At 36.7% G+C, this 57,671-nt stretch carries 49 protein-coding genes and 3 pseudogenes; 48 read left to right on the top strand and 4 right to left on the bottom strand.

What is annotated here, in order from left to right; translation table 11 throughout:
- Positions 1-564: 564 nt before the first annotated feature.
- From FZC78_RS06585 to FZC78_RS06485, 24 genes and pseudogenes are all read left to right on the top strand, one after another.
- Positions 565-1,320, top strand: coding sequence for a hypothetical protein (locus tag FZC78_RS06585; protein WP_148938876.1), 756 nt, complete (start codon positions 565-567; stop codon positions 1,318-1,320).
- A gap of 81 nt (positions 1,321-1,401) precedes the next feature.
- A complete protein-coding gene (locus tag FZC78_RS06580; RefSeq protein WP_148938875.1) occupies positions 1,402-1,860 on the top strand; it encodes a staygreen family protein in 459 nt (152 codons plus the stop codon).
- Positions 1,861-2,795: 935 nt separating this feature from the next.
- Entirely contained in the window at positions 2,796-4,739 is a 1,944-nt protein-coding gene (locus FZC78_RS06575) for an LTA synthase family protein (RefSeq protein ID WP_148938874.1), read from the top strand.
- Between the two features lie 245 nt (positions 4,740-4,984).
- Positions 4,985-5,962 (top strand): tRNA dihydrouridine synthase, encoded by a 978-nt coding sequence (locus FZC78_RS06570; protein WP_148938873.1) that lies wholly within the window; start codon positions 4,985-4,987, stop codon positions 5,960-5,962.
- A 1,107-nt stretch (positions 5,963-7,069) separates the two neighbouring features.
- Positions 7,070-8,608, top strand: a complete 1,539-nt coding sequence (locus FZC78_RS06565; protein ID WP_148938872.1) for a BCCT family transporter — start codon at positions 7,070-7,072, stop codon at positions 8,606-8,608.
- A 482-nt stretch (positions 8,609-9,090) separates the two neighbouring features.
- Positions 9,091-10,068 carry a sugar ABC transporter substrate-binding protein gene (locus FZC78_RS06560; protein ID WP_148938871.1) on the top strand — a complete coding sequence of 326 codons (978 nt, stop codon included), beginning with the start codon at positions 9,091-9,093 and terminating at the stop codon, positions 10,066-10,068.
- Entirely contained in the window at positions 10,065-11,534 is a 1,470-nt protein-coding gene (locus FZC78_RS06555; protein ID WP_148938870.1) for a sensor histidine kinase, read from the top strand. Before FZC78_RS06560 ends, FZC78_RS06555 begins: the two co-directional genes overlap by 4 nt.
- The gene (locus FZC78_RS06550; protein WP_353733565.1) at positions 11,509-13,056 is read left to right on the top strand and encodes a response regulator; all 1,548 of its coding nucleotides are present in this window, start codon (positions 11,509-11,511) and stop codon (positions 13,054-13,056) included. The genes FZC78_RS06555 and FZC78_RS06550 overlap by 26 nt, the downstream gene beginning before the upstream one ends.
- Before the next feature lie 23 nt (positions 13,057-13,079).
- Positions 13,080-14,174 carry a sugar ABC transporter substrate-binding protein gene (locus tag FZC78_RS06545; protein WP_148938869.1) on the top strand — a complete coding sequence of 365 codons (1,095 nt, stop codon included), beginning with the start codon at positions 13,080-13,082 and terminating at the stop codon, positions 14,172-14,174.
- Between the two features lie 217 nt (positions 14,175-14,391).
- Entirely contained in the window at positions 14,392-15,495 is a 1,104-nt protein-coding gene (locus FZC78_RS06540; protein WP_148938868.1) for a sugar ABC transporter substrate-binding protein, read from the top strand.
- An 83-nt stretch (positions 15,496-15,578) separates the two neighbouring features.
- On the top strand, positions 15,579-17,099 hold the full coding sequence (locus tag FZC78_RS06535; RefSeq protein WP_148938867.1) for a sugar ABC transporter ATP-binding protein: 1,521 nt from the start codon (positions 15,579-15,581) through the stop codon (positions 17,097-17,099).
- A 12-nt stretch (positions 17,100-17,111) separates the two neighbouring features.
- Positions 17,112-18,284, top strand: coding sequence for a sugar ABC transporter permease (locus FZC78_RS06530; RefSeq protein WP_148938866.1), 1,173 nt, complete (start codon positions 17,112-17,114; stop codon positions 18,282-18,284).
- 748 nt (positions 18,285-19,032) lie between these two features.
- Positions 19,033-19,608 (top strand): annotated as a pseudogene (locus FZC78_RS24850) (CobW family GTP-binding protein).
- 18 nt (positions 19,609-19,626) lie between these two features.
- Complete coding sequence (locus FZC78_RS24845) at positions 19,627-19,812, top strand: hypothetical protein (protein ID WP_252183532.1); 186 nt, start codon at positions 19,627-19,629, stop codon at positions 19,810-19,812.
- Positions 19,800-20,138 (top strand): GTP-binding protein, encoded by a 339-nt coding sequence (locus tag FZC78_RS24840; RefSeq protein ID WP_252183531.1) that lies wholly within the window; start codon positions 19,800-19,802, stop codon positions 20,136-20,138. Before FZC78_RS24845 ends, FZC78_RS24840 begins: the two co-directional genes overlap by 13 nt.
- A gap of 206 nt (positions 20,139-20,344) precedes the next feature.
- Positions 20,345-21,943 (top strand): metal ABC transporter solute-binding protein, Zn/Mn family, encoded by a 1,599-nt coding sequence (locus FZC78_RS06520; RefSeq protein ID WP_148938865.1) that lies wholly within the window; start codon positions 20,345-20,347, stop codon positions 21,941-21,943.
- A 476-nt stretch (positions 21,944-22,419) separates the two neighbouring features.
- Positions 22,420-22,842 (top strand): annotated as a pseudogene (gene arsC, locus FZC78_RS24835) (arsenate reductase (thioredoxin)); the annotation flags it as partial.
- A 3-nt stretch (positions 22,843-22,845) separates the two neighbouring features.
- Positions 22,846-23,124 carry a helix-turn-helix domain-containing protein gene (locus tag FZC78_RS24830; RefSeq protein ID WP_426902333.1) on the top strand — a complete coding sequence of 93 codons (279 nt, stop codon included), beginning with the start codon at positions 22,846-22,848 and terminating at the stop codon, positions 23,122-23,124.
- Between the two features lie 485 nt (positions 23,125-23,609).
- A complete protein-coding gene (locus tag FZC78_RS06510; RefSeq protein ID WP_148938863.1) occupies positions 23,610-23,810 on the top strand; it encodes a hypothetical protein in 201 nt (66 codons plus the stop codon).
- 218 nt (positions 23,811-24,028) lie between these two features.
- A complete protein-coding gene (locus FZC78_RS06505; RefSeq protein WP_148938862.1) occupies positions 24,029-24,475 on the top strand; it encodes a YaiI/YqxD family protein in 447 nt (148 codons plus the stop codon).
- A gap of 35 nt (positions 24,476-24,510) precedes the next feature.
- Positions 24,511-24,702 (top strand): hypothetical protein, encoded by a 192-nt coding sequence (locus FZC78_RS06500; RefSeq protein WP_148938861.1) that lies wholly within the window; start codon positions 24,511-24,513, stop codon positions 24,700-24,702.
- Between the two features lie 1,347 nt (positions 24,703-26,049).
- Complete coding sequence (locus FZC78_RS06495) at positions 26,050-26,781, top strand: DUF6932 family protein (RefSeq protein WP_148938860.1); 732 nt, start codon at positions 26,050-26,052, stop codon at positions 26,779-26,781.
- Positions 26,782-26,828: 47 nt separating this feature from the next.
- Positions 26,829-27,203: a hypothetical protein gene (locus tag FZC78_RS06490; RefSeq protein ID WP_148938859.1), complete on the top strand. Its 375-nt coding sequence runs from the start codon at positions 26,829-26,831 to the stop codon at positions 27,201-27,203.
- A gap of 510 nt (positions 27,204-27,713) precedes the next feature.
- Entirely contained in the window at positions 27,714-29,291 is a 1,578-nt protein-coding gene (locus tag FZC78_RS06485) for an esterase/lipase family protein (protein ID WP_148938858.1), read from the top strand.
- Between the two features lie 851 nt (positions 29,292-30,142).
- On the opposite strand, the gene FZC78_RS06480 is transcribed toward FZC78_RS06485, so the two are convergent.
- Positions 30,143-31,816, bottom strand: a complete 1,674-nt coding sequence (locus tag FZC78_RS06480; RefSeq protein WP_148938857.1) for a hypothetical protein — start codon at positions 31,814-31,816, stop codon at positions 30,143-30,145.
- A 72-nt stretch (positions 31,817-31,888) separates the two neighbouring features.
- On the bottom strand, positions 31,889-32,623 hold the full coding sequence (locus FZC78_RS06475; protein WP_148938856.1) for a hypothetical protein: 735 nt from the start codon (positions 32,621-32,623) through the stop codon (positions 31,889-31,891).
- Between the two features lie 833 nt (positions 32,624-33,456).
- On the opposite strand from FZC78_RS06475, the gene FZC78_RS06470 reads away from it, so the two are divergent.
- Positions 33,457-34,143: a hypothetical protein gene (locus tag FZC78_RS06470; protein WP_148938855.1), complete on the top strand. Its 687-nt coding sequence runs from the start codon at positions 33,457-33,459 to the stop codon at positions 34,141-34,143.
- Positions 34,144-34,217: 74 nt separating this feature from the next.
- Here FZC78_RS06470 and istB read toward each other — a convergent pair whose 3' ends face one another.
- Both istB and istA read right to left on the bottom strand, forming a co-directional pair.
- Positions 34,218-34,982: an IS21-like element helper ATPase IstB gene (gene istB, locus FZC78_RS06465; RefSeq protein WP_148938854.1), complete on the bottom strand. Its 765-nt coding sequence runs from the start codon at positions 34,980-34,982 to the stop codon at positions 34,218-34,220.
- Positions 34,979-36,550 carry an IS21 family transposase gene (gene istA, locus FZC78_RS06460; RefSeq protein WP_148938853.1) on the bottom strand — a complete coding sequence of 524 codons (1,572 nt, stop codon included), beginning with the start codon at positions 36,548-36,550 and terminating at the stop codon, positions 34,979-34,981. The genes istB and istA overlap by 4 nt, the downstream gene beginning before the upstream one ends.
- A gap of 183 nt (positions 36,551-36,733) precedes the next feature.
- Between istA and FZC78_RS06455 the strand changes: the two genes are divergently transcribed.
- The 23 genes and pseudogenes from FZC78_RS06455 to FZC78_RS06350 all read left to right on the top strand — a co-directional run bounded on the left by FZC78_RS06455 (position 36,734) and on the right by FZC78_RS06350 (position 57,514).
- Positions 36,734-37,252 (top strand): hypothetical protein, encoded by a 519-nt coding sequence (locus FZC78_RS06455; protein WP_148938852.1) that lies wholly within the window; start codon positions 36,734-36,736, stop codon positions 37,250-37,252.
- A 180-nt stretch (positions 37,253-37,432) separates the two neighbouring features.
- Entirely contained in the window at positions 37,433-37,933 is a 501-nt protein-coding gene (locus FZC78_RS06450) for an RNA polymerase sigma factor (RefSeq protein ID WP_148938851.1), read from the top strand.
- Entirely contained in the window at positions 37,930-38,658 is a 729-nt protein-coding gene (locus FZC78_RS06445) for a hypothetical protein (RefSeq protein ID WP_148938850.1), read from the top strand. Before FZC78_RS06450 ends, FZC78_RS06445 begins: the two co-directional genes overlap by 4 nt.
- Before the next feature lie 58 nt (positions 38,659-38,716).
- On the top strand, positions 38,717-39,640 hold the full coding sequence (locus FZC78_RS06440; RefSeq protein WP_148938849.1) for an AAA family ATPase: 924 nt from the start codon (positions 38,717-38,719) through the stop codon (positions 39,638-39,640).
- Positions 39,641-39,690: 50 nt separating this feature from the next.
- On the top strand, positions 39,691-40,365 hold the full coding sequence (locus FZC78_RS06435; protein WP_148938848.1) for a DUF58 domain-containing protein: 675 nt from the start codon (positions 39,691-39,693) through the stop codon (positions 40,363-40,365).
- 72 nt (positions 40,366-40,437) lie between these two features.
- The gene (locus tag FZC78_RS06430) at positions 40,438-40,749 is read left to right on the top strand and encodes a hypothetical protein (protein ID WP_148938847.1); all 312 of its coding nucleotides are present in this window, start codon (positions 40,438-40,440) and stop codon (positions 40,747-40,749) included.
- Positions 40,750-40,829: 80 nt separating this feature from the next.
- The gene (locus tag FZC78_RS06425) at positions 40,830-41,504 is read left to right on the top strand and encodes an ABC transporter ATP-binding protein (RefSeq protein WP_148938846.1); all 675 of its coding nucleotides are present in this window, start codon (positions 40,830-40,832) and stop codon (positions 41,502-41,504) included.
- Positions 41,505-41,509: 5 nt separating this feature from the next.
- Positions 41,510-44,116, top strand: coding sequence for an ABC transporter permease (locus tag FZC78_RS06420; RefSeq protein WP_148938845.1), 2,607 nt, complete (start codon positions 41,510-41,512; stop codon positions 44,114-44,116).
- Positions 44,117-44,185: 69 nt separating this feature from the next.
- Positions 44,186-44,875: a hypothetical protein gene (locus tag FZC78_RS06415; RefSeq protein WP_148938844.1), complete on the top strand. Its 690-nt coding sequence runs from the start codon at positions 44,186-44,188 to the stop codon at positions 44,873-44,875.
- 555 nt (positions 44,876-45,430) lie between these two features.
- Positions 45,431-45,796: a hypothetical protein gene (locus FZC78_RS06410; protein ID WP_148938843.1), complete on the top strand. Its 366-nt coding sequence runs from the start codon at positions 45,431-45,433 to the stop codon at positions 45,794-45,796.
- A gap of 726 nt (positions 45,797-46,522) precedes the next feature.
- Positions 46,523-48,325 carry a group II intron reverse transcriptase/maturase gene (gene ltrA, locus FZC78_RS06405; RefSeq protein WP_187444829.1) on the top strand — a complete coding sequence of 601 codons (1,803 nt, stop codon included), beginning with the start codon at positions 46,523-46,525 and terminating at the stop codon, positions 48,323-48,325.
- A 213-nt stretch (positions 48,326-48,538) separates the two neighbouring features.
- A complete protein-coding gene (locus tag FZC78_RS06400; protein ID WP_148938842.1) occupies positions 48,539-49,051 on the top strand; it encodes a GNAT family N-acetyltransferase in 513 nt (170 codons plus the stop codon).
- Between the two features lie 163 nt (positions 49,052-49,214).
- A pseudogene (xerA, locus tag FZC78_RS06395) lies at positions 49,215-50,057 on the top strand (site-specific tyrosine recombinase/integron integrase).
- A gap of 341 nt (positions 50,058-50,398) precedes the next feature.
- Positions 50,399-50,881, top strand: a complete 483-nt coding sequence (locus FZC78_RS06390; protein WP_148938841.1) for a M3 family oligoendopeptidase — start codon at positions 50,399-50,401, stop codon at positions 50,879-50,881.
- Positions 50,882-50,893: 12 nt separating this feature from the next.
- Positions 50,894-52,135, top strand: a complete 1,242-nt coding sequence (locus FZC78_RS06385) for a M3 family oligoendopeptidase (RefSeq protein ID WP_286365476.1) — start codon at positions 50,894-50,896, stop codon at positions 52,133-52,135.
- A 103-nt stretch (positions 52,136-52,238) separates the two neighbouring features.
- Positions 52,239-53,012 (top strand): nucleotidyltransferase domain-containing protein, encoded by a 774-nt coding sequence (locus tag FZC78_RS06380; protein ID WP_148939492.1) that lies wholly within the window; start codon positions 52,239-52,241, stop codon positions 53,010-53,012.
- Between the two features lie 187 nt (positions 53,013-53,199).
- Positions 53,200-53,724 carry a hypothetical protein gene (locus FZC78_RS06375; protein ID WP_148938839.1) on the top strand — a complete coding sequence of 175 codons (525 nt, stop codon included), beginning with the start codon at positions 53,200-53,202 and terminating at the stop codon, positions 53,722-53,724.
- A gap of 502 nt (positions 53,725-54,226) precedes the next feature.
- On the top strand, positions 54,227-54,394 hold the full coding sequence (locus FZC78_RS23505) for a hypothetical protein (RefSeq protein WP_187444828.1): 168 nt from the start codon (positions 54,227-54,229) through the stop codon (positions 54,392-54,394).
- Positions 54,395-54,575: 181 nt separating this feature from the next.
- On the top strand, positions 54,576-55,121 hold the full coding sequence (locus FZC78_RS06370; protein ID WP_148938838.1) for a VanZ family protein: 546 nt from the start codon (positions 54,576-54,578) through the stop codon (positions 55,119-55,121).
- A gap of 159 nt (positions 55,122-55,280) precedes the next feature.
- Positions 55,281-55,640: a hypothetical protein gene (locus tag FZC78_RS06365; RefSeq protein ID WP_148938837.1), complete on the top strand. Its 360-nt coding sequence runs from the start codon at positions 55,281-55,283 to the stop codon at positions 55,638-55,640.
- 340 nt (positions 55,641-55,980) lie between these two features.
- Positions 55,981-56,313 (top strand): HIT domain-containing protein, encoded by a 333-nt coding sequence (locus tag FZC78_RS06360; RefSeq protein ID WP_187444827.1) that lies wholly within the window; start codon positions 55,981-55,983, stop codon positions 56,311-56,313.
- Between the two features lie 3 nt (positions 56,314-56,316).
- Entirely contained in the window at positions 56,317-57,006 is a 690-nt protein-coding gene (locus FZC78_RS06355) for a DUF4825 domain-containing protein (protein WP_148938836.1), read from the top strand.
- On the top strand, positions 56,987-57,514 hold the full coding sequence (locus FZC78_RS06350) for a DUF6431 domain-containing protein (protein ID WP_353733568.1): 528 nt from the start codon (positions 56,987-56,989) through the stop codon (positions 57,512-57,514). The genes FZC78_RS06355 and FZC78_RS06350 overlap by 20 nt, the downstream gene beginning before the upstream one ends.
- Positions 57,515-57,671: the final 157 nt, after the last annotated feature.

The following is a 57,671-nucleotide window of genomic DNA, read 5'->3' as shown; positions in this document are numbered from 1 at the left end:
CGCCTAGCCCCTCGGGGTCAAATAACCCCTAGAGAATAAAAGGAAAACCCGCCTTTTTTTCTCTAGAGAACATTTGCCTGTCGGGGCTGACCAAGGCGCTTACGCTTTTGTTCCGTCCAGCTTCAGCGCCTAGCCCCTCGGGGTCAAATAACCCCTAGAGAATAAAAGGAAAACCCGCCTTTTTTTCTCTAGAGAACATTTGCCTGTCGGGGCTGACCAAGGCGCTTACGCTTTTGTTCCGTCCAGCTTCAGCGCCTAGCCCTTCGGGGTCAAATAACCTCTAGAGAATAAAAGGAAAACCCGCCTTTTTTTCTCTAGAGAACATTTGCCTGTCGGGGCTGACCAAGGCGCTTACGCTTTTGTTCCGTCCAGCTTCAGCGCCTAGCCCCTCGGGGTCAAATAACCTCTAGAGAATAAAAGGAAAACCCGCCTTTTTTTCTCTAGAGAACATTTGCCTGTCGGGGCTGACCAAGGCGCTTACGCTTTTGTTCTTATCTCCAGACTTACATATAAATTCCTTTACTGGAGAAGATAAGAAAAACGATATTGTAAGGAGAGATACTAATGAGAAAGGAATTGTTATTTGCGTTTGCTGCTTTCTTTTTCATGTCGCTTCACGCCATTGCTGGTAATTTTGCAGAAGAACAGAATCAACCGAATGTTCTAGTGATCACCACCTATGAAAAGGACGTTACGGGAGATAAGGCAAAAGATGAAATAACGCTGTGGGGTAAACCTTATGAACCAGGAGCCCTTTTTTATAAAGAGATTTGGGCCGAAATCCAAACGGCTGATGGAAAGAAATTCAGAATTGACTATGAAGGGGGCTATGAACCGCAAATTGTATTTCCCGATTTGAATCATGATGGTGTAAAGGATCTCCTGCAATCTTCTGCTACTGGAGGAAGCGGCGGGCTCTATAACTATAGTTTGTATACATTGGCAGGTGATCAAAAGACTGATATCGGCATGCCGCCAGCTCTTTCGATTGACGCCCATTTCGAAAATGATTATAAAGGTGTCATCACTTTTTCAGATACGAATGAATCATTCACCGTAGATTTGGGCGATCGAAAAGAAGATTATGAAAGGCTTGGAATTTTCCAGGACGGAAAATTGAATGAACCGACCGAAATGATGGTTATCCCTTATGCGATGTTTGAACCTGTCAAAATAAAAGGCAAGGAAGGGAAAGGATTGAGAGGAGTACAGCGGATCAGCGGTGCCTATCAAGCGGATGCTGTTGGAAACGTTTATTCCTATTGGTACTTTGAAAACGATCAATGGAACTTGACTGATATGAAATGGGAAGAGTTATAGAGAGCAAAAAGAACCTTTTGTAGGCTTTTATCATACTTTATTGTAAGCAAACACACATCAAGAATGGTGAGGTGGCTTACGATGAGTGAGTTCAATCCAGATAAGGTATCTGTGACGTATCTTCCGCCGGCTTCGGTTTTCAGTCCTCTTGATGCAAGAAAATATACTTTGACGCACTCGGACAATTCGGGTCAGCTGTTTCTGAGTATAGGCTGCCATTATGACTTGGATCAGCTGGATGCAAGCATGAGGGATGAGGTACTTGCTGAATGGGTAAGAGTAATGGGGCAGTATACCCTTTCAGGGAAAGTCTATATAAGCGGAGGAGAATTTGATAAGAATCTCTCTAAAGTTCGGTATATGATTTTTCAAAAGGAAATGCCTCTCGCCTTGGCTGCAATAGTGAATGCTGATCAAGGATTTTTCTCTTATTTTCCGTGGCTCCTGGATGCCCCTATTTATATTGCCTTTGAATCTGTACATCCTGATTTTCAAGGAATACACTATTTTGGGACGCCAAGACGCTATTTGCTGAAATGAGAAATTATCTGACTGAAGGGGGAAGGTTCCTCTTCAGTTTTTTATTGAGAGTGAAATAAATTTTATAAATAGGAGAGGCGGCAAAGGAACAGAAAACCAAATTCAGCCTTGAAATAAAGAAGTATACAGACAATCAGATTGTTTAAGATACCCTTAACGCTGAATAGTACTTTTTTTATTACAATTAGTACTCAAACGTTACGCTTCTTACTCAGGGGAGGGATATCTTATCCAGATTAAATCAATGCATTTCTTCTCTAATGTACAGGGATGCTGCTTTTCTACAGGTAAAATGTAGTCCTCTATTTTAATGGATGTTTTCCCATATTTTGTTGCCTTCGAAAAAATCCCAAGAGCCGGAATTTTCACCACTAAGAGTTTTATCTCTAATCGGGGAAAAGAAGATCTTTTCTTTTGGCTTTTTTCTGATTAATTGCTGATTTATATTACGAATTTACCTTTATCCCCCTTTACGTAAGAAGATTGGTGCAAAAGGCGTACAATCTACTGCGGGACTAGCGGTCGTCTAGTTGTAGCACCCAGCCCTTCGGGATCAAATAACGCGCATCGAAATAAAAGGAAAGACCACCTTTTATTTCGGTACGGAACATTGTCTGTCGGGGCTGCCCAGGGCGCTTCCACTTTTTAAAACAGGCGAGCTGAGGATACTCACCGCCCGCCCTAGTTTAAAGCAGCCACAATTCCTGCGAAAATACACTTTCATTTTTATTACCCTATTCCTCCTTGTTGCGGTAGTTATTTTTCAGAATTAGTATCAAATAGCAACAAAGTTTACGAAAAGAGCCATTATAAAAGAGAAATATCAATATATTAATCTACTCGATTTTACTTTCACATACGTTTGTTATATAATTGTTGATTAGTTTCAATTAATTACTAGTTTGCGATTATTAAATGACATGAGGTGAAAAGATATGTTGAAGAAAATCAAATGCAACTACCTTAGCCTTTTCTTTTTGGCAGTAGTTTTACTTTGGTTAAAAACATATTTAGTACAACATATAGAATTTAAGTTGGGTTTGGATAATAGTTTACAGGAATTTCTCCTATTTCTAAATCCAATAGGATCCATTCTCTTATTTTTGGGGTTAACGCTGCTATCGAATAAACGAAAATTCTTATGGCTTGTTATTTTTCACTTTGGCCTGAGTTTTTTATTGTTTGCAAACGTCGTGTATTATCGCTTCTTTAGTGATTTTATTACAATTCCAACTTTAATGCAGACCAATAACTTCGGGGATGTTAGCACAAGTGTTACTTCACTTTTAAAGCCTTATGATTTCTTATTGTTTGTGGATACAATTATCTTGCTTGCCATTGGGTTAAAGTTCAAGGTGAAACAATCAAATCCAGCAGTAAAAGGCAGATATGCGGCGGCAATTCTGATTGCGGCAGTTCTAGTTATTTCTTTAAATATTCAGTTGGCAGAGAAGGATCGCCCTCAATTATTAACAAGGACTTTTGACCGTACCTATATTGTTAAGTATTTAGGAATGTATAACTATACTATCTATGATGCTGTTCAGAGTATTAAAATTTCATCTAAACGTGCACTCGCTGACTCGGATGATGTTGCAGAAGTACTGGCATATAATGATTTGAATTATGCCAAACCTAATCCGGAATATTTCGGAGCGGCAAAAGGTATGAATGTAATCTACCTTCATCTTGAGTCAATGCAGAATTTCTTAATTGATTATGAACTGCACGGGGAAGAAGTGACACCATATTTGAACTCTTTATCAAGAGGGGAGAACACTCTATATTTTGACAACTTCTTTCATCAGACTGCTCAAGGGAAGACATCTGATGCAGAATTTCTATTAGAGAATTCCATGTATGGATTGCCTCAAGGCTCAGCTTTTGCTTTAAAAGGAATGAATACGTATCAAGCCGCTCCTGCCATTTTAGATCAAAAAGGTTATACTTCAGCAGTGTTCCATGGAAACAATGGAACGTTTTGGAATCGAAACGAGATTTATAAATCATTTGGTTTTGATAGATTCTATGACGCAAGCTACTATGAACTTGAAGAAGATGAGCTCGCGGAATATGGGTTGATGGATAAGCCGTTTTTTGACCAATCTAAGCCTTTACTTGAATCCTTGCCGCAGCCATTTTATACAAAGTTCCTGACTGTTTCACATCATTTTCCTTATAAAATGGATCAAGCAAAAACAACGATTGACCCGCATACGACAGGTGATGCATCTGTAGACAATTACTTCCAGACTGCACGATATGCAGATGAAGCCATTGAAGAATTCTTTGCCTACTTAAAAGAATCGGGACTGTATGAGAACACTGTTGTCGTTATGTATGGTGATCATTATGGAATATCAGAGAACCATAATAAGGCAATGGCAGAAGTATTAAATAAAGAAATCACTCCGTATGAAAGTGCCGGATTGCAGCGCGTTCCTTTATTGATACATGTGCCGGGGATAGAAGGAGGCAAAATGCATCAGTATGGCGGACAAGTTGATCTGCTTCCTACTCTCATGCATATATTGGGTATCGAAACAAAACCATACCTTCAGTTTGGAACAGATTTGTTATCAGAAGATCATAAACAACTGGTGCCGTTCAGAAATGGCGATTTTGTAAGTTCGGAAATCACCTACACTGACGGTAAATATTATGACTCTGTTACAGGTGAAGAAATTGAAGGAACTAATTCAGCTGAAAAACTTCGTGAAACTGCCCAGAAGACTTTGGACTATTCCGACAGGGTTGTGGAAGGTGATCTTTTACGCTTCTACACCCCTGAAGGTTTTACTCCTGTTAATAGAGCAGACTACAATTATATCCCTGATGAATCTAAGGCAGCTGAACAAGTTAGCAGTGATACTAGATAAAAAGAAGTTGTTGAGCTTAACGGCTCAGCAGCTTTTTGAATGAGAAGTAAGGTTTTAGATCCTTATATATAATATTTTTTAAAAAGTTATATTGGTAAAATTATTTAGCATTGATAAATAGCGCTTAAACATGGTATAAGTGTAGAAGAAAGTAAGGAAGCAAGCAAAACTTCTTTACTTTTTATTTTTGTGGTACCTTCAGGGTTTTTCCTGAGGACCAAATGATGAGAGGATTGAATTTAGTTATGGAAGATAATTTCTGGCGTGAATTACCACGGCCGTTTTTTATACTGGCACCAATGGAAGATGTGACGGATGTCGTTTTCCGCCATGTAGTGAGTGAAGCTGCACGACCTGACGTGTTTTTCACAGAGTTTACGAATTCGGAAAGTTATTGCCATCCCAATGGCCGCCAAAGTGTGCGCGGGCGTTTGACTTATACAGAAGATGAACAACCAATTGTGGCCCATATATGGGGAGACAAACCTGAATTCTTCCGCGAGATGAGTATTGGCATGGCTAAAGAAGGTTTCCGCGGGATAGATATCAATATGGGTTGTCCTGTAGCGAATGTTGCTGGGAATGGGAAGGGCTCCGGCCTCATCCGCCGTCCGGAAGTTGCGGCAGAACTGATCCAAGCCGCAAAAGCAGGCGGACTGCCAGTAAGCGTGAAGACCAGGCTGGGTTATACAGAAGTAGATGAATGGCGTGAATGGCTTAAGCACTTATTGGAACAAGATATCGTTAACCTTTCTATTCACCTCCGTACTAAAAAAGAAATGAGTAAAGTCGACGCGCATTGGGAGCTGATTCCGGAAATCAAAAAACTTCGGGATGAAGTAGCACCCAATACTCTTTTGACCATCAATGGAGATATACCTGACCGTCAAAAGGGCTTGGAGCTTGTGGAAAAATACGGTGTCGATGGAGTTATGATCGGCCGTGGAATATTCAACAATCCATTTGCTTTTGAAAAAGAAAAGAAAGAGCACGACAGCAAGGAATTGCTCGATCTTTTAAGACTTCACTTAGATCTCTTTGATAAATATTCAACTGAATCTGAGCCGCGTTCTTTCAAGCCGCTTCGCCGATTTTTCAAGATTTATGTCCGCGAATTCCGAGGGGCAAGTGAATTAAGAAATCAGTTGATGGACACTGAGACGACTGATGAAGTACGAGCATTGCTTGATAGCTTTGAAGAAAAAGCGGCTTTAGTAGAATAAGGTAAAAGCACTCACTAATACTATTTTGGGCGGCCGCTGAAAAAGTCCAACAACAAACTAAAAGGCAGAATCGTTGATTTCAAAGAACGATTCTGCCTTTTTCTCGTCAGATACTATTAAAAAGTATTGATTTCCGCTTAAGATGCACGACTCCACCGGGCTGGTGCGCGATGCAGTGAGCTTTATAGCGTAAGCGGCTTGTTATTTTCATAATTAAGTATCCAGCGGTAAAAGAAGGGGAGTTTTTCCCCTTATACGAAGAACCAGCACCTATTTTCTAATGTCTTAAGTCAAATAAGGGGAATTTCTCCCGCTATTAAAGCTGTTTTCAAATACTTTTTAGTAAATAAGGAGAATATTCCCCTCTATATAACTAACCAAAGTGCTGAAACTGGCTGTTCGGTACCGCTGGTCACTATTCCAGGTCCTCGAATCCACTTCTTTCCATCGACTAGTTGAGAAAGTACCTCTCCAGGCCCGGCAGGCTAATGTTTCAAAAATCATTAAAAGACTTTAAAACTAATGGGATAAAAAGAGTAACACATTCAATGGGGTGTAAGAATAAAGTCAATCTTTCTTCTCATAGTTGACTTTTATTGGTTATAGAGGATCTGATACTAAAATTCGGTATATTTTCAGTGCCTTCCAATATGGATGAGTGCTTTTATTGTGAAAAGGAAATATAGCTACTCTATGGAAGTCGGCTCTTCCCATTTACTGAAAGAAAATAGCTTGTACTACTCCTGCAAAAACACAGTGAGGTCTTAGGTACTAATGAGCTAATGAGCAAGAGTGTTTGTTCCTCTGCCAGAGTAAATTGAACCATGACAGAGTATATGTACTAATAATAATCGTTTTCTTTCTTTACTATATTCTAAAAGCTTTAAATGACTAATAATGCTTATATTTGACCTTTGAATCCTAAGTATGAAAAAGGATATAATTAGAAGGCCCTAGGTTGAGAAGCATTTCTGAAGTTGAGCCAGAAGGAATTGCCCACTATCTTACAATAGTTATTGAATCCCCACTTAACCCATTCAAAGTCAGCCATTTTACTTATCTTATCACCCAAAAAAAAGCAACAAAGTTAGGAGTTATTTATTACATATGAAGAGTGCTACAAATGTATTTTATATTTCATTAGCCATCATGACAGGTCTTGTGTTGATAGGGGTAATGATGCCGGAAACTTTAGAAAGCATTACCAGCAGCGCGCAAGGTTTTATTCTGGACAGCTTCGGCTGGTACTACCTTGCGATCGTTACAGTATTTGTTGGAGTATGTTTGTATTTATTAATGAGTCCTGTTGGCAGGATAAAGCTTGGAAAACAGGATGATGTGCCTGAGTTTTCAAGACCTACCTGGGTTGCCATGCTTTTTAGTGCAGGTCTGGGAGTAGGTCTACTCTTTTATGGTACCTTTGAGCCGATCAGCCACTTTGCCATTAGTTCACCCACAGGGGAAGAAGGTACGAACCAAGGTATAAAGGATGCTATGAGATTTACATTCTTTCATTATGGGATTCACGCCTGGGCCATTTATGGTTCCATTGCCTTAGCTCTTGCGTACTTTACCTTTAGAAAAGGGGAACGCAGCTTGATAAGCAAGACACTTCGTCCGCTGATAGGCAAATATGCAGACGGAGCTGCAGGGACTGTCATTGATGTCATAGCGGTTATTGCTACGATATTAGGTGTTGCGACAACATTGGGTTTTGGAGCATCACAAATAAACGGAGGACTTTCATACTTGTTTGGAGTGCCAAACAATATGGTGGTTCAAACAATCATTATATCTATTGTGACAGTGCTGTTCATCGTATCTGCTTCCACTGGATTAGGTAAAGGGATCAAAATTTTGAGTAACTTGAATATGGGACTTACGGGTATCCTTTTCCTTTTCGTATTCATTTTCGGGCCTACGCTGTTTATTCTCAATTTATTTATTGACACCCTGGGGACGTATTTTCAAAACTTCCTTAACATGAGTTTTCGCATTGCTCCTCTTAATGAAGATGCCAGGGGATGGATTAATGGATGGACGATCTTCTATTGGGCTTGGTGGATTGCCTGGTCTCCATTTGTAGGTGTCTTTATTGCAAGGGTATCTAAAGGAAGAACAATCCGGGAGTTCATTGTGTACGTTCTGCTCGCTCCATCACTTATCTGTTTCATTTGGTTTACTACGTTCGGAGGGGCGGCGATCACAACCGAGGTAACCGGATTACTGTCGATCTCTGAGTTATTACCTCAAGAATCTCTCTTCGGATTGTTAGAAAGTTATCCGATTTCTATGGTGTCATCGATTCTAGCCATCGTCATTATCGTGACGTTCTTTGTTACTTCAGCCGATTCCGGGACATTTGTGTTAGGAATGATGACAACAAACGGTTCACAAAATCCTAGCAATCCTATTAAGATCGTATGGGGAATTTATCTTTCCGGGACTGCTCTTGTACTGCTTTATACAGGAGGGCTGCAGGCACTGCAAAATACAATGATCATAGCAGCTCTGCCATTCTCGATCATCTTAGGGTTAATTGTCATCAGTTTTCTGAAAGCTTTGCAAAAAGAAGCAAAAGAACTGGGGATTGGGCAGTTAAGAATTCCTGAGAAGAAAAATAAAAAACCTATTAAAACAACATAATAAAAAGGCCTTGTATCCATTATTAGGGATATAAGGCCTTTTTTCAAGAGAAGCTTGGCTGCTTTTTCACTCCCTCGTAATACTTAGACAATTGGTAAAAGAGAAACGTGGCTAATAGTCATATCCAAACCCACCTGTCTATTAGCAAAAAGGACTGAGGTAAAACCTGAGTCCTTTTTAGTATGTTCTTTACTGCTTCCAATCTTATCTACATGCTTTACTAAAAAAAAAATCATAATTATCCGGATCAACATGAAGAGAAATCCCGATACAATTGAAACTGCCTGCATTGTCGTAATTTCGCGATATGCCAGAAATACAGAAGCCGAACTTAAAGGTAGAAACATAAAAACGAGTTAGCGTCTAAGAGTATACTACACCATTAATTTTCAGAAAATTCCTGCGCCATTTTAGCTATTCCTGCTATAATGGTAATTAAATACTATTACTCGAGATTCATTTAATTTAAGGAGCGCATTCTGATGAAAAAGATCGCCACTTTGGCAAGTATTATCGTTTCAGCTGTGCTTTTATATTTTACCATTGATTCAGCACTTGATGTATATAAAGCGAGCTGGAAAATCCCGAACAAGACGATCCAGGGATCTCTAAATAAACGTCTTGTATTAATAACCCAGGAGCTTGATACACCTTTTTGGGATCAGGTCAGTTTCGGTGCGGTGAATCAATCTGTAAAAGAGGAAGTCACACTTGAGATATGGGGGAGCTATGGGAATGATCAAGAGAATTTCTTAAAGCAAATAGAATTAGCAATCTATTCAAAAGTGGACGGGATTATAGTACAGGGCCTGGATACTGAAGGATTTAAAGAGTTAACCAAAGTTAAGGCGGCATCCTTTGGTATCCCTATCATCACTGTAGCAAATGATGTTCCCGCATCGGAAAGCCTTCGAAAAACGTATGTGGGTTCAGATCAGCATCTTGCTGGAGAATTAATTGCGAGGCAGCTCGTCAATGATATGGGTACATCTGGGGAAGTGATCCTTATGCTTGACAGCAAACAGGAATATTATCAGGAAGAAAGGTTAAAAGGCATACAAAATTCCCTTGGAAGGTACCCTCATATCAAAGTGATTTCTGCTGAAACTGAAGACAGTAGAGAGCATGGGGGCGCTTTGACAAAGGATTTATTGAACCATTACCCGAATGTGGATGCTTTCGTCGCAGTAAACTCCAATTTCGCAGGAGACATCATTCAAGAGATTGAGAAGCGATCCAAAGTTGAACCTTTTTATATCTATTCCTTTGATGATAGCAGTGCATCATTATCTTCCTTGCAGCAGGGTAAGCTTGATGGGGTGGTTGAACAGTCACCAAAAGAGATGGGTGAGAGAAGTGTTAAGCTCATGGCTCAATGGCTGAAAAACGAGACTCTTCCGCTGGATCTGGAAGGTTATTTAACAGATATTAGAATGATAAAGGCGACCGATATAGAATGACTAGTATACAGAAGAAAATTTGGATGCTTGCTGTAATTGTAGTTCTGATCATGGCTTCGATTTGGATGTCGCTTACTTTTTATAATCAGAAAATGCAAGATCAATATAATGATATTCTTGAGAGGTATCTGGTACTGAACGAAATCAGGACTACCAGTCAGCAAACGGTAACAGCACTTAACAATTACCTGCTGCTTCCTTCTGCTGAAAATTTAAATTCCGTCAATGTTAATATGCGAGACATTCAGACAATGCAGGAAGAAGTGGTTGGTTTTAAAAATAGCGAAAATGAGTTTGAGTTGACCAGCTACATTAACTTACTCGCCAGTCTTGTAGAGGTAACAGATCGTGCCCTTGTATTTCATTCAGAAGAAGGCATTGAAAATGCAAGAAGTTCACTGAATGAAGCAACATATATATCTAATTATCTTGCTGAAATGACTCTTTCATTAATTGATTCGGAGCTTAGTACATATGATCAATTCTACCGGGCGATGATTGATCAGTCCGAAAAATTAAATGGGCTGGGAATTTGGTTATTACTGTTGATAACATTTTTACTATTGCTTTATACTTACTGGTTTTCCTTAAGAATTACAAAACCACTTGAAAAGCTGACTCGGGCTGCAAGTGAATTGTCGAGGGGAAGATTTGATTTGAAAATTGAAGTGGATTCCAAAGACGAAATGGCCTTTTTAGCAAGAATGTTTGAGCAGATGAGAACCAACATAAATAAGTTGATTATCGAAATCCAACAGAAAGCTCAACTTGAAAAAGAATTGCAGGAGAGTAAACTTCTATTAAAAGACAGTCAGCTTCATAGTTTACAAAGCCAGATAAACCCTCATTTTTTGTTCAATACCTTGAACACCGTCTCGAAAAAAGCCTATCTGGAAGGATCAGAAGAAACAAGCGACCTCCTGGTTAGCATTGCAGGACTGTTGCGCTATAACCTCAAACATCTGGATAAGACGATGACACTCTGTGATGAGGTAAACGTGTTAAAGCAATATATGATTATACAAAAAGCGAGATTTACAGACAGACTAGCCTTTGCCACAGACATAGAGGAATCGTGCTTGGAAATCGCAATTCCAGGTCTGACTCTTCAACCAATTGTTGAAAACGCTATCATGTATGCTGTTGAGCCTTGCGAAGCAGGCGGAAACATCTGGTTCCGGATCAAGGATAAAGGGGATCGAGTGATTATTGAAATCGAAGATAATGGCCCGGGTATACATGAAAATAAGATTAATAGAATTTTAAATGAAGAGGTGGAACAAGATCCAAAGCAAGGGCAAAGTTCAGGAATTGGATTGAATAACGTGGTAAGGCGTTTACGTCTTTTTACAGGTAATAGAGATGTAATCAAGATAGAAGGAAAGGAAGGAATCGGAACGAAGGTAACAATAGAGTTACTTAAGGCGGGAGGAGTTGCGAATGATGTTCAAAGTGCTGGTGGTTGATGATGAGCAAATCGAACGTGATGCATTGCAAGTGATCTTAGAAAGAAATTTTTCAAACCTTATAATAGAGCAAGCGAGAAACGGCAGACTGGCTGTTGAGATAGCTGCAGAGTTTCAACCTGATTTAGTGTTAATGGATATTCAGATGCCTGGCCTAAATGGATTTGAAGCAATTGAGAAAATTAATCGTGACCATCCTGCAATTAAATTTATCATGATTACTGCGTTTGCAACATTTACTTATGCTCAATCTGCCCTAAAGCTTGGTGTAATTGATTATATGGTGAAGCCAACTAAAGTAACGGAAATCGTGGACATCATTGCCAAAGCACTCCATGAGATAGAGGAACAACGTAGATTAATGGATATCGAGAAGGAAAAACAGGACACTTTACAAAAAGCAATGTCCGTCTTTGAAACAGATGTTGTAACACAGCTGTTGTTTGACCATGTTCATGAAGTTCATTTACACGAGTTGGTCGAGAAGCTGGGTATGCAAATGACAGAAGAAAAATATGTAATGAGTGTAATCCTTCCACCTGATTCGGAAAAGTATTATTCGACAATCAGGGAAAAGGTCAGGAATACTGGGAATGCATGGACGGGAGCTTTATACGGCCGACACTTACCCATTATTGCTTTTAAAAGTAAAGACCAATCCTATCGATCTCAAGCTACTATGTTAGCCAGAACAATCCTTAAATCTGTAAAATCAGCTAAAGATGAGTGGTTTATTGGAATAGGTAATTTGTATCATTCATCGAATAAAATTAAGCAATCTTATCAAGAGTCTTTATCAGCAACCTGGGATACATCGCTGCCTGTTAAATACTGTTTTTTTTCCGATATTCCTATACTTCCTGCCGGCATCAATGACCATATGGCTAAGCAATATGAACAACAATTTTTTGACAATATCCGCCATGGAGAATGGGAAGCAATTCATGCCTTCTTGGAAGACTTAATTGAACGGAATGAAAAACAAGGAACTGGTGTGCTGTTAACACAGCATCTTCTTATGAAGTTTCTTTGGATCATCTCTCAGGTCATGAGTGAAATGGGAATGGAATTAGTCTCACCTGTCTATCCATTTAAATCGACCGACTATCGCCAATTGCGGGCAGAGATAAGCCAGGTCCTGAAAAGGCTGAAGCAGTACGTACAAAAGCATCATGAGAAAATGGAGACAAACACCATTGAACAGATTAAGCAATATATAATTGATCATGCCTATCAGGATATATCATTAGAGGAAATAGGCAGCGTAATCGGCCTGAGCCCGATATACATCAGTAAAATTTTCAAAGAGGAGCTTGGTGTAAATTACATTCATTTCTTAACTGAGTGCCGTATAGAAAAAGCAAAAAAATTGATGAGGGATCCCGAGAAAAGTTTAAAGGAAATCACCTTTGAAATTGGGTATCATGATCCTAACTACTTTAGTAAAGTATTTAAAAAAATGTGTCATGCTTCACCGACCGAATATAGAAAGAAAATCTTAGAAAATAAAAAGCTCGTCTAAAAGAAGGAAAGGAAGCGGGATGAATGAAAAGGGTTCTATATATAGCAAGTGGCTGGCTGGTTATAGTACTGTTACTGCATATAGTTTCTTCTTGTGAGCGATATGAAAACTCTGCTATAAAGAGTCCTTCTAATAAGATTCCAGCTGAAGTGAAAGAAACAGAAACAGAAGGGGATGATATTAAAATTGGTTTTTTGATGGGGACTCTCCTCGAAGAACGCTGGCAGAAGGATCGTGATTTATTCAAAGAAGCGGTAGAAGAACTGGGTGCCCATGTGGAGATAATGTCAGCAGATGGAGACGATGCTTTGCAAATATGGCAAGCAGAAACATTAATCAGCCAGGGAGTCGATTTGTTGGTCATTATTCCACAGAATGCTGAATCAGCAGCTGCCATCGTAGAAAAGGCTCATTCAGCAGGAGTTAAGGTATTGTCTTACGACCGGCTGGTAACAAATGCTGAAGTGGATATGTACGTATCTTATGACAACGAAAAGGTTGGAGAGCTGCAAGCCAAAGCCATTACCCAATTAGTACCTAAAGGGAAATATGTCTATATCGGTGGAGGAGAAATTGATAATAATGCTTATTTAATTAAAAAAGGGGCATATTCTGTACTTCAGCCATTAATTGATAAAGAAGATATCACAATTGTATTTGATCAATGGACGAAAGACTGGCTGCCCTCTAATGCCAAAAAAAATATAAATCACGCCCTTGATGCCAATGATAACCAAATTGATGCTATTATTGCTCCAAATGACACAACGGCTGGCGCAATACTAGAGGTACTTAAGGAACGGGGACTGATTGGCAGAATTCCTGTATCCGGCCAGGATGCTGACCTTGCAGCGGTCCAAAGCATTGTCTCTGGGGAACAGGCCATGACGGTTTACAAGCCTATCCAAGAGTTAACAAAAACGGCGGCAGAGCTTGCTGTCAAGCTTGCAAAGGGAGAAGAGATCAAAAACGAGCTGAAAATAAATAATGGGAGAATCGAAGTACCATCTGTTCTCCTCCCGCCGATTGCTGTCAATAAAGATAATTTGGACGAAACCATAATCGCAGATGGGTTTCATACTAAAAATGAAGTTTATCAGTTGAAAGATAAGCAGTAAAGGACATGGAATGTAAATTCTGTGTCCTTTTTTGGTTTAATAAAACGAAAAATAAAAAGAGGAAGCTCACAGGATGAGCATAAGAAAAAGCAAGGAAATTTAAAAAGTACAGACGAATACCAAAAAAGTGCTATAAGTAAGCGTTTTCATTCGAGTGGGCCCTTGATATATTAAGGTTGTTAGATAAATCAGAAAATTTTGAAAGGGGTTACAAAAGATGAAGAAATTATTCCTTGTGTTAACAATTGCTATTATGGCCGTTCTTATTGCAACAGGTTGCAGCAGCAGTACTGGAGGAAGCGGAGAGGTTAAAGTGGGGATCGTCCTGCCGACGAAAGATGAACAAAGATGGGTGCAAGATGAGGAAAGATTCAAAGAGGCAATCAGTGATTCTGACTACTCTGCAGAAATTTTATTCAGCCAGGGCTCTTCTGCAAAAGAGAAAGAAAATGTAGATACCTTGATTAGCAAAGGAATTGATGTATTAATCATTACTCCTGTTGATGGTGATTCAGCTGGAAGTGCAGTTGAAAATGCAAAAAAAGAAGACATCACCGTTATAGCTTATGACCGCTTAATTACCAATACAGACGCAGTTGATTACTATGTAACCTTTGACAGTGTAGCCGTTGGTGAAGCTCAAGCACAATATTTGGTTAATCATTCAGAGGGCTCAGGGGTTCCTTTATACTTATATGCCGGTGCAGCCACAGATAACAATGCCTTCTTGTTCTTCGAAGGAGCTTGGAATGTACTTCAGCCAAAAATCGCAGATGGTACATTTGTGATTGCAAACTCCAGCGAAGCAGAAGCCTTGAAAGATAAAACAGAATTAAGTCGTGAAGAAATGAGTAAGATCGTCAGTCAGCTTACTACTGGATGGGATCCAAACGAAGCCAAAAACAAAGCGGAAACGCACTTAACCGCGGCAGGAGAAGACATGAAAGGTGATGTAGCTATCCTTGGCCCCAATGATGACACGGCACGTGCGATTGCTGATGTATTTTCCGCGGAAAGTGGTGTCACAAGTTATGTCATCTCTGGCCAGGATGCAACTAAAGCTTCCATCCAGTATATCATCGATGATAAGCAGTCCATGACTGTATTTAAGGATGTTCGTACATTAGTAAAAGATGCAATGGATATGGCACTGACAATTCTTGATGGTGATAAACCCGAAACAACTGGTTCGTATGATAACGGGTCAACTGAAGTACCAGCTAAACAATCAGATGTAATCAGTGTAGATAAAGACAATGTTAAAGCAGAAATCGTTGATAGTGAGTACTATGATGCTAGTGAATTTACCGGGTTAGAATAAAAGAATGATAAGCGGAATAGTGATAGATCAATCTTCTATCACTATTCTATATGTGCTAATTGGTCTGGTTAAGGAGGCATAACATGAGTAATTATATTTTAGAGATGAACCAGATATCAAAAGAGTTTCCAGGTGTAAAGGCATTGTCGAATGTAAACTTTAAAGTAGAAAGAGGAGAAATTCACTGCCTTGTAGGAGAAAATGGAGCCGGTAAGTCAACACTGATGAAGGTGCTTAGCGGTGTATATCCGTTCGGAATGTATGAGGGGGATATCGTCTTTAATGGACAGGTACAACGATTTAATAAAATCAGTGACAGCGTCGACGCAGGAATTGCGATCATCTATCAAGAGCTGGCATTATTTCCGGATCTTACAGTCTATGAAAATATTTTTATAAATAATGAAATACAAAACCGCGGCATCCTCGACTGGAATGAAGCGGTTGTAAAATCGAAAATATTACTTGAAAAAGTGAAATTGAAAGTCAACCCTGAAACCTTAATTAAAGAGCTGGGTGTTGGCAAACAACAGCTGATTGAAATAGCAAAAGCACTGAGTAAAGAAGTGAAATTGCTTATTTTAGATGAGCCGACAGCTGCACTGAATGAAGACGATAGTGAAAATTTACTGAATTTGCTGCGAGTATTAAAAGAACAGGGCATAACCAGCATTATGATTTCACATAAGCTGAAAGAAGTCATTGCGATTGCCGATAAAGCAACGGTTCTCCGTGATGGGGAAACTATGTGTACTTTGGATGCTTCCAAAGGTGAAATTACAGAAGCGGCCATTATCAAAAACATGGTTGGCCGGGAACTCGGTGATATTTATCCTAAAAGACCAAAAAAGAATTTCGGTGAAAAGGTTCTGGAATTAATAGACTGGTCGGCATATGATCCTAAGTTGGGACGCCAAGTGGCTAAAAAAATCAACCTTCATGTTAAGCAGGGAGAAATCGTTGGAATTGCGGGCTTGATGGGTGCAGGGCGGACCGAGCTTGCACAAAGTGTTTTTGGGAATGCGCAGAATTATAAGCTGAAAGGTGATTTGATAGTAGATGGAATGCTTGCCAACTATAAACACACAAAGGATGCCATCAAAGCCGGAATTGCATATGTGACTGAAGATAGAAAGGGTAATGGCTTGTTTTTACTGCAGGATATAAAAAATAATATATCAGCCGGAAATTTAAATGGAATCGCCTCTAAAGGAATCATTAATGATAATGAGGAGATTAAAGTTGCTGAAGAATATAGAAAATCTTTAGGAATAAAAACACCATCGATCCAGCAGATGACTGGCAATCTCAGCGGGGGGAACCAGCAGAAGGTCTCTTTAGGAAAGTGGTTGTTTGTCAACCCGAAACTGCTGATTCTGGACGAACCGACCCGCGGAATTGATGTCGGTGCCAAATTCGAGATCTATACAGTTATGAACGAACTGATCAATAAAGGAATGAGCATCATCATGATTTCATCTGAGCTTGGCGAAATACTTGGTATGAGTGATCGTGTTTATGTCATGGCAGAGGGACAGATAAAAGGTGAGATGTCATCTGAGGAAGCAAGTCAGGAAAAGATCATGGAGCTTGCGACGCAATAGGAGGTATTACAAATGAACTTGTTAAAAGAAGCAAAGCAGGTCATTAAACATAATATACGTGATTATGGGATGTACATTGCTTTATTGATTATTATGGTTACTTTTTCAATTTTAACCGAAGGATTATTTATGTCTTCACGGAATATTAGTAATCTTTTGGACTCAGCGGGATACATTGCGGTGCTTGCAGTCGGTGTCATGCTTGTTATAGTCATTCGGCACATTGACTTATCCATTGGATTCTTAGCGGGTTTTCTGGGCGCTATTGCGGCAATCTTGCTACTGAACGGTGTACCGGTCTATATCGTTATACCGCTTGTCCTGCTTCTGGGAATTCTTGCCGGATCCATCACAGGCTTTTTGGTTGCCAAAGTCGGCATCCCGGCCTTTGTAGCGACGTTAGCGGGCTGGCTTATCTACCGCGGTGCCATTCTATTAGTGACCGAAAAATCCGGTACCGTTAATGTGGATAACGATGCATTCAATGCATTAGGGAATGGATATATTCCTTCAATTGCACAAGTAGGCGGATTGCATTTACTGTCACTAATTATTGGAACAATCAGCATTTTGCTATATATTATCAGTGCCATCCATAACCGCAAAAACAAGATTAAATATAATTTTGAAGTGGTTACTCAACCCATGTTTATCATACAGCTGGTTTTTGTCTCTGCGATCATTGCTTATTTCACGTGGTTGTTAGCTGGTTACAATGGTATCTCCTGGACGGTTGTCATTATTCTTTTAGTCGTAACTATTTATCACTTTGTTACAACCAAGACAGTAATAGGAAGGCATATTTACGCTGTCGGAAGTAACCCTGAGGCTGCACATCTTAGTGGTATCAGTGTAAGTAAAATCACATTCTTGGTATTTGGTTCGATGGGTATGTTAGCGGGACTATCAGGTATTCTTTTTACTGCACGTCTGCAAGCTGCTACAACAACCGCAGGAACTCTTTTTGAACTGGATGCCATTGCCGCAGCATTTGTTGGTGGTGTATCTGCTGCAGGAGGAGTAGGTAAAGTAACTGGTGCCGTTATTGGTGCAATTGTTATGGCCACTCTAACCAACGGAATGAACCTGATGGGCGTCGGTATTGCCCCTCAATATATGATTCGCGGGGGTGTCTTGGCACTGGCGGTCATTTTCGATGTCATGACCCGCAGACAAAGTGCATAGAGAAATTGATAAAAATAAGATAAGCCGGCCTAATCCAGCAAAGTTCATTGGATTAGCCGGCTTATTTCATTTTAAAAAGACTGTTGTTTTATGGGTAAGAGTAACACCGGATACTCAATTAAATATTTTGAAAGTTACTTAACAGTTTTTTTCTCTATGAGGGTGGTATGAAGTTTAGATTGGTTTTTTAAGAAAAATTAATTGGCGGAAGTCCATTCCCAATATGAACTTATTCAGCCATTGATAGGAAAAGGGTACAAGCGACTTGTTACTTAAAAAATAATAGCAGCTAGTACACCAGATTCTTTTCATGCAAGAAGTAGTTCATTTGAAGGATTCCTAAAGAAGTAAAGCAGGCAGTCAATACTGGTGTTATTTTAGCATTGAAGCAATTATCTTATAAGAAAAGAATAAATAAGGGAATGAATTGCCTTGAATTAAAATTCAAACTTTTTCAAATAAATAACTTGATTTAAAGAGAAGTATGTATTACAATTCAAAACGTAACGATTACGATTTAATCCGGATCAATACATAAAAATACATTGCTAACCTAATTAATTTGTTACATAGCTTTATTAAAGTCATAGACCCATTCTTCCAGAACTTAGAGGAATGTGGATAAAAGATCCATTTTAAATCGTAATGATTTTGTTTGTTAATAATAAAGGAGAGAGTTAATTGTTGAAGAAAGAAAATACCCTTAACAGTCTTAAGTGGATATTTAGGTTCAGGAAAGGCAACTTTATTGAATCATATTTTAGCAAACAAGGAGAATAAGAAAGTCGCCGTTATCGTTAATTAAATGAGCGAAGTAAACATTGACGCTTCGATGGTTAAGCGCGGTGGGTTTATACGGACTGAAGAAAAAATGGTGGAGCTTCAAAATGGCTGTATCTCCTGTACATTAAGGGAAGATTTAATATTGAGGTTGGACGATTGGTTAATAAGGGAGACATTGATTATATTGTTATTGAATCAACCGGGTATTCTGAACCCATCCCGGCAGCTTCAAACGTTCACCTATCTCGATGAAGAACTTCAAATCAACTTAGCGGAGATTTGCAGGCTGGATACTATGGTAACAGTGGTGGATGGAAATCGATTTTGGCATGACTCTGCCTCTGGAGAAACCCTAATGGACCGGAGATAGGCAGCGGATCAGCGAGAAGTTGTGGATTTGTTAATAGATGAAATTGAATTCGCAGATGTTATTTTGCTGAATAAAACAGATTTAATTGAAGAAGAGGATAGTAATAAATTGACCGGTGTACTGAGAAAGTTGAACCCGCATGCTAAAATCTTTCAAACTTCACACTCATAAATATCATTAGATAGCGTATTGAATACATATCTCTTTAAGTTTGACATAGCAAGTCAAGGTGCCGGTTGGATAAAAGAAGTAAATGAGGAACATATTCCTGAAACAGAAGATACGGAATCTCGTCATTTGTTCATCGAAGCTGCAGACCCTTTCATCCTGATAAGTGGAAACATTGGCTGGAAAATTGACCAGTGGACGTACTAAGAGCTAAAGGCTTTTTCTGGCTGGCGACTCGCAATGATATAGCTGGCCTCATTTCCCAAGCAGGCCCTTCCATAGTCCTGCAAGGAGCGGGAAAATGGGTAGCCGCTTACCCAGAAGATGAAAGAAATGAAGTATTAGAAGATGATCCTGAGATGATGGAGAAGTGGGATTCACTATACGGAGACCGGATGAATGAGATTGTCTTTATTGGATTAGACATGAATCAAGAGGAAGTAGCCGAATCATTAGAGTCTTGTTTATTAACAGAGGAAGAAATGAAGAAAGATTGGTCTCGGTTCAAGGATGAATTACCTGCATTTTTGTGAAAGTAGTACTTGAATACGCCAGGATGGTAATTCCGATAAAGAGATTAGTGGTATGAGTCCAGTGAAATATCTAAGGAAGTACAGCCTGCCACTACTAAGCAAGTATGTTACAATCCCGATTTCATCCCCGATAACATTATGCTGGGATAGCTTGTGTGTTAAATCGTAATCATTACGTAAAATAAATAGTACATGGAGGAAATTATATGTTAAAGAAATTTGCAGGAATGTTAAGTCTGTCTGTCCTAATTTTGGGGACGGCTGCATGTGGAAATAGTAATATAACAAGTAATGAAGCTGCTAGTGAATCAAATGAGGAATTGAAGGTATATACTACTGTTTATCCTCTACAATATTTCACTGAAATAATTGCAGGAGATGAGGCATCCGTAGAAACCATCCTGCCCCCGGGTTCTAATCCGCATAATTATGAACCAACGACTGACGATATGATGAAAATTGCTGAAGCAGATGCTTTTATATACAATGGATCCGGGTTGGAGCTTTACGCCCAAAAAATATCTGAAGCTGTTAAATCTGAGAAGGTGAAATTAGTAGAAGCCTCAACAGGTATTGAATTGATTAATCATTCCCATGATCACGATCACGGAGAAGAAGGTCACGACCACGAAGAAGAGGATTCTCACAAAGACGAACAAGACGGGCATGAACATGGAGACAAGGACCCGCATATCTGGCTTGACCCAATGCGGTCAATTGAGATTGCTGACAATATCAAAGAAACATTGATTGAACTTATGCCAGAACAAGAAGATACATTCAATAAGAACTTCGACGAGCTTAAAGGTAATCTCGAAGAATTAGAACACAAATTTCATACGGAAATTGAGAGTTTACCTGAGAATAAAATAATCGTTTCACATGCTGCTTATGGGTACTGGGAGCAGGCGTATGGAATTGAGCAAATTGCCGTTTCAGGTTTAAGCCCTGAAAACGAGCCTTCGCAGAAAGAGCTGCAAAAGATTATAGAAACAGCTGAAGAGTATGGATTGAAATACGTACTGTTTGAACAAAATGTAACGCCAAAGGTTGCTGAGGTAGTCAGAAAAGAGATTGGCGCTGAAGCATTACGCATACACAATCTATCTGTATTAACTGAAGAGGATATCAATAATGAAGAGGATTATTTCACACTCATGCAGATGAACCTAGAGACCTTGTCTGAAGTCCTTTCAACAGCTTCTACCACGTCACCTCATAATGAAGACGACGAACATAACCACGATCATGCTCATGACGAAGAAGCAGAGAAAATATATAGTGGGTACTTTGAAGACAGCCAAGTGAAGGACCGCTCACTTTTGGATTGGGAAGGTGACTGGCAGTCCGTTTATCCGTATCTTCTAGATGGAACCCTTGATGAAGTATTTGAACATAAAGCGGAACATAAAGGAGATAAAACAGCCCAAGAATATAAGAAATATTACGAAACAGGATATGAAACAGATGTGGAGCGAATTTTATTTGAGGGCAGCAAAGCAACTTTCTTTAAAAATGGGAAAGAAAGCTCTGGAGAATATAAATATGACGGGTACGAAATCCTCACCTATAAAGCTGGAAACAGGGGAGTAAGATATATATATAAATCTGTTAAAGAGTCTGAAGGTATTCCCCGTTACATTCAATTCAGTGACCATAGTATCTATCCGACCAAGGCAGGCCACTACCATCTTTATTGGGGTGACGACCGGGAGGCTTTATTGGATGAAGTCACTAACTGGCCAACCTATTATCCGACTGAAATGAGCGGAAAAGAAATAGCAGATGAAATGATGGCTCATTGATCTGCTGTTATAGACATAGAATTGCGCATCGAAAGTACAGTAGTCTTAGCGCTACTGCCTAAAAACTTATAAACATTCCAAAGCCTTGTACCGATTTCGATTGGTAACAAGGTTTTTTAAATTAGAAAGATACTTTAAGGGTCTAGTAATGACATAGCTTTTCGTTCCCATTTGGGAATTGAGAGGTTAGTCGTTAGAATACTGGAAACGAAGAATTTAACAGGGTAAAAGAATCTTATCAAAACCTTTACAATACTAAACTTGTAATTCAATATAAGCATTTTATTATATAAGCAGAACGTAATATAATGAGTGATTTTGAATATCTTATCTGTTTAGTCTCAATAGTACTTACTGTCAATGAATTTAGAAGGATATCATGAATCTATTATGAAGAATATAGAGGGGTCTTCATAGCATTCTATCAATCGTTTATAGTTTTAAATAATGTTACGATTAAAAGGAGAGAGAAACTAATGACAAAGCCAATTATATATTTTTTGTGCATCGGTAATTCTTGCAGAAGTCAAATGGCCGAGGGTTTTGCAAAGCATTACTTAGGAGACTCATATGAGATCATGAGTGCTGGTATTGAATCGAGAGGTATACATCCCATTGCTATCGAAGTAATGAAAGAAAAAGGTATTGATATCAGCAATCAATCATCTAATTTGGTGTCTGTCCATACAGCAGGAAAAGCCAGTTATGTCATTACATTATGTAAAGATGCAAAAGAGAGATGTCCTGCGATACTCTCTAGAAGCTATCATTACCATTGGGGCTTTGATGACCCAGCAGCCAAAGCAGGAACAAATGATGAGATACTAGAAGAATTCAGAAGAGTCCGAGATGAAATTGAAGAGACCATCATCCTTTTTTCTAAAGGGGAGAAAGGAGAAGTCATGAACCTGAATAATTTTGATTTCTCCGTGTATAAGAAAAAGCAGAATTTTGGTGAAATCATCCGTATTTTAAGGGTAGAGAATGGATTCTCAGCAAGTCAGTTGGCTGAACAGCTTAGAGTGACTGAGGATTTTATAGTGAACACAGAGCTAAATAGAACCCATCCCTCCAAGTTCTTTATTCATGCCTTGGCTAATGTTTTGCAGAAGAACTATGACGATTTACTGGATGAGTTATATGATGTTGAACACAAAGAGATCTTAAAGCTATTAAAATAAACCATATACTAAAGGGAAAAAGCCGAGAAAATCTTCTTGGCTTTTTTTAATATTCATCTGTACCAGGTCTATCAGTTGTTTACTGCCTAAGTAAGGGCAGTAAAGAGAAGGGGAAGTTAATTCTTTAAGTGAAGGACTTTGAACAGAATTTCAAAAAACGATTTCTGCCTTATAAACAATGAGAGTGCCATATACGGGAGGGGGTGCTGATGAAATATACTTTATACGTGTCAACTTTCAGAGTCGGTCTTAGTGATTAATGAAGCACACAGGAAAATTACCTGAAGACACAGCTGCATAACGAATGCCGCTGTGTCTTTTTTTATTTATTCAGCCAGAAATAGAAACAATTGCTCAGGGCAGACTCAATTTGGCAGTCCTGCCGCCATCCACTGGATAGACTTGGCCTGTAATAAAACCAGCAATCCCCAAGCTCAAACTCTGAAAAGTTCTCCCAATCTTATTCCAAGGCACGGGATTATATATTGGATGACGAAGTAATTCTAGAAGAGACCAACAGGGATAGTAGAATTCAAATGAATAATTTTGAATTCTTAAGAAATTATTGGAATGTATTATACAAAATGGCAAAGGCTGCAGAAGAAAATGTGGAAACCGTTTGTAATATTTCTTTAATAAAGATTAGAATGTTCGGTGGACAACTAACTAAAAAAATTATTAGCTAAGAAGAAATTAATGACATGAAAACTTTATCACAAGAAGAGAGACTTCCCTTTTAGGGAGAATGGGAATTATCAGTGATTATAGAGTATAATATGAGGATAGAAAAATACAGCAGAAGGAATGACGCTTGACTATTTTTAAAATGTAAGTCACCAGTCCCTTTTATAGTTGAAATAGATTTAGTTAATAGTAAGTCAAACTTCTTAACAGGAGGGGAAAGATGAAAATTTATGTGGATGCAGATGCCTGCCCAGTGAAGGATATTATTATTTCTGAAGCAGCCAATTTTGAAATTGAGGTTATTCTTGTTTCAAGCTTTTCCCATTTTTCTAATGCAGAACAGCCATCAGGAGTGAGAACCATTTATGTTGATTCTGGAGCAGAAGCTGCAGATTATCGGATTGTGAAGTTAGTGAAGAAAGGAGATATGATAGTGACACAAGATTATGGTCTTGCGTCACTAGGTTTAGCAAAAGGAATAATCGTCCTCCACCATAAAGGGTTTAGATATACAAATGAAAATATTGACCAATTATTACAAACACGTTATTTGAGTGCAATGGCTAGAAAAGGCGGACAGCGGACAAAGGGACCAAAGCCTTTTACAGCAGAAGACCGGGAGCAATTTAGGGATCTTTTTAAACAGGTTATTTCTCGTAAAAATTAAGCTTAACTCAGAGATTCAAAAAGGAGATAAATATTTTGAAGTATTTTAAATCGCAAATGCAACAACTAATTAAGGAAAATAAAGAATTGCACACACGCTTTAAAGAACTGAAGGCTGAGTATGGCCTTGAAAAAAACAATGCCCTCAAGGCCTTGTACCATTCAGAAGTTGCGGATGGAGGAAAGTATCAGATAGCTTACCAAGCACTTGAACATCCAAAAAAATAGACTTTTAAAACTTATTGCCTACTAACCATTCATTTATAAATGAATGGTTAGTAGTGGTGGATTAAGTTAGTGAACAAAATATGAAGTAGGTTGCTACATAGTACAAAACATTATTCACTAAAAAACATTAAGAAACTATATTAAATGAAAAATTGATAAACTTAATTACTAAAATGGAAGAGGAGTTCAAAGTGTTTTGGACAGGTTTTATAGCATTATTTATCTATTAAATTGGTTTAGTATGACTTATAACATAGATTATAGGTAGTTTAATTCCCCGTACCGAGCAGCTTGAACATCGCTTCATTTCGAAGCGAGAGGGGGGCGCTCATTTTTTTCCAGAGAGCTGAAGAGCTTTTGAACTTCTTCCAGGTTCATGTAAACCGGAAGCTTGGTATCCATCTGCGGTGATTGAATGGCGGCTATGAAGTCAGACGACATCATTTTTCTTTTAAGCAGAACTTCGATAACGATTTCAAACTCGAGATCCGCCGGCGAACCGACCTTGGTTTGGCATGATGCTGAAGGGTCTGCTGCTGGATAAAGCGGCGCACAAGGGAGGGATTCAAATCCTCGAGTAACGTTGATCGTTAATAATCCTGCATAAAGCTGTGAAAGATTAAGTCGCTCTCGTAGCTGGAAAGGGTATTAAAATTCATCCAGCGCGTGCTGAACTGAACTCTATAAATAAAACGTGCAAATAATTATTATTTGGAAGGACCAACAAGTTCTATCTCATGAGAATAATCGGAACACACTAGAAAGTTAACCGGAATATTTATTGAGAACATGCTCAAAAATTTCTTCTTATAACGTTTATTATAGGAAGTTTGATCTTTGCCAAAATTTTTATTTCGTCTCAATATTAGTAGTATTCTTTGGTTATGAGACAAAAGAACTTCATATTGCTTTGCTTCCTATAATATATGTTAGAAGTTTGAGAAGATCAAATTATCGTTATGTTCCTATAAATATAAGGGCGGGATAGAGGGTTATCGGAAAACGTCCTTGAGAGTTATGTCATTTATTGGACATAACTTTATTTAGTTTTCCCATTATAAAAATGAATTAGACATATTTATTCCTAACTACTATTATTTTGCAATTTAATACATCAGCTTATTTGGAAGCTCTTCGTAGGGAACAACCTTTTGTCTTGTGTTTACTTTTATTCAAAGCGCTAATTCACCTATTCTTTCTTATGATTCCTTATATAGGAGGACTTTTGAAAAATATGTCGAAATAAATAAGTGAATTTTAATTGTGATTCTATAAGAACTTAGCGAAGATTAAATAAATGTGTTATTAAAAATTATTAAGTGAATTATATGATGGGGGATATGATACTTGATACCGAGTTTAAATAATAGGGGTAAGCTCCCTATTGGAATTCATAATTGTAGTGGAGAAGATGTCATTTATAGATATTGTAATACAGAAATAAGAAAGAGATTCCAAAAACCAATAACAGATCTTTTGAACTTTGCTTTTAAGACAAATGCAGAATATTTGTTTATTGGTGGATCATTTATAACAAATGAACTAGACCCTAATGATATTGATTGTCTTATTGTTTATAACGAAAATAAACAAATCCCTAATAATAAAGAAGAAGTATTAATAGGGGGGATGCATATAGATTTAATGTTTGCTTCATTAGAAAATAGGAGTATTATAGATGCCTATCTTCATTTATTCTCACATAACAGATTTAGTGAAGAAGTAGGTGTGCTCCAAATTGATCTTTTAAAAGAGAATAAGATTTGGAAATTAAAACCCCCTGGGAAAGAGAAGTATGAAGTTATTAAGAGTGCCTATATTGATCGACATATTTTAAATGTAAGGGAATGCAAAGGTGTCCTTGTTACAATCCATGGTTTACTGAGTTCTGGACAGTGGAACAAAGAAATTGCACCAATTGCTAGCAGTGAGGGATGGATAATAGCTCCATATATTTATGTTGGAAATACACCTAGTTTATTAATTAATAAAAGAAGACGTTCGAAAATTGTTAATGAATTTCGAGAGTGGATATGTGATTTGGGTAAAAGGTATAAAATACAGAAACTGTTTCAGTAATTGCTCATTCGTTTGGGACATACATAATTGGTTCATATTTAGAGGGGATGGAATCTACACCTATTACCTTTGATAGTATAATATTAACTGGATCTATATTAACACCAGATTACAAATGGGAAGAACATATTGGAAAAAAAGTAGGTAGAGTATTAAATGAAAAAGCTCCAAATGATCCGTGGGTAAAACTATTACCGAAAGTTAAACTATGGGGAATGGAAGAAATGATGGGGCGTTCAGGTGTGGAAGGATTTAATCAAAAAGTAATAACCGAAAGAACAAATGAAATCTATGATCACAACAATGTTATCAAAAGAGATACCATTAGTAAGTTTTGGGTTCCTTTTTTGAACAAAAATAGAGGGAAATTTGATTTAGACAATGTTTTACACTCAAGTCTCTTATTTAAAAATTCAAAGTAAGCTAATTATTGTATAGAACAATAAAGTATATTTAGGTGTTAAGTGTTAATTGTGATTAATATATTTAATTATAAGCCGAAATCATGTTATTTCGGCTTTTTTTTTTTCAAGACAATAATTTCTTTATTCCTCCCACTTAAAAGTGTTATTGATGAGAGAGTGTTATTCCAATTATTCCCTGACTACCAGGCGTTTGTTTGTTATAATTACTGAAAGATGTGTTTTTATCTTAGTCCTCAGCGCTCCAGTTTAGATTCCTTGATTATTTATGTTTATTTTAAGGATGCTATGATTGTTAGTGTCATCCTATTGAGGAAATAGCTATCCTCAACAAACAAAATGGTAGTTTATTATAACTAAAGGCGTAGGGGGTATTTACTAAATTGTTAACTGACTTAGTAAAGTTGCTAAGTGAAGTGCTGGGCTAAGAGCATATCAATAAAAGATTGGGTACTATAGCTTTATATATGAGTTTACATAAAGAGAACAAATATCACTGGGTAAAAAGAAATGGGAGATAAAGCAAAGTATTGTTGTATTATTTATGAGGTGAGACAAATGGCACTTAGGCTTACAAGGATTCAAAGAGAAAAAGATAAGGCAGGAAAAGTTTTAGTAGTTTTTATACACGGCTTAGGAGCCACGGAAAAAACATGGATAAGTGAAAAAACTGATTGGATGAAATTAATATTATCAGATAAAAGGTTTTTAAACACAGATGTGGCAGTGATAAAGTATGGAACATCCCATGTAGCTCTAGGAAAATTAACTAGCGTTTATAACAGACTTGCTACAAGGTTTAAAAAACAACAGTTTTCCAGAGTTACTATTGGTGAAGGACCATTTGCCAACATAAAAAAACTAGCACAAGAATTGAAAAGAGAACTAAATATGGAGAATATCAAAAACTACGAGCAAATTCTTTTTGTTTGTCATAGTATGGGAGGATTAGTTGGAATTAGGTATATTCTTGAAGAATTGGAAAGAGACACTCCTATAAAGGTGGTTGGCTTTATTAGTTTAGCAACTCCTTACAACGGATCTAATAAAGCTGTTTATCATGGTCTAATTAAGCATATTCATAATCATTCACAAATTCCACAACTAGAACCAAATAGCTCATTTACTGACGATACCATGCGATTGTGGCAGAAGAATAAAAGCAAGATGGCTCTTAGTTGTGTATTTTGTTATGGTACAGAAGACAAATGGGTAACGGAAGAAAGTTCTATCCCGCATATAATTGATGATAAATGGGCTGATAGTATACCATTGCCGGGCAACCATTCAAGTATACTTGATGTTGAGAATCACAAGTCTCTCCCTTACGAAGTAATAAGCGAGAGAATCTTAAATATTATTATAAAAAATAATGGGCCAACCAGAATAAATCCAGGAGAACCAACAAGTATCAGTAGACCGCCGAAGATAGAGACATCTTCGGAGAATTTTTCGCCTTTACCTTTTTCCAATGAGTCTGAAATTAAAAGTGAATACAATCGACTAATATGTTTACTTGATTTAGCCTATTTTGGACTATCTATTCATAGTAGATTAGGCTGGTTATTTAGTCAGTTTGCTGTTTTTGATGAAAGTATAAGAGACTTTAAGCGTTTGGTTAACGATTTAAAGTCCATCGTTTTGATGGTACAAAAATCAGAGAAACGAACTGAACTTATACGAAAACTAGAAGATTTATCACTTTATGTACTTCCTTTTGTTATGGGTGAAGAAGATCGTCCAAATGGTTGGAAACCCGCAAATGATTTAGCGAAGTCAATACAAGATGATATTGAAACACTAGAATATAAATTAATGGGTGAAGAACTTGCGGCGTTTAAGTTAGGTCAGTACTTAGGTAAATGGGATAATAATGAGGCAGTTTCTGAGGATAAGTTGAGTCTATACTCAGAACAACTAATAATACGCCTCATAGAACAACTCTCTATAAATAAGGAAGTACCTGAAGAAATACTGCAAATTTTTAAAGAATATAGACTTTCTGATAGCATTTCTAATATTCACATCCCTCACCGTATTTATAATAAGGTTCGTACAATGCTAATTTTGAATTTGGCGGTCAAGTAGTTATAAAAAATATTTACAAAAACCATGATTTGACTTGATATAATTAACGTTATATGAATTAAGCGGAAGTTTTTACTTCCGCTCATTTTAATTAAGAATATATTGTAATATTTCATTTAACCTTTTCATTACAAATGCCTGTTTAAGTCTTTAAAATACGTCATTTGAACCTTGCAATTTAGTTCATTATTTTTCTGAATTCCTTACATGTCTCATAAATAAAGAGATTGGTAAAATTCATTTACTTTTGTACTATAGGGTGAAGAAGTGGGCAACATGAATGATAACTTTTCACAAAGAAAATGGCATAGTAAGAAGAGTGGATTTCCGCTGCAGGTGTATGACTCCGTAGGGCGGACGGTGAACCTCCTTCGGCTTTGTTTGAGCGGGTCTCACCTGTCATTAAAAGAGCAAAAGCCTCCACTTAGCCACGACGGGCTGGGCTATTAAGAAATCCTGGTCCAAAAAGTTATTCAATTGTAGGGACTTTAATGGAATAACGCATAAAATAAAAGAGGAGCTGTAAAGTAGTGTTGAAGCTCCTCTTTTTTGTTCGATTTTTCTTTCATTTCCAATTCAAAACTGCCTGAAAATAAGCATATCTGCTCACGAACTGCAAGATGCTTTTTTTGCCTCTTAACCAAACGGGTAATATTGTTTTAAATAAGGCTTTTTCAATTGGATCATTGCTTGACGTGTTTTTGTCTTTTCAATAGGAAAGCAATAATTAGTACAAGGATTGCCCCTATGATTGAATATATAAAGCTTAAGGGTGTAATATAACTTACAACAAATAAACAGACAATTAAGAAAATCACTAAAAAAGTACTCATTCATTTTCCTCCTTTAATCTAAAAAATTATAGGTGTATCTTTTCCTTGCAACTTATTAGCTAGCATTATTCCAATTAATGAGCTGAATAAATCTGGTTGCTCACCAATTACCATAGAATAACCGCCATCATTATTATGATATTGGGGTAGACTTTTATATAATTGTTTCTTTAAGTCTTTAGATATATAGCCTGTATTAAGGTTGTCATCAATAAGTATATACATAAAGGTTGTTAAAGTATTTTCATAACCGTCCTTCTCGAACATATTATTGTCATTCATATTTGTATCTATTTCTAATCTAATTTTTTCTAATATTTCTTCATTCTCGTTAACTTTAATCACGTCATCTTTAACAAGTTCACTGAAGTAGAAGTATACTAAATTAGCGTCTTTCAAGTCTTTAGACTTAGTATTTCTTTGTATGTCGGAAACCAATTTATCTAATACGGGTCTTTGAAGATTAATATTTAATATTTTAAATACTTTATAAGTATAAAAGTTTTGATTTAAATCAGAATTATAGTTGAAGTCGGACTTCTTTAGTCTATTAATGAATTCCTTTGTAAGGTTATCTTTTCTAGGTTGGTTCTTTTCCAAAACTAAATAGCTATATAGCGATCTCCAATCTAGGTTCTTTTCATCTTTAATTTCTTTCATTAATTGTTTATGAATTTTTTCAAGAGAGATTACATTGTCTTCATCACCTATTTGGTTTTGTATATATATAGTAAAAAAGGTGAAAGATCGAGGTAGATCTCTTTGTGTTCTGTAGATAGTGTAACCCCCTGAAACCACAACACAATTATTTATTCTATTTTTGATGATTTCTGTATTATGTTCAATATTATTATTAATGACGTTATTTATTTTTAGTAAGTAATAGATTCGAGAGTTGCTTCCTTGCTCCAAGTTCTCTTTAAATTGTTTTTCAAAATATTTAATTATACTTGGTGGATAGTTTTTATTACTCAGCATTTCCCTTAATTCTATTAATTGATTTATTTCCCATATATCAAGAACATTACTATTTATATTAGATATAAGAATATCGTCTATTTTAACTTGAATTTTAGATTTTTCAGTATTACTTAAATTATCCGGTATTAACTTCAATATTGGATTTAAAAGATAAACTTTTTTTGAGTCGTTAAGCAATAGTAGCTCTTCTTTAACCATTTTCAAAAAAATTAGGGTATTGGAACTTATAGATGTCTTAAGGAGTTCATGGGTCTCAGCTAATTGATAAATTTTATCTTCCTCTAATTCTTTCAGATTCTTATAATCTGAATTACTGAAGGAAATCTTTGAAACGTTATTAAGGATATCTTTTTTAATCGGACTACTTGCATTTGATAAGTTGTTATTGATAATGAGTTTATATAAGTAAATGGATTCCCATATATCCTTTTCTTTATCAATGCTTTTATTAATAAAATTATCAATCCTAGAACTGAAAGGGGAGTTATAATTAATAATTTTTGAAATTTCACTTACATAAAAAGATTCATATATATCAGCTTCTGAAGTTATATTATCACTAAAGTCCATATATTCTCCATTGCCTATATAACTTAATTGAAGAAGTTTACTTAATCCCTCGGTATGATTGTTATTTACAGGAGCTTTTTGACAGCTAAATAATGTTAAAGTAAGTATACAAATAATGGTCAGCTTGAGAATCTTATTCATTGTGTACCTCCAAATGCTTTTAAGAGTGAAACACCTTTCCTAAGAGAAAGGTGTTTCACTCTTTTAACTGCCTTAAAAGCTAGGGTCATAAAATGTAATTTGCGCTAGAGTTGAGTCGGGTGTGGAGTAACTATATTTTGTCATTTGGCTACCGGAAGCAAATACAGCTTTTATCGTACTACCACTTGAGAATGCATCAAAAGTATTTCCAGCAGTCCAGTTATTAGATTTACTAGATGAGATAGTTGCTGAACCACTTACAGCTCCAGAAACGCTTAAACCATTTAAGCTACCACTTAAATTTACGCCGTGTGCAGTGAAAGTCATGCTGTTCTTAATCTTGTAAACGTTGTATGGAGAAGAGGCCAACCAATAAGAGCCACTTGTACCGGACCAATCAAAACCAGACCAAGTTACATCTCTGATTTTAACTTTAATATTAGCTTTATGATTAGAATCGTGACTGCTAGTGTTGCTATGAAAAACTTCATCTCCTTCTCCGGCAAACCACTTTGAAACATTTGCAGAAGCAGTGGAGAATTCACCAGTCGATGACTGATCCTGTTTAACCTTTCGTTTCTCTTTTTCAAGTGATTTTAACATGTCCTTAAGAACTATGAGTTTTTCATTGTCCTTAGTGTTTTTTATCTTATCCTTAATATCCTTAATATCTTCATTAATTTGAACCAGGTCAATATTAACACTAAATTCTTTTTTATCATCATTAGCAGCAAAAGACGGGGAAACCAGAGATAACGAAAGTGTAATAGAAAGTCCAGTAGCGGCTATATACTTAAAAATTTTCATGATACCCTCCACAATAATAATTGTTTTAAAATCTATAGTAAGCTGGCCAGCAAACTAGCAAAGGTTTATGGATACCTTTTAAAACAAAAGTATCAACTTACTTACTTTTATTGTAAATTGCATCTCTTTAAAATGAGTATATAGTATTGTTAGTTGGTAAAGTTGAAATATTCTTAAAAGAATAAAAAATACTTAGACACAATAAGAAATAATTATTGAGCTAATGTCTTCTTCTTTAGAGATTGGGCATTTATACAATTCTCCTTATGTAGTTTTCTGATATAATTAGGGAATTTATCAAATTCCTTGTGGTAAACTTATGAAAAGCTTTAAATCTAAATTTTCCTTTATAGTTTAGATGGCATTGAAATCTACTTTAAAATTCTTATACATATCATCCTATGAGAAAGATATTATAACTTTAAAATGGATCTTTCTATTGATTTAAATATATTTCCAATTCACTGAGTTAATGTACACAATGTCGTAGGATAGATAAGTATGTGGAGACTAGGGATAGGAATACTTATGTCTGCAGCTACACTTAAAGCTTTATAAAGACACTTGGCGAAAATTACCCTGCTCCAAATGAGAAGTGAAAGCTAATAAAGGAGATCTCTTTAGAAGAGATGAATAAACACTTCTTAGAGCTTCAGCAAAACCTGTATAAGTCGAGAACTAGTAATTGTTTCAAGTTTAAGAATATTTAGATACTAAGTATGACTTAATAATAAGAGCTGTTTATGGATCAATTGTGAGTGTGGCTCATACAGATGCAATTATGCAGGAAGAGGAGGAAGAGAGATAATATGGTAAGTAGATGGGAGAGTAAGATGTCAATAATCAATAGTCATACTCTTAAAAATAAAATAAACAAATGTAACTTAATTCCATTGGAAGTTAAATCTATAAAGACCACTAATCAAATTGAATTGAATATAAATGAAAATGAATTCTTAGAATTCGCTAAGAATGCTGCTTTTACTTATGTATATTACTATTTAACTTACTATAACCAGAATGATTACATAATTCCAAAAGGTTGGTATAGCGAGTATTCAGAGGAATTTAAAGCAGCAGTCGCTCAACATAACCGCCTCTTAGAATCGTTTGATTTTGATGCACCAAGGAGTTTGACGTTATTCATTGTCCAGAATGGAACTTATATAGGAATAATACAAGAAAACCTATGGATTGATGAACAAGGCATTAGCAAGGCAGAAGATACAATAGAAGAAATAGAAAGAGAATTCTATAGTGAGGTGAAGAAAATCAATGATTTCCAGAAAGAGCAACAAAAGGAAGATGAAAATGAGCTGAGGCAATCCATATTTCAAGATCCTGAATTTAGATTCTGCAAAAATCAAGAGCGTAGATATTGGTACCTGGTGGAATTACTTGAAGAACCAGAAATGAAGAAGTACAAATATTTGGTTGAGCCATATGGAGCCCCGCACATTGGAAAAATAAAACTGTTTATGGATAAGACTTGGATGTTGTATAAGGAGCGGCAAAATTAAAAGGCATTGATTAATAATTAACTAAGTGTGAGCGGAGTTGTGACCGTCAAGTAGAATGATACAATTTTTGCTGATTAATTTGAGACACTTTGTTCACCAAAAATTGTTTTTCGATGTTTCATTCTCCAACTATCATCATTTAAATGAACTATTTCCACTCGATGTAAGATCCGGTCCAATATAGCTGTCGTGATGGCTTGGTCGCCCAATAGCTCCCCCCATTCTTTAGGTCCTTTATTAGATGTAAGTATAATCGAGGATTGATTATAAAGGTTGTTAATGAGGTGGAAGAACATATTAGCTTCCTGTTTATCCATTGCCATAAACATCAAATCATCAATGATAACCAAATCTGCCTCTCTAATTCGCTTCATTCTTGTTTTGGATTTCCTGGTTATTTCTTCTGTCTTTAATGCCTGAATTAGATCTCCCATAGTGGTAAAGATCACTTTATATCCCTGGTTTAAAGCTTCAATTCCAAGACCTATCGATAGATGGGTCTTACCGACACCTGGCGGTCCTAGAAAAATGATATTATATAGCTGTTCAATCCAAGTTAAGTCTTTTAACTGGTTCAACTTCTTACTGCTCAAAGACTTTTGCTCTTTCACGTTATACTCATCCACTGTTCTATGGAAGGGAAACGTTGCCCACTTTAATCGCCTTTCCAGCTGCTTTTCATCTCTTCGTTTTTGTTCATAGGTTGCTACATCTAGTAGAAACTGAGTAAAGGACAAATCCCTTATCTCAGCTTCTCTTATTAACTCTGGCAATCGATCTGCTGTTTCAGCTAACCGAAGGGATCTAAATATATCTTGGACTTCCTGAAGCTGATTCAACTTTGATCACCTTCTTCCAATAAGGCAGTATAGGCATCGACATTTCTCTTTTGTGCTTCTGTTTCTATAATCCAACCGGATATGCTATTTAATGGTGAAACAGTCTCAGCTTTGTCGTTTGTTGTATCATGAACCTGGCGTTGTCGCTTGAGGTATAAAATGATATCGCTGAAATCCGTTGCACTATATAAGTTTCTCTTGATACATTCCGAGAGGGCTGCTGTTAGGAGTTGCTCGTTATTTTGTTTTGTTTCTTTTAGTATCATTTGTAACTGATCACGAATATACCGTGGGTACTTCTCACGAAGTTTATCCAAGTAATCGTAGGCCGTTTCTGTTTCTTGGAATCGGTTCGCCACAGTATCAATGAATGCATCAATTCCTTTTGTGCGATCTCTTGTATGCTTTCTGTCTTTAATTAATTGTCCTTTACCATCTGGAATCTGATGCTTGGCCAGAAGTTCTCCTGTCTCAGAGTGATAGATTAATAGTTCTCTGTCTTTTGTTTCTTTTATTGAGACAGTTTCATTCATATGAAAAGTTCCAAGTGGAAGGGAGTACCTATTGGATAAATACCGTATGGTATTGTCCTTATGGACGCTTCTTGTTATACTATTTTCATGATTGTTTAGGAAATTAATGTTTCCTGAGACTGGTCTTAAGTGTTGCTTTTCCAAGGAGAACACTTCGACCGGTCTTTTTTTTGTTGTGTTATGGATTTTTCTATTACCTGTACGGATTAACCATTCCCATCCTTGCTCATTCCAGGAATCAATATTATTGAACACTCTATACTTGGCGAAATTGTACTTAATAAATCCTACAACGTTTTCTATTTTCCCTTTGCTTTCTGGATCGGCTTTCCTACAAACCCGAAGGTTTAATTTGCGAGTTTGTTTATAGTGCTGGAACTCTTTCGTTAAAATGAGATCACCGCCATTCTCGCTCACCACAATTAAGCTATCCTGATCATACACGAGTTCTCCTGGAATTCCACTAAACCATTGAAAGGCATTTTCATGAGCTTGAATGACATCTTGAGTTGTAAAGGGGCGATCTAACCACTCTTTATATTTGTATCTCGAGTTAGATAGCACAAAGGCAATAAAGTTCAGCTTTACTTCTTTATTACCAGACGTTTTTTGCTTGGTGTGCCCAAAGTCAACTTGGACCTGTTCCCCCATTGGTGAATCCGCAATTGCTTCATAATCCCTTGGTGAAGATTCCTTAGCTATTTTATATTCAACTCTTAGCTCTCTTACGTAAGCACGGACTGTGCTTTCACCCACTTCAAGCTCTTTATACCTTTCCATCAACCAATCTTCTACTTGTGCTGCTGAAAGATCAGGATGTTCCCTTAACCAATTCAAGATTAACTCTTTATAAGGATCCAACTTTTTCTTTCTTGTTTGTAAGGATTCAACCCATTCTGCCGTCTCCGAAGGAGATCTCTTAAGGTGACGATATACAGTCGCCCTGGACACCCCCAGCTTATCTGCTACTTTGGTTTTACTGAACCCTTTCTTGAGTAACTGCTGTATTTCCATATACATTTCCCACTTATCCACCTTTTCTCAGCCCTCCAATGATTTACAAATCAAACCATCATCATACAATGGAAGGGCCATATATTTTACTGGTATATTAGGGTAAATAAGTGTTTCATCTTATCTAGCAAAAACTGTCTACTTTAGTTTAGCAGTCACAAGTGGTTAGTAAATCAATCTTGGGTAAATAAGGATAGTTTCTTTGTGAGCTATATGAGTGCAGAAATATATTTTGTCGTAGCCACACTAATTTATACTTATTTTAGCTATAAGTACACCATTAAATGGTTTATGTCTGGATTTGAAGAGAGAATAAGGCCAGGAGAAGACGGTCAAGACATGTATATAAGAAAGGCCGAGAGGCTAAGTGCGAATGATTATTCTTTCTTTTTGCTAACGTTACTTGTTCCCCTTGTGTCTCTTGACCACTCCTCAGTGATTAACTTAGCCGTTTCAGTGATAATAATATTCTTTGTAATTGCAATCTATGTTAAAACAGACGCAATAAGTGTTTGTCCTCTACTCTTTTTTTCAGGAAGAAGCGTTTTTAAAGGAGTTATTTCTTTAGGAGAAAAAGAACAAGAATCTAATGACAGTTCCCTCAGAAAAGATGTAGTTTTCATTATGATAAAGGATAAAATAACATTCAACCGGAAAGTTCGAGGTGAAAGGTTAGTTAATGATGTTTACTATTTAACAAATAATCAAATTGACAATGATTAATCTATTTAGGTAGGTAAATATGTGCATTTGTCATAGCTATAATACACAAGTACGCATTCTTAAACAAGAATGCGTGATTTTTTTTTTATAAAATTCCAAAATTATTTTATGAAAAGTGAAATAAAAAGAAATTTCGATCGACTAATTAATAAGTGTGCACACAGTTGGGGGTTTCATTTGATGTCAAGCAACAAAATTTCGGAATGGTTTTACAGATACAATAAGGATATTTATCATTTTCTAATTTATTATACAGGCTCAAGTGATATTGAGGACTTAGTTCAAGAAGTATTTTATCGAGCCATAAAAAGTATCGATACTTTCAAAGAGCAATCAAGCCCTAAAACATGGCTCTTTAGTATTGCCAGAAATGTAGGTATTGATGAAATCAGAAAGAAAAAAAGGATTAAGCTAAGGCATGCTCTACTAGAAAAAGAATTCGAGGATAAAAAAGAAAAAAGTCCTGAAAGTATCCTGCACCTCAATGAACAAAATAAAATTCTTTATCAGACAATCCACACTCTAAAAAGAAATTATCGGGATGTGATTATTCTTAGGGGGATAAAAGAGTTTTCAGTATCTGAAACAGCTCAGGTTTTGAATTGGAGTGAGAATAAGGTAAGGATTACTTATCACAGGGCTTTACTTGCTCTGCAAAAGAAGAAGGAGGAACTGCATTGATGAGAAATAAAAAAGATCCAGAAATCGATCGATTAGAAGAAGAAATTAAATCAATGCCAGAACCAGATTATGAAAAACACTTTAATCATGAGATCCAAGAAAAAATCCATCGAAATTTAATGAATAACACAAAGGTCCAGAAAAAGAGAATGATATATAGAAATGTCCAGCCAGTCATTTTAGGTATGGCTGGAATAGCAGCCCTTTGGTTATTCATTACTATTGTTATTCCAATTAATAATTCACCTTTTAACAATGGAATTAGTGACTCTGCATTTCAAGATGAACTAGAAGCTTTTTTTGAATCCTCAATGGAAGAAATGGGTAGACCCTCAGAAAGTTATTCAATATTTCATCAAGAATTAAATGTTTGGGATAAGCAAGACGCTCTTGTTTTCTTTACTGAAAAAAGAACAAAGGACCTTGAAGTTCATATGGTTTATTTTCAAAAAGAAAGAGATTCTTGGAAGTGGGTAGGAGAGATAGGAACAACTTGGAATTCAAAAATAAATTGGACAATGGCTGAAAAGGTACCTTACCTTTATTCAGGTCCTCTTAATGATGAATCAGTGTCCGAAGTTATAGTGGCAGGGAAGCAAGCTAAAATAATTGAGTATACTGACCAACTTAGATTTTGGTATATCAAAGTAGACAAACAGTTTGCAACAGTCTCTTATAGATTTAAAAATGGGGATGAAGCTGTTGTAGAAAGAATAGAACAATAAAAAGGGGATTTTTACTTTTGAGGTAATTTATATCGTAAACATAATAAGGGGGAGTTAGATGTTAGAAAAAGTAATTAAAAATATTTCAAATGTAATGGTTGATAAGGAAAAAGAAATTGAGCTCATGCTAATTGCCTTACTAAGTGATGGACACGTTCTGCTTGAAGATGTGCCTGGGACAGGAAAAACAACAATGGCAAAATGTTTTTCGAAAAGTATTGAGGGTTCCTTTAATAGACTTCAGTTTACCCCTGACACCCTTCCCTCTGACATAGTTGGTCAAGAATACTTCGATGTGAAAACAAGCGAATTTAAAGTCAGAAAAGGACCGGTATTCAATAACGTGCTATTAATTGATGAAATAAACCGGGCAGTTCCAAGAACACAGTCAGCACTCCTTGAACTTATGGAGGAAAAGAATGTTACGTTAGGCGGCGTTACGTATCCGCTCCCGAAACCCTTTATCGTAATTTCAACTCAGAATCCTTTTGATTCAATTGGAACTTTTCCACTGCCGGACGCTCAACTTGATCGTTTTTTATTAACAATCAAACAAGGATACCCATCTCCAGAGAAAGAAAAATCGATGATGAGAAGATTCCGCGAAAATAATCCAATGGAAACAATTGAAAGTGTTATTTCTATCGAAGAAATTTTAGAAATTAAAAAAAGAGTAAAAGAAATAGTCGTTTCTGAAGATGTTGAAGATTACATCATGAGTATTGTCCTTAAAACAAGAAGTCATCCTCATGTAGAGGTTGGTGTAAGTCCGCGGGGAGCACTTGCTTATATGAGGGCAGCACAATCGAGAGCGTACATATATGATCGTCAGTACTGCACCCCTGATGATGTTAAAGCATTAGCCACACCATTATTGGCTCACAGGATCTCGTTGAACGTTGAGGGAGAAGTGAAGAACTCTAAAGAAAGCATTATTGAAGAGATTATAGATAGCACTTCTGTTCCTGTAGAAGCCAAATGAATATTCATGACGAAAGAATATGGATTCTACAGTGGCGGATGCTAATTCTTATGGTGATTTTACTAATCATAGGTAGTTTGAGTGGATCTATTCCTGTGGTATTCTTTTCAGCTTTAGTTCTCACTGTGTCAGTTCTTTCATCTGTTTATCTTAGGGCAGTCCAAAATAAAGTAACTTGGCGGTATGAAAAATATTTTGAATCTACAAGTATAGATGAATGCTTCGATGTTTTTATAGAGTTAAAAAATGAATCGTTTTTTCCGATATTCAATTTTACAATCGACATCGAGAGTAGAAATGAGAAGGAATTACTGTTTATAGGAAATGATAACCGGACAGAGGCGGAAAATACCATGTATTCCTTTAGTCTTGACCTACCACCTAAATCACAAAAAACAATAAAGGTAAAAATGAAAGGAACTAGCAGAGGGCATCATCAGTGGTCGAGTTTAAATCTCTTATTAACAGATCCTTTAAAGCTCCAAAGTAAACGCTTGGAATACCAAAAAGAAATCCTGCCGGTCTTTAAGGTTATACCAAAAATTCAAAAATTAAAGGATCTAAAGCTAAAATCTTTACTACAAGGATTTAAAAATACAAACCATTCAATATTCTTGGATGAAACAGGCATTGTCGGGACCAAAGAATATGAAAATGAAAGTTTTCGTCATATTCATTGGCTTGCAACAGCTAAAGAAAACAAGCTATTGGCAAAAAAGTATTAAAAAGTTCAAGGAGATGTATACTCCATTTTCCTTAATGTTATAGGAGAAGGAAACTTCCACCTGAGAAGAGATATGGAAAATCTAATTGAATATACAGTTTCGGTTTGTATGCATCTTATTAAAGATGGCTGCAAAGTGGAGCTTTGGGTCAATTATTTAACAGATCAAAAAAAGGTCTTGAAGCTTGACAATGATATTGACCGCTCCCAGCTAAAAAAGATCATCTCAGCCTTATCCATGCTAAATCCCAACGGAGCATTCTTATCTACAGATCAATTTTATAAGTTAGGATTTTCAAAAACAGATAGTAAATCTTTACCCCTCATCATTGGCACTCCCCCTCAAATGCAAAAGCATCAGCAATGGCTACAAATTAAAAGATAAATTTTACGAAAGGCTCAGAGAACTTTCAGAGCCTTATTTTTTCAAATAATAGATATTTTTTAGAAACGGGGATTGATGTTATGAACAAAGACTTTGTATTAGCCCAGGTAACGAAGGAATTCAAAGGAGAAGGGTTTACTACAGCCGCTATACAATCCATTTCTATTGTGATACCGCATAATCAGATTACTGCTGTCATCGGTCCCTCGGGTTCTGGAAAGTCAACTTTGTTGAGTTTATTAGGGGCATTAGACAAACCATCAAACGGATCGATTCATTATGGAAATGAGCATCTCAATAAATATAAGGCTAAGCAGTTATCCAAGTTCCGCTATGAAGAAATTGGGTTCGTTTTTCAGCAATTTCATTTGTTACCTACCCTAACTGCGCTTGAAAATGTTCTTTCTCCATTATTTCCTCATAAAAGAGATCCTTCAAAGGATAAAGAAGCAAGGGAGCTATTGAAACAAGTAGGTCTATCCGGAAAAGAAGGATTTTTACCCTCTCAATTATCCGGAGGACAACAGCAACGCGTAGCAATAGCCAGAGCATTAATTAATAATCCAAGCTGGATTCTTGCCGATGAGCCAACTGGAAACCTTGATTCTGTCAGCAGTGAAAACATTATGAAATTGCTGCTTGATATCCAAAAGGAAAACCAATGTGGCGTAATAATGGTTACTCATGATAAGAAGATTGCCGAAAGAGCAGATCGCATTATCGAATTCCAAGATGGAAAGATATTGGAGGTGTAGTGACTATGATGAAATATATAATGGGGAGTTGGAAAAGGAACCGTGAACGTCTCATATTACTGATTATTGGCGTAATGGTTATAAGCGGGGGACTAAGCTATTTGTTTAATCTGACAGAGAGCAGCAAAGGTACTGTGGTGGAGAATCTTCAAAAAAGCTGGGTCAGCTCTTACGATATTGTGGTCAAACCAACCGACAGTGTAAATAGCAACTTGCTTGAACCAAATTATCTGAATGGAATTACTGGAGGAATCAGTATTGATCAATACGAAACCATAAAGAAAATTGAAGGTGTTGAGGTAGCTGCTCCTATCTCCGTTATTGGGTATTCAGAACTCGGAGTCACGTTTGAAGAACTATTTAATGAGAAACTTGCTCGTGGGATTTATCGGGTGCATGTAAATGAATCAGGAAACAATGGGTTAGAAGATACAAAACTTAAGGATTATTCATTCTATTTCAGTGAAGGAGCAGAGATAAAAGAGAAAATACCAGGGGTCTTGGGACCAGACCAATTTGATAAAAAGCTATCCATCACTCAATTACAACTTCTGGTTGGCATAGATCCTGAACAAGAAGCTAAGTTGGTAGGATTAGACAAGGCTATTGAAGGATTTGGGGATAGTCGCTATTTCGATTCCTCGAAAGATAAGGTGAACAAATTAGAACCTGTGAATTCTTTCGAAATTCCGGTACTCATTAATAATCACTCGTTTAGTCAGACTGTTCACAACTTCCGTTTGGAAAAGTTGAATTTTGATTTTAGTGATGAAACTAAACAACGACAAACATTGAATAGCATCTCAACTAATGGAGGACTCGAATATTTGGATTCGCTGCCTAAAGGTGAAGAGGTTAATTCAATTCGGTTATCCAGTAAAGAGCTCGAAAAGAGTTATTTCTACTCTTTAACTGGAGTGGAAACAGGACAGCAGGGTGAAAATTTCCGAGTAAATGGAGAAGCAAGAAATTCGTCGATGGTTGTATATAAGTCCAGCCCACTTCAATATAAAAAATTGAAAAGCCCTTTTCCCGAGCGATGGTCTCACGCTTTCTCTGCAGAACAAACATCAATACAATTAGAGAAACCTTTTGACAGCAACGTTCCTGCACAGGGGTATAGGGATTTGCAACTAGTAGATCCAGTAGTAGAAAGAAAAGATAATGAATTGCCGGTATTACCGGTTGTCACCTATAAGGTTATAGGATTTTATAACCCGAATAATATTACCGCTTCTAAGGATCCGTTAAATGAACTGCCTCTAGAAACCTATCGACCACCACAAGCAAAAATGGTCTTAGATGAAAAAGAAGAACCTATCAACCCACCATCCGATGTCACCGGAATTGGGAATCCTACTGGGTTGTTAACCAATCCCCCAAATATTATTACAACATTAGATTCAGCAGAAATGATCACTGGCGGAGATTCAATTTCATCCATTAGAATCATCGTAAATGGAGTTGAAGGAATAGGAGAGGAGTCGCAAAAGAGAGTAGAAAGCATTGCAAAAGAAATTAAAGATAAAACAGGTTTGAATGCTGTAGTAACATTAGGTTCATCCCCTCAACCTACAATCACAAGGGTTCAAACTGAAGCAAAAACGTTAGGCTGGGTCGAGCAGCCTTGGATAAACATTGGTAATGCCATTACAATATTTCGGGAAACTTCATTAGGATACTCGGGAGTCATGATCAGCCTGTTATTGGTTGCCGTCGTTTACGTTTTTTCGACGAGCTTGGTTTCCTTTCTATCGAGAAGAAAAGAGTTTTCTGTATTACTCTCTTTAGGGTGGGAGAACAATCATATCCGCCGTATTCTAATGATGGAAGCTGCATTACAGTGGGTTTTGGTAATTTTATTCTCATGCATCATACAGAGCATTATCTACACACAAACAGGAGAATTTTCTTTTATAAATATCGTATACGTTTCAACCTTTGCTTTGCTTGTATATGTTCTTAGTTTATTGCCTTTAGCTGTATTAGTCAGTAAAATTACGCCTTATGAGGCAATGCGTACAGGTGAAATATCAAGACTAGGCAAACGCTTGGTAAAGACGAAGGGGATTGTAGGATTGGCCACTAATAATATTGTATCCAAGTGGAAACGCAACCTGCTTTCTTTACTTGTAATTGCCATGCCGACCGCATTATTCACTTTCTACTTATTTGTGACGTTCAGACTTCAGGGTGTGCTTTATACTTCTTGGCTCGGTGAATACGTGGCTCTTAGTATTGATAATACTCACTATATCACTTTAGGAATCGCCTTTGGTTTATCTATCCTTACAACAGCAGAGATTATGTGGCAGAATATTTCAGAACGTAAAAATGAAATAGGGGTTCTTCAAGCGATTGGATGGGGACGAGCAGCAGTTCGATTTATCATTATTATGGAAGGTGCCTTGATTGGTTTCATAGCAGGTTTAGCAGGGGTGTCAATCTCATTTGCCGTTATTGGTGCTATTTATGGTGTTTTTCCAACAGATTCTCTTCTATTGATAAGTTCCACTATTATTGTTCCTGTATTTATTGGAATTCTTGGCTCTTTGCTCCCGAGTGAAATAGGTGTAAGGACCAAGCCAATCAACGCAATGAAAGCATCATGAGTAATTATGTGACCAGCAGTGATGTAACTTCTGCTGGTTAAAATGAATATTTTTTTAGGAGAGATCGATTTGAAAAGAAAAGTTATGTTTATATTCGGCTTTTTGTTATTGGTTTTACTCATCACTTTTCTAGTGACTTTCACTAGTCAAACGTTAGCAAACAAAGTCACCAGCTTTTATTCTGATATTCAAAAGAAACAAGAAAGAGCTTTCTTGGGCAATTTCAATGAAGGAAGGGGTAAGGTTGATTTAGATATTACTAAATTAGAAATTGAAGAAATTGATCTTCCAAAAAACAACAACGGGGAGATAATGAAAGGAGAAACTCTCGACAAAAAAGAACGTGAACCGTGGACTGAGGGAAAACCTAAAAAAAAGAACAGCTATCTCATATATTCCCTTATTGCCATTCCTCTTATATTACTCTTCATACTGAGAAAAAGACGAAAAAGAAAAAAGTTAACAATCAACATCTTGGATGTCAATGAACTTAAAGGAGTTGACGAGATTCAGGGTGGGGGTATAGATATAAATGTATCACTCAGCAAAGAGAAACAGAATGAGATTCGGCGGTTACTTCAGGAATGGCAAGGCAAGTTAAGAGATGACCAAAAGAAAAAGACTAATGAAACTATTCACGAATGGTTTGGAAGAATTGGGGGACCATCGGAGATAATCCCTATTTATGAAAAAGTCCGGTATGGTTATCAGAACTTTACAAAAGTTGAATATGATTTAGTATATTCCCGGTTGAGATAAGATAATAAAAGAAATAGTGGACTTACAACAAATTAGGTTAGGCTGCCGACTCAACACGAAACACTGATTGATACCAGTGAATTATTTTATAACCATTATAGGAATTTCTAGATTACAAAATATTAGAACAAATGAATATTCAATTAAAGGGCAGGTTAACGGAATAGTCGAAACTAAAATAATAACGGTTTCGTCTATTATTAAAGAGTTTTTAAGAAAAGGGGTATTTGGTATGAATTCTCAGACTTATATGTTGTTAGGATGGCTAAGCATTCTCACCAGTGGAGTCATTTATACTTTAGAGCGATTAACGAATGCAGTTGTTTTTGTAGGTACAAATGTTAGAGAAAATGTGTTTGTATCTACACCAGGTCCAATACCTATATTCAACAATATGTTTTTCATTTTATTTTTGTTATTAAGTCTTTGGTTCTTCTATAAATCCAGGAAAGTAAAATAATTGCAGGTGCGTTTGCTTAACAGGCAGCAGCCCCTTTGTTCCAGTAAAGGGCAGAAGAGTTGAATAAGAGATACTACAAACAAGGGGAAGATAAAATGAAAATCAAAAATAATATCATTGCAGTATCCGTTTTATTGAATGTTTTATTAGGTTTTCTATTCTATAATGAGACTACAAAAGAAGGTCCCGTTGATGTAGGACTATCGTTTAAAGAAGCAGTTAGAGTTGAAAATTATAAAATGGCTAAAACACTTATAGCTGAAGGCAGGCAAGAACATATATCTGAGGAAACATTAAAGAAAATAAATGAAGTTATGAGTGCTGGTACAGGCTTTAAAACCTATGAACTGTTAGAATTTGATAATGGAGAAATGGTTTTACTTAACTTAACACCAGATGCAAAATATGAAATACAAGATGTGACAATTGTTCCTGATGAACTAAAATCTATCTTTAAATAATAGACATTCTTATTGCGTTAACGGGGGCGCGCGACAAGTTCTGCTATAAGCGCTACCAAGCGTGAAAAGCAGGGAGTTTTCAATTGAAATTCTAACTTTACAACCGAGGATGGGAATGACGGTTCCATGTTACCCGAAACCATCCCGTCAATACTCCTGCATGCGTTATAACTGGCAGGTTATAGGGTTTGAAGCACAGGTGGAGTCGGCAGAACGAAGGCTGAAGCCAAAAAGGTATGCCAACGGATATGCCGCACGGCTGAAAAACTAGAAATGGTGAGAATAGTTCTATTAGCTAAAGAACTGACGAACTTCCGAAGGTAAGGGTCTATAGTTAAGAACATAAGGAAACTTATGTCCCATCTTCCGATGGGGTGAGTGGTGTGGAGTAAAATTGCCCCCTCTGAAAGACGCTATACCGGACTACGGCGGTATCAAGCTCACAGGCTTAAAGGAAGCACCTAACTCTAGAATGGAAAGCTAGGTTGTAAGGTACTTGGAAAGCAAGGAACGTTGAACCAAGAGCTGTCACTCAAAACGTTTGCTATAGGGTTTACGAAAGGCATTTATCCTTGTGAGGGTAGGGGAACGACTGAAGAAGCTTTTGTAATGAAAGTGGAGGAACAGCCCCAAGTCTACTGAATGAAACGATTATTTTCCTGTACGTGAATGGTGCCGGTCGGGTAAGAATGTGGGGACATCACTTCTACAAGGAGGGATGCCACAGTGCCAACACTGCGATACTGGGATTACTACAATATGACGGAGACATTCACGGAACTATATGAGAAAGCCCAGGAAGGAAACAGCTTTTCCTTCCTTTATAATGTCATCACTTCAAGAGAAAACATCTTACTCGCTTATCGGACCATCAAATCCAACAAGGGTTCAAACACACCTGGGACCGATGGAAAAACGATATCGGATATCAAGGAATTATCCGAAGATGAACTGGTCTTGAAGGTGCGTACAATACTGAAAAGCTATCAACCTAAGAAAGTCAGAAGAAAATGGATTGAAAAGGACAATGGAAAACGAAGACCGCTAGGTATTCCCTGTATTCTGGACAGGATTATCCAACAATGTTTCAAGCAGGTTCTCGAACCCATTGCGGAGGCTCATTTTTATAAGCACAGTTATGGTTTTAGACCTCTACGGTCTGCCCATCATGCAATGGCAAGGATTCAATCTTTAATTAATCAAGCCTCCCTTCATTTTGTCGTTGATATTGATATCAAGAGTTTCTTTGATAATGTAAACCACACACGGTTAATGAAGCAGCTTTGGAATTTAGGAATACAGGATAGGAAAGTATTAGCTTGTATTTCTAAAATGATAAAAGCAGAAATTGATGGAGAAGGAATCCCCGACAAAGGGACACCTCAAGGTGGAATTTTATCTCCCCTCCTCTCTAATATCGTGTTGAATGATTTAGATCAGTGGATTGCTGATCAATGGGAGTTCTTTCCCCTGCATAAATCATACAAATCTAAAGTTGGTGAACGATACGCAAAGAAACGGACTAATCTGAAGGAAGGATACCTCGTCCGCTATGCGGACGACTTCAAAATTCTTTGCCGGGATGGAAAGACTGCTCAAAAGTGGTATCATGCGGTTCGTCGATATTTGAAGGAACGGCTCAATCTTGATATCTCGCCAGAGAAATCTAAAATCCTTAACCTGCGCAAAAGGGAGTCTGAATTTCTAGGCTTTACGATACGAGCGAACAAAAAAGGGAAGAAACGAGTAGCGCATACCGGTGTTATTCAAAAGAAGAAGAAACAAATCAAACAGGAAGCTAAAAGGCTAATCCGTCGGATTAAAGCTTCACCAACTTCCCAAAACGTTCTGCGATTCAACAGTTTTGTATTGGGCATCCATAATTATTTTGAGCGAGCGACACATGTGAATCCGGTGTTCTCACGTCTTGCCTACGATTTAAAGCCGTTCATATATAATCGACTACAACCGGTTGGGAAGCAAGAACACCCAAGTAACCCGCCGCCTTTGTTTAAAAGGTTCTACAGTGTAACCATGAAGACTTTTAAAGTAGCTGAAGTCTACCTTTTCCAACTAGGAATTGTTAAAACGGTTAACTCGTTAAACTTTAGTCCAAAGGTAACACCCTATACAGAGGAAGGTCGAGGCATGTTATACAAGAAGCTTCGTCCTGATATCCAAAAGGAAATCAGTAATTTGATGAACTCCAACCTTCCTAATCGGTCAGTTGAATATGTGGATAATAGAATAAGCCGATACAGTATGAAAATGGGGAAATGTGAAATTACAGGCTGGGACTTACAGGCATTTGAAGTGCATTGTCATCACTATCTCCCAAGGTCACAAGGAGGAAACGATAAGTTTCATAACCTGCGAATTCTTCACCAAGATATTCACCGGTTAATCCACCTAACAGACATGGAGAAGATAGAGTCAATCCTCAAAAAGCTCAACATCTCAGAACCCATTTTGAATAAAATTAATCAATACCGAAAGGTATGCGAACAGGCAAATATCGTATTATCCTAATCGTCAAAGTAACGAGGAACTTATAATCTATTACATATCATTAGATGGAGCGCCGGATGCTGGGAAACTAGCACGTTCAGGTGTGGAGCAGGGGAAAAGCCGGAGATAACCTCAAACGCTTACCTATTGCTAACGTTTACTGAACAAGCAGCAGCCTCCCATGAAAGGGAATTTACTAAAAACCGAAAAGGCGGATTTCAATTGAGGTGAAATATGAATATTAAAAGAGCAGATATAAATGACGCTAGAGGCATAGCTAAAGTTCAAGTAGATAGTTGGAAAACTACTTATAAAGACATTGTGCCAGATGACTATTTAGTAAGGATGAGCTATGAAAGTCGAGAACTAAAATGGAAAGATATTATTTTAAATGGAGGGATTGTTTTTGTAGCTGAAAATAGTGCAGGTGAAATAGTGGGTTTTTCAAGTTGTGGTCCCCAACGAGATAATAAATACTCACAATATCGTGGTGAGTTATATGCCATATATATATTAAAAGAATACCAAAGAAGTGGTCTAGGAAAATTGCTAGTAACGCCTATAATAGATGAATTTTTAGAACAAGGAATTTTTGCGATGACAGTTATTGTGCTAAAAGATAATACTTCTAGATTGTTTTATGAGGCTCTTGGGGCTGAAAACATTGGCACTATTGAAACAGAGATATCAGGAAGAAGGTTAAGCGAATTTGTATACGGATGGGAAGACATTAGAGAAATAATATAAACCCTCTTCCGCATACGGGGGCGCTAAGGTAAGATCAGTGGCCATTAAGGTGTTCCTACAAAAAGGAGCACATATTTAATAGCTTTGTATAAACCATCTTCTGAATGGGCATACTAGAACCAAAGTTTACTTGGTTGGCAGCCTTGTAGGAGATGATAATATGATGAGACTGTCAGAAGCGTGGGAAAAATATCAGTTAGATAAGAAAATTGAAGGGTATTCTCCATTAACGTTGAAAGCTTATTGTTTCCAATACACGCTACTGTTTAAACACTTTGGTGATATCAGCATAAAGGACTTCACAACCGACGCTTTGAAGAGTTACCTAATCAATTCAGGTGACCATTTAAAGCCGGCGAGTATGAGTCATCGTGTCCGATGCATCAGATCCCTTTTTAAGTGGATACATGATGAGGGACATCTTGCGTACGATCCAGCTGCTAAGTTAAAGGAACCAAAGATAGGTAAAAGAATACCTAAGTTCCTTACGGATCTTGAAATCGAACACTTAAGGGAAGCTTGTGAGAGTTCCTTGGAAAATGCCTTGTTTGAATTTTTTTATTCAACAGGTTGCCGGATAGGGGAATTAGTAAAGCTTAACCGAGAAGACATAAACTTCTCAGCGAACTCTGTGATTGTTCATGGAAAAGGTGACAAAGAGAGGGAAGTGTATTTTAATACTCGCTGCTCCCTTTGGTTGAAACGATACTTGGATGAACGTGACGATCAAGAGGATTGCCTATTTATAACAGAGAGAAAGCCCAAACACCGAATGAGTATTGATATGATTTGATACATTATAAAACGAGTTTCAAAAAGAGCAGGTATAAAGAAGAGTATTCACCCTCATCAATTAAGACATAGCTATGCTACTCATCTAATTAATAACGGTGCTCCTCTGGAAGTGATCCAAAGCCTTCTGGGGCATGAGAAAAGTGAAACGACAAAGATTTATGCTCAACTTAGTGGAAAGCTACGCCAGGACTTCTACTGTAAATATTTTTAACATTTCAGAGCTTCAACCCTTAGTGGGTATGAGGCTCTTTCTTCTTGTTTCGGGCCATTTAATGGAATAAGGATTAAAAAAATTTACACTTATTGAGTAGTATATTTGTCTGCAGGACCGGATTAGAATTCAAGTGGAACAAGTGACAAACTAAATGAAAATGAAGAAAGGGAATTTCCAGATTAACGGAGTTCCCTTTTGTGTTAATAAATAATTATTGCTTACATTTAGTGAGTAATTATCTTATATTGATATTGTAACATTGAATTTTATGAAATATAAGACTATTTTTACTCTTAATTGTCCATTACCATTAATTTGAATGAGACAGGGGGAGTAGGATGAATTTTAAAAACCTTAATTACCAGCGACCTGACATTGAAGAATTTGAAAGAAAAGTACTTCAGCTTTTAGAAAGGTTCAAAGATAGTGATTCCCATTTGGAACAGTTCGAATTAATAGATCAAATTAATTCTCTTCGTAATGATGTGTTGACCATGCTAACTATCGCTCAAATCAGGAGTCACTTAGATACTTTAGATGTTAAATATCAAAAAGAGCAGCAGTATATCAATCAAAACTGGCCAATCTATGAAAAACTAGTAGGTCTTTTTCATGAGCATGTTTCATATTCGCCTTTCAAAAAAGAAATTAAAGAGAAGTTTGGAGAACAATTAGTTTGCTTTGCTGAGGCTTCTCAAAATACAGTTAGTTCTGAAGTAATTGAGGATTTAATTAAGGAAAATAATCTAGTAAGTGACTATACAAAACTGATGGCTACTTCAACAGTTGAATTCAGAGGAGAGAAGAGAACTTTATCATAATTAGAATCATTTTTGTTCTCAGAAGATCGTTCAATGAGAAAACAAGCTGGTGAAAAAAAGTATGAGTTACTTAGCCATTTAGAAAATAAAATAGATCGCATTTTCGATGAATTAATTAAAGTAAGAAACTCCATAGCAATAAAACTTGGACATGATTCCTTTGTGGAGCTTGGTTATGCAAGGTTATCAAGAGTTGGTTATGGTCAATCAAAAGTAGAAGAGTTCCGAGAGCTTATATTAAAATACATCGTTCCCATTTCTGAAAAAACCAGAGATAAACAACGAATCAGGTTGGGGCTGGATAAATTAGCTTTTTACGATGAAGATATTCGCTTCAGTACAGGCAACCCTTCACCAGGTGGAGATGTCAAATTCATGGTATCTAAATTTGAAGAGATTCTTAATGAAATTTCATTGGAAGCTGGGGAATTCTTCAATTCGTTGAGTGTCAATCATTTAATAGACCTACTTCCTAAAGAGGGAAAAGCGAGGGGTGCTTATGCTACATACCTATGTAATGAAAAAACACCATATATTTTTGCGAATATGAATGGTACCAGAAAAGATATTAAATTATTAAGCCATGAATTTGGTCACGCCTGGCAAATGTACCTGTATAATCAACATAACAATATTCCAGAATATATTCTGCCAACAAAAGAAGCTTGCGAAATTCATTCCATATCGATGGAATTCCTTGTTTGGCCTTACTTAGAAAAGATATTTGGTGTGGATGCTGATAAGTATAGACATGCTCATCTTGAAGATGCACTGTATTCAATGCCTTATAGGGCTGCAATAGACGAGTTCCAGCATTTTATCTATAAAAACCCCTCATTATCTATTTCTGAGAGAAAAGAGCAGTGGATTGAAATTGAGTACAAATATATGCCTTACAAAGGAGAATATAATCACGCTTATTTAATGAGAGGATCTTATTGGCAGCAACAAACACATATGTTTACCACTCCCTTTTACTATATAGACTATGCCCTTGCCCAAATGTGTGCTTTACAAATATGGAGCAATGCACAAACAAATGAATCGATGGCTTGGGAGGCATACATGAAGCTTTGTAATTTAGGTGGAAGTAAATCATTTCTCCAATTATTAGACCAGAGTGGTATTAACTCACCTTTTATAGAGCAGGGGTTCACTCTAATAACGGATAAAATTGAAAAGTGGTTAGATTTAAACGAGAACAAAATTAATAATGATTCACATCTAACAAGCAGCCGCCCTCTATTCCAGTAAAGGGCAGGATAGTGAAAAAAGCAATAAGAGAAAAATTTATAAAATCATATACTTAAAAAAGGGGGGAGATAAAATGATTTTAGAAGATAAAAAGAGACCAGATATGGTTTTGGAGAAGGTTATAAAGAAGATCAATATTCAGAGTGAGTACCAGACTTTGGTAGAGGAGTATACAGCTAGCTTGCTTTCAGAGTTCAGTGGGAAGATTCACAGTATATATATGTGTGGCTCAATCCCTAAAGGTACTGCTAAGCCATTTAAGTCTGATGCAGATTTTACAATAGTATGCGAAAGACCAGAAGATATAGATTATGATAGAGTATCATGTCTGAAGGACCAGATTTTACAAAAATATCGATTAGTTACTAAGGTTGATACGGTTATTTGTTCATTGGATGATGTAAGAATCAAGCCCCATGAATGGGGGTTTTGGATCAAGATAATCTGTGTTTGTATACATGGTACTGATATTGGCGAAGAAGTACCGCCTATTCTGATTTCACCTAAGTTCATATTAGACTTGAATTCAGACACTCAAGTGGCAGTGGATCGCGTTCGCGGTTTTCTATCTAATGCCAATGATGACACACTGAAATCTAGATATACCAAAGGTTACTCAAAGAAATTAATTCGTGCATTATACTCTTTGGTTTTAGAAGATACAGGGGTTTGGCAAGATGACATTACTAAGATGAAGAGTGCCATATCAGATTATTGCAATATTGATTCAGCTTTAGTTGACTATCTGTATGCGTGTTACTTGGATAGTAATGTAGATGTTGAAGAATTTCTGGGGATTGCAGAAGAAGTATATAGTTATATTGAGAAGGCTTTAACTGCATTGGCTGCTTCTAGAACTATTCCTTCAGAAATATAAGTTTTTTAAGGTTATACATGGAACTTCTAATTTGCTAAAGGGGTATTTGCTAAACAAGCAGCCGTCCATTGTTCAAGGGCAGGTTAATGAAACTTAAATTATTGAATTGTCGTCTAATAACTGAATTATTATTAAGTACAGGTCAGAATAATAATTTTCTTTTATAAATTAGTGGAGGAGAATTTTAATGAAGCCTAAAGATCTAGTAATACCTATTATTATTTCACTTTTTATAGTGTTATCAGCTTGTTCTCCAGAACCTGAATTTGAGGTATATGAAGGTAAAGTACTTAGTATTGCGGTAATTGGAGACCCGCCTACAATTAATGAAGAACAAGTGAAGTTCAATGAAATTTCTTTCGATGATTTGACTGAAGAGGACTTAAAGTTTTATGATGCAGTATTTATAACAAATGAGTATCTTTCTAAGGCTTCAGAAAGTCAATACGCTGATGTGTATATGAATTCTGCTATTCCAATGTTTTTTATATCTGCAAAAAACCATATTCCTTTTACGGAAAAAGATACAGAATATAATGAGTCGTGGGAATGGACACCTGGAAATAGCTATGCTGTTGGCGTTCTTAACCATCAAGAAAATGACTCATTAAACAGTTGGAAATTTGGTATATATAATGGTGAGAACACAGAAGCACATATAAGGGAAATGTATTCAAGGATTTTTAAGACTGTAGATGAACAAGGATTATAAGTTATCAAATAAAAGTTATTTCAATAAACGCGACATGGGCTGAAGAAGCAACCGCCTTTGTTCAAGAAAAAGGCAGGTTAACGTAAGACTTTTTTAGGGGGAATTTAATGAACTCAGAAGAAAACAATATACTTTGGGGATCTGTTTTTGGATTTGTTTTGGGCTTAGTTGTTTCTAAAGTTTATTAAAGCTGGGCTATCCTTTATCGGGCAGAAGGTACAGCATATAATGGAAATAATGGATGGAGAGATGGCATTCTGAACACTCCATTAAGGGTAAGAGCCACTGAAAGTCCATTGGCGTTTACAATTATAGTCATTCTTATTTTTATAATAATCGGGATCATGTTTTCGAAGTATTTATCAAAGAGTACAACGAATGAAGATAGTCTTTAAACAAGCAGCGTCTTATTGTTCAAGTATAGAGGCAGGTTAGTTTGAAATAGTATTCTGTAATTCAGGTAGTTTATGATGGTTTAAGGCAACATCAGGAGGGGATACGAATGCTTCGCACAGCTGTATTTTGTGTTGTATTTGCAGTTATTTATATGATAATTACATTAACTTTAAGTGAAGAGGTTGGTCAAGATACAATTGTTCAGTTGAATTTTGGACTAATTATCGGTGCTTTAATTTGGATTGCTATCAAGGTCACAGATAAGTTAGATTAGGAGAGTGGCCTTCAGCTAAAGGGGGCAATAACTGAAGAGCGGCTAATCGATCCAGCTGTGCGCTTCTGTAATTACTGGGCATTTATGTGTAATAATGATTTTGGACAAATTGAATATTAATGGTCGCTTATATATAGAAAATACTTGTTCGGAGATGTGAGGATTGAGGATATACTTTCTTTTGCCAGCAATAGTAATAATAGTTCTATGGATAATTATCAAAAGTATTAAAATCATTTATAGAAATGGGAAGTTAGATTTAAAACAAGAAATAATTAACCTGCTTTTTTTGGTGAGTGTACTTTGGATAATTGGAATGACCATATTCCCTATTGAAATCGGTATTCCTCATAGATATGGTCCATCAAATAACTTTGTACCATTATCCAGCATAAAAGACTTAATGAGTCACTCTTATTTTATGGTTCCTCTAAGAAATATTGCTGGGAATATAATATTGTTTGTGCCGTTGGGGTTTATGCTTCCATTAAAATTCAATAAATTTAATAGTGTACTAATGGTTGGGTTAGTGGGTTTACTGAGTTCTACATTTATTGAGTTAATACAACTATGGTTGCCAATAAGGGCTATTGATGTTGATGATATTTTATTGAACACACTAGGTTCTATGATAGGCTTTCTTTTACTTAAAACATTTAAAAGGATATATCAAGTGTCTGATAAACATAAACAGGAATATTCTTCAACTATTAGGGGCGTTTACTGAACAAGCAGCCGCCCCCCTTTAGTCAGCCAGGAACGTTAGCATCTTCGGCTAACGGGCAGGTTAACGGAATATTGTGAAACTAATCTTTTATAGCTTCGTCTAACTATTAAGCGGGTATATAGGCGGGCAAGTTTTAAACATCGAGGAGGGAAATTTGAATTGGGACTAATAAAATATAACATTCACCTTTTTGTCTTCTTTTTCGCTTTAAGTTTTTTGTTCTATGGTCAAAGCTGGGCACTTCCAGTGTTTTTAAAACCAATTCTATTCATTTTGATGATAATTGGTTTTGTCTTTTCTGCTGTCGCAGGTGGGCTGTATAAAAAAGAGATAAGCACTAAAGAAGCTAAAACTTCGAAATCTATTTGGATTATTGCTTTTATGCTAATAACTATTTCAACTATATTTTATGAACCAATAGAAACGGCTCTAATGGTAGTTATTTTGGCGGTAAGTGGATTGTATTTGCTCTCATCAATCTTTTCTTTACTGAAGAAAGAAGAGGTTTCTACTCAATAACAATCTTCCACTCAAGGTAGCTTTAGCTGAACAAGCAGCTCCAGGTTGTTCAATATAAAGGGGGCGTTTGCTTAATAAGCAGCCGCCCTCTGTTCAAGTAAAGGGGCAGTTTAGTTGAATAATGTCTTCTTTATTATTTTGTTACATTTGACCGAAGGTATCATCTCTACAGAAGGTAATTTATAGTTAATTACTCCTTTTTCTATTAAGGGAGTTAAAAAAATTGGATTGGTTGTGGTTGTCTGGCAACCTCTTTTCTCCTACATTTAGGAATAGGCAGGATTATCCAAAAAGAGAATAGAAGATGTTTATAGTCAAAAATATATCTCTGGAGGGCATTATGACTAACGACTTTTATTGTGATGAAGTATTAAGTGGGAAAACTGAAGTGAATAAAGTGCTGGAGACAGAAAATGTATTAGCCTACCATCATACAAAACCTTTTTATCCAGTTCATATTGTTGCAATACCTAAGAAACATATCCCTTCTTTAATCGCATTGGAAGATAGCGATAATGAATTACTATTAGAATTACTGGGAGTTATTAGAAAAGTTGCTACTATGGTCACTGAAGAGAACGGTGCTTGCAGAGTTATCACTAACTTGGGAAAATATCAGGATTCAAAACATTTACATTGGCATATTGTCTCTGGGAAACCTTTAGGAGGATAAAGAATGAATAAAATAATTAGATTTTCCTTCTTTTTATTATTGATATTATCTTTCTTAGGTGGTTGTAACTCCAACGTTAATACAAATTTGTTTGATTTCCAAGGCTCGTATATTGGAGATAACAGTGCGGTTGGAGACCTTGTTAGAAATTTGCCAAAGGGTGAAAGTTTAAAGGGATACGAACTTACAACTAAGGAAGAACCTTATGGAATGACCTTGAATTATGAAGACATTGAGACAGAAGAAATCGAAAAAACTTTTAAAGAAACAGCAATTTATAATGCTTCATTTATATTTGCCTTAGTTCAAAATGCTGAATGGGTCACATTTAATTTTGACAACCACGAATATCATTTAACTAAAGATAAATTAGAGGAAGTGTACGGTAAGGAATTAAAAACATTCACAAGTGAAGATGAACTAAGAGAGTTAACTCAAGAATTGTTAGTGGATGAGACTAAAGTAAATGACATCTTCATGTTAATGCTGTTTAAAAACGTCCATATGTTGACGGTATTGTTTGTCCGGGGATTGACGGATATAATGTCCTTAATCACCCTGAAGAAAGGAAAAGACGCCTTCCATTATGCCGGCCATTACCAGTGGCGCGACGGAAGACGTCCCTCAAACAATATGATTGTTGTAAATGATTATATCATAGTGGAATCCGCCGATAAARGCGTTTTTTATTAAATGTGCAGAAAAGGTTCCTTGTCCCTGTTGTAATCATCAGGACTTCAAGGTCATTGGTTCAAGGGAGAGAAAGTTAAAAGATGAGAGAGGCATGGCCAGAACGTTTATCATCAGGAGGCTGCGTTGCCAGCAGTGCAACAAGATTCACCACGAGCTTCCTGACTTAATGATCCCATATAAACGATACGCTGCAGATGTCATCGAGGAAACCATTTTCCAAACAGCCCACCTGACGGTGGCAGCAGATGAATCTACGATTTACAGGTGGAGGAAATGGTTTTCTACTTTGATTGATTACTGGTTGTTTATTCTTCAATCCTTACTAATTCAATTTGATCAGAATGAGACCCCAACGGTCGACCTGTCCAGTCGCCTGTTGCCTGTACATAAACGAATTGGACAATGGTTTGGCACAGCAAGTGGATGGCTGGGGGAAATTGTCCATCCAGTTGCAAATCATCATTTTTGGATACATACCCGTTCTGCGTTTTTGTCCGCTTATCCATGATTTACACTTCAATTATCAAGAAAAAAGGAGTGTTAACAATGGATAGAACTAAAGCAGATGAAAAGGCGACGAATCGCTTTCAAATGATTGCGCCGTTATTAGATGAAGAATTGGATAAGCAGGAGCGAGGAAGACTCATCAAGCAAATCTGTCTGAG

The organism is Rossellomorea vietnamensis (assembly GCF_008180415.1).
In the GTDB taxonomy this organism is placed as follows: domain Bacteria; phylum Bacillota; class Bacilli; order Bacillales; family Bacillaceae_B; genus Rossellomorea; species Rossellomorea vietnamensis_C.
Note: the sequence above shows the minus strand (reverse complement) of the source record. Positions and strands in the feature narration are given on the sequence as shown.

What these genes read in the sequence shown, in the direction of transcription:
- FZC78_RS06450 (WP_148938851.1), top strand. Translation starts at nt 37,433, where the DNA reads ATGTCAAGCAACAAAATTTCGGAATGGTTTTACAGATACAATAAGGAT.
- FZC78_RS06470 (WP_148938855.1), top strand. Translation starts at nt 33,457, where the DNA reads ATGTCAATAATCAATAGTCATACTCTTAAAAATAAAATAAACAAATGT.
- FZC78_RS06375 (WP_148938839.1), top strand. Translation starts at nt 53,200, where the DNA reads ATGAAGCCTAAAGATCTAGTAATACCTATTATTATTTCACTTTTTATA.
- FZC78_RS06490 (WP_148938859.1), top strand. Translation starts at nt 26,829, where the DNA reads ATGGAATCTACACCTATTACCTTTGATAGTATAATATTAACTGGATCT.
- FZC78_RS06420 (WP_148938845.1), top strand. Translation starts at nt 41,510, where the DNA reads ATGATGAAATATATAATGGGGAGTTGGAAAAGGAACCGTGAACGTCTC.
- FZC78_RS06555 (WP_148938870.1), top strand. Translation starts at nt 10,065, where the DNA reads ATGACTAGTATACAGAAGAAAATTTGGATGCTTGCTGTAATTGTAGTT.
- FZC78_RS06545 (WP_148938869.1), top strand. Translation starts at nt 13,080, where the DNA reads ATGAAAAGGGTTCTATATATAGCAAGTGGCTGGCTGGTTATAGTACTG.
- FZC78_RS06530 (WP_148938866.1), top strand. Translation starts at nt 17,112, where the DNA reads ATGAACTTGTTAAAAGAAGCAAAGCAGGTCATTAAACATAATATACGT.
- FZC78_RS06480 (WP_148938857.1), bottom strand. Translation starts at nt 31,816, where the DNA reads ATGAATAAGATTCTCAAGCTGACCATTATTTGTATACTTACTTTAACA.
- FZC78_RS06390 (WP_148938841.1), top strand. Translation starts at nt 50,399, where the DNA reads ATGAATTTTAAAAACCTTAATTACCAGCGACCTGACATTGAAGAATTT.
- FZC78_RS06485 (WP_148938858.1), top strand. Translation starts at nt 27,714, where the DNA reads ATGGGAGATAAAGCAAAGTATTGTTGTATTATTTATGAGGTGAGACAA.
- FZC78_RS06425 (WP_148938846.1), top strand. Translation starts at nt 40,830, where the DNA reads ATGAACAAAGACTTTGTATTAGCCCAGGTAACGAAGGAATTCAAAGGA.
- FZC78_RS06520 (WP_148938865.1), top strand. Translation starts at nt 20,345, where the DNA reads ATGTTAAAGAAATTTGCAGGAATGTTAAGTCTGTCTGTCCTAATTTTG.
- FZC78_RS24830 (WP_426902333.1), top strand. Translation starts at nt 22,846, where the DNA reads ATGAACCTGAATAATTTTGATTTCTCCGTGTATAAGAAAAAGCAGAAT.
- FZC78_RS06535 (WP_148938867.1), top strand. Translation starts at nt 15,579, where the DNA reads ATGAGTAATTATATTTTAGAGATGAACCAGATATCAAAAGAGTTTCCA.
- FZC78_RS23505 (WP_187444828.1), top strand. Translation starts at nt 54,227, where the DNA reads ATGCTTCGCACAGCTGTATTTTGTGTTGTATTTGCAGTTATTTATATG.
- FZC78_RS06575 (WP_148938874.1), top strand. Translation starts at nt 2,796, where the DNA reads ATGTTGAAGAAAATCAAATGCAACTACCTTAGCCTTTTCTTTTTGGCA.
- FZC78_RS06585 (WP_148938876.1), top strand. Translation starts at nt 565, where the DNA reads ATGAGAAAGGAATTGTTATTTGCGTTTGCTGCTTTCTTTTTCATGTCG.
- FZC78_RS06400 (WP_148938842.1), top strand. Translation starts at nt 48,539, where the DNA reads ATGAATATTAAAAGAGCAGATATAAATGACGCTAGAGGCATAGCTAAA.
- FZC78_RS06410 (WP_148938843.1), top strand. Translation starts at nt 45,431, where the DNA reads ATGAAAATCAAAAATAATATCATTGCAGTATCCGTTTTATTGAATGTT.
- FZC78_RS06360 (WP_187444827.1), top strand. Translation starts at nt 55,981, where the DNA reads ATGACTAACGACTTTTATTGTGATGAAGTATTAAGTGGGAAAACTGAA.
- FZC78_RS06550 (WP_353733565.1), top strand. Translation starts at nt 11,509, where the DNA reads ATGATGTTCAAAGTGCTGGTGGTTGATGATGAGCAAATCGAACGTGAT.
- FZC78_RS06430 (WP_148938847.1), top strand. Translation starts at nt 40,438, where the DNA reads ATGGAAAATCTAATTGAATATACAGTTTCGGTTTGTATGCATCTTATT.
- FZC78_RS06580 (WP_148938875.1), top strand. Translation starts at nt 1,402, where the DNA reads ATGAGTGAGTTCAATCCAGATAAGGTATCTGTGACGTATCTTCCGCCG.
- FZC78_RS06540 (WP_148938868.1), top strand. Translation starts at nt 14,392, where the DNA reads ATGAAGAAATTATTCCTTGTGTTAACAATTGCTATTATGGCCGTTCTT.
- FZC78_RS06560 (WP_148938871.1), top strand. Translation starts at nt 9,091, where the DNA reads ATGAAAAAGATCGCCACTTTGGCAAGTATTATCGTTTCAGCTGTGCTT.
- FZC78_RS06570 (WP_148938873.1), top strand. Translation starts at nt 4,985, where the DNA reads ATGGAAGATAATTTCTGGCGTGAATTACCACGGCCGTTTTTTATACTG.
- FZC78_RS06435 (WP_148938848.1), top strand. Translation starts at nt 39,691, where the DNA reads ATGGTGATTTTACTAATCATAGGTAGTTTGAGTGGATCTATTCCTGTG.
- FZC78_RS06380 (WP_148939492.1), top strand. Translation starts at nt 52,239, where the DNA reads ATGGTTTTGGAGAAGGTTATAAAGAAGATCAATATTCAGAGTGAGTAC.
- FZC78_RS06505 (WP_148938862.1), top strand. Translation starts at nt 24,029, where the DNA reads ATGAAAATTTATGTGGATGCAGATGCCTGCCCAGTGAAGGATATTATT.
- FZC78_RS06475 (WP_148938856.1), bottom strand. Translation starts at nt 32,623, where the DNA reads ATGAAAATTTTTAAGTATATAGCCGCTACTGGACTTTCTATTACACTT.
- FZC78_RS06565 (WP_148938872.1), top strand. Translation starts at nt 7,070, where the DNA reads ATGAAGAGTGCTACAAATGTATTTTATATTTCATTAGCCATCATGACA.
- FZC78_RS06440 (WP_148938849.1), top strand. Translation starts at nt 38,717, where the DNA reads ATGTTAGAAAAAGTAATTAAAAATATTTCAAATGTAATGGTTGATAAG.